Annotated in this window: 52 protein-coding genes, 4 tRNA genes and 1 other RNA gene; 32 read left to right on the top strand and 25 right to left on the bottom strand. The window is 64.0% G+C overall.

Going from position 1 to position 57,214, the window contains the following annotated elements; all coding sequences use genetic code 11:
- Positions 1-55: 55 nt before the first annotated feature.
- Both GTW58_RS06875 and GTW58_RS06870 read right to left on the bottom strand, forming a co-directional pair.
- Positions 56-892: a glycosyltransferase family 2 protein gene (locus GTW58_RS06875; protein WP_119932751.1), complete on the bottom strand. Its 837-nt coding sequence runs from the start codon at positions 890-892 to the stop codon at positions 56-58.
- 37 nt (positions 893-929) lie between these two features.
- Entirely contained in the window at positions 930-1,772 is an 843-nt protein-coding gene (locus tag GTW58_RS06870) for an HAD family hydrolase (protein WP_119932750.1), read from the bottom strand.
- Positions 1,773-1,919: 147 nt separating this feature from the next.
- On the opposite strand from GTW58_RS06870, the gene GTW58_RS06865 reads away from it, so the two are divergent.
- The gene (locus GTW58_RS06865; protein WP_231559411.1) at positions 1,920-2,720 is read left to right on the top strand and encodes a thioesterase family protein; all 801 of its coding nucleotides are present in this window, start codon (positions 1,920-1,922) and stop codon (positions 2,718-2,720) included.
- 18 nt (positions 2,721-2,738) lie between these two features.
- Here the strand turns inward: GTW58_RS06865 and GTW58_RS06860 are convergent, their stop codons facing one another.
- Complete coding sequence (locus GTW58_RS06860; protein ID WP_119932749.1) at positions 2,739-3,476, bottom strand: helix-turn-helix transcriptional regulator; 738 nt, start codon at positions 3,474-3,476, stop codon at positions 2,739-2,741.
- Between the two features lie 51 nt (positions 3,477-3,527).
- On the opposite strand from GTW58_RS06860, the gene GTW58_RS06855 reads away from it, so the two are divergent.
- The 3 genes from GTW58_RS06855 to gndA all read left to right on the top strand — a co-directional run bounded on the left by GTW58_RS06855 (position 3,528) and on the right by gndA (position 9,000).
- The gene (locus GTW58_RS06855) at positions 3,528-4,685 is read left to right on the top strand and encodes a hypothetical protein (RefSeq protein WP_189587261.1); all 1,158 of its coding nucleotides are present in this window, start codon (positions 3,528-3,530) and stop codon (positions 4,683-4,685) included.
- Entirely contained in the window at positions 4,682-7,441 is a 2,760-nt protein-coding gene (locus GTW58_RS06850; RefSeq protein WP_119932748.1) for a multicopper oxidase domain-containing protein, read from the top strand. Before GTW58_RS06855 ends, GTW58_RS06850 begins: the two co-directional genes overlap by 4 nt.
- A gap of 110 nt (positions 7,442-7,551) precedes the next feature.
- A complete protein-coding gene (gene gndA / locus GTW58_RS06845) occupies positions 7,552-9,000 on the top strand; it encodes an NADP-dependent phosphogluconate dehydrogenase (protein WP_047690818.1) in 1,449 nt (482 codons plus the stop codon).
- A 97-nt stretch (positions 9,001-9,097) separates the two neighbouring features.
- Here gndA and epsC read toward each other — a convergent pair whose 3' ends face one another.
- The 3 genes from epsC to msrA form a co-directional block, all read right to left on the bottom strand.
- Entirely contained in the window at positions 9,098-9,682 is a 585-nt protein-coding gene (gene epsC / locus GTW58_RS06840; RefSeq protein ID WP_047690816.1) for a serine O-acetyltransferase EpsC, read from the bottom strand.
- 72 nt (positions 9,683-9,754) lie between these two features.
- A complete protein-coding gene (gene cysK / locus GTW58_RS06835; protein ID WP_047690813.1) occupies positions 9,755-10,690 on the bottom strand; it encodes a cysteine synthase A in 936 nt (311 codons plus the stop codon).
- A gap of 85 nt (positions 10,691-10,775) precedes the next feature.
- Positions 10,776-11,309 carry a peptide-methionine (S)-S-oxide reductase MsrA gene (msrA, locus tag GTW58_RS06830; RefSeq protein ID WP_119932766.1) on the bottom strand — a complete coding sequence of 178 codons (534 nt, stop codon included), beginning with the start codon at positions 11,307-11,309 and terminating at the stop codon, positions 10,776-10,778.
- Positions 11,310-11,375: 66 nt separating this feature from the next.
- Between msrA and GTW58_RS06825 the strand changes: the two genes are divergently transcribed.
- Both GTW58_RS06825 and GTW58_RS06820 read left to right on the top strand, forming a co-directional pair.
- The gene (locus tag GTW58_RS06825; RefSeq protein ID WP_119932747.1) at positions 11,376-12,275 is read left to right on the top strand and encodes a Nif3-like dinuclear metal center hexameric protein; all 900 of its coding nucleotides are present in this window, start codon (positions 11,376-11,378) and stop codon (positions 12,273-12,275) included.
- A 54-nt stretch (positions 12,276-12,329) separates the two neighbouring features.
- Positions 12,330-13,058 (top strand): zinc ribbon domain-containing protein, encoded by a 729-nt coding sequence (locus GTW58_RS06820; protein ID WP_047691462.1) that lies wholly within the window; start codon positions 12,330-12,332, stop codon positions 13,056-13,058.
- A gap of 16 nt (positions 13,059-13,074) precedes the next feature.
- Here GTW58_RS06820 and rnpB read toward each other — a convergent pair.
- Positions 13,075-13,457, bottom strand: an RNA gene (rnpB, locus tag GTW58_RS06815) — RNase P RNA component class A.
- A 140-nt stretch (positions 13,458-13,597) separates the two neighbouring features.
- Between rnpB and GTW58_RS06810 the strand changes: the two genes are divergently transcribed.
- Positions 13,598-14,389 carry a YaaA family protein gene (locus tag GTW58_RS06810; protein WP_119932746.1) on the top strand — a complete coding sequence of 264 codons (792 nt, stop codon included), beginning with the start codon at positions 13,598-13,600 and terminating at the stop codon, positions 14,387-14,389.
- A 42-nt stretch (positions 14,390-14,431) separates the two neighbouring features.
- Here GTW58_RS06810 and def read toward each other — a convergent pair whose 3' ends face one another.
- Positions 14,432-15,013 (bottom strand): peptide deformylase, encoded by a 582-nt coding sequence (gene def / locus GTW58_RS06805; RefSeq protein ID WP_119932745.1) that lies wholly within the window; start codon positions 15,011-15,013, stop codon positions 14,432-14,434.
- Positions 15,014-15,162: 149 nt separating this feature from the next.
- Between def and sbnA the strand changes: the two genes are divergently transcribed.
- From sbnA to GTW58_RS06780, 5 genes are all read left to right on the top strand, one after another.
- Complete coding sequence (sbnA, locus tag GTW58_RS06800; protein ID WP_231559464.1) at positions 15,163-16,179, top strand: 2,3-diaminopropionate biosynthesis protein SbnA; 1,017 nt, start codon at positions 15,163-15,165, stop codon at positions 16,177-16,179.
- Positions 16,176-17,858, top strand: a complete 1,683-nt coding sequence (locus GTW58_RS06795; RefSeq protein ID WP_119932744.1) for an FAD/NAD(P)-binding protein — start codon at positions 16,176-16,178, stop codon at positions 17,856-17,858. Before sbnA ends, GTW58_RS06795 begins: the two co-directional genes overlap by 4 nt.
- Positions 17,855-19,345 carry a type III PLP-dependent enzyme domain-containing protein gene (locus GTW58_RS06790; RefSeq protein WP_232818012.1) on the top strand — a complete coding sequence of 497 codons (1,491 nt, stop codon included), beginning with the start codon at positions 17,855-17,857 and terminating at the stop codon, positions 19,343-19,345. Before GTW58_RS06795 ends, GTW58_RS06790 begins: the two co-directional genes overlap by 4 nt.
- 162 nt (positions 19,346-19,507) lie before the next feature.
- Entirely contained in the window at positions 19,508-19,801 is a 294-nt protein-coding gene (locus tag GTW58_RS06785) for a cupin domain-containing protein (RefSeq protein WP_232818011.1), read from the top strand.
- Positions 19,802-19,860: 59 nt separating this feature from the next.
- Positions 19,861-20,673 (top strand): shikimate 5-dehydrogenase, encoded by an 813-nt coding sequence (locus GTW58_RS06780; protein ID WP_047691453.1) that lies wholly within the window; start codon positions 19,861-19,863, stop codon positions 20,671-20,673.
- A 42-nt stretch (positions 20,674-20,715) separates the two neighbouring features.
- On the opposite strand, the gene GTW58_RS06775 is transcribed toward GTW58_RS06780, so the two are convergent.
- Entirely contained in the window at positions 20,716-21,942 is a 1,227-nt protein-coding gene (locus GTW58_RS06775; protein ID WP_119932742.1) for a PQQ-dependent sugar dehydrogenase, read from the bottom strand.
- A gap of 61 nt (positions 21,943-22,003) precedes the next feature.
- Here GTW58_RS06775 and GTW58_RS06770 point away from each other — a divergent pair, with 61 nt between their 5' ends.
- Both GTW58_RS06770 and GTW58_RS06765 read left to right on the top strand, forming a co-directional pair.
- A complete protein-coding gene (locus GTW58_RS06770) occupies positions 22,004-22,633 on the top strand; it encodes a hypothetical protein (RefSeq protein ID WP_047692339.1) in 630 nt (209 codons plus the stop codon).
- Between the two features lie 107 nt (positions 22,634-22,740).
- A complete protein-coding gene (locus tag GTW58_RS06765; RefSeq protein ID WP_157980472.1) occupies positions 22,741-23,523 on the top strand; it encodes a hypothetical protein in 783 nt (260 codons plus the stop codon).
- Positions 23,524-23,563: 40 nt separating this feature from the next.
- Here GTW58_RS06765 and GTW58_RS06760 read toward each other — a convergent pair whose 3' ends face one another.
- The 5 genes from GTW58_RS06760 to orn form a co-directional block, all read right to left on the bottom strand.
- Complete coding sequence (locus tag GTW58_RS06760) at positions 23,564-24,256, bottom strand: TVP38/TMEM64 family protein (protein WP_232818010.1); 693 nt, start codon at positions 24,254-24,256, stop codon at positions 23,564-23,566.
- Between the two features lie 25 nt (positions 24,257-24,281).
- Positions 24,282-24,578 (bottom strand): carboxymuconolactone decarboxylase family protein, encoded by a 297-nt coding sequence (locus tag GTW58_RS14585; protein ID WP_255409140.1) that lies wholly within the window; start codon positions 24,576-24,578, stop codon positions 24,282-24,284.
- Positions 24,579-24,581: 3 nt separating this feature from the next.
- On the bottom strand, positions 24,582-24,719 hold the full coding sequence (locus GTW58_RS14580) for a hypothetical protein (RefSeq protein ID WP_232818008.1): 138 nt from the start codon (positions 24,717-24,719) through the stop codon (positions 24,582-24,584).
- A gap of 455 nt (positions 24,720-25,174) precedes the next feature.
- A tRNA-His gene (locus GTW58_RS06750) sits at positions 25,175-25,250 on the bottom strand.
- A 101-nt stretch (positions 25,251-25,351) separates the two neighbouring features.
- Positions 25,352-26,002 (bottom strand): oligoribonuclease, encoded by a 651-nt coding sequence (gene orn, locus GTW58_RS06745; RefSeq protein ID WP_119932740.1) that lies wholly within the window; start codon positions 26,000-26,002, stop codon positions 25,352-25,354.
- Between the two features lie 194 nt (positions 26,003-26,196).
- Between orn and mptB the strand changes: the two genes are divergently transcribed.
- Positions 26,197-27,768: a polyprenol phosphomannose-dependent alpha 1,6 mannosyltransferase MptB gene (gene mptB, locus GTW58_RS06740; RefSeq protein WP_232818007.1), complete on the top strand. Its 1,572-nt coding sequence runs from the start codon at positions 26,197-26,199 to the stop codon at positions 27,766-27,768.
- A 4-nt stretch (positions 27,769-27,772) separates the two neighbouring features.
- On the opposite strand, the gene GTW58_RS06735 is transcribed toward mptB, so the two are convergent.
- The 5 genes from GTW58_RS06735 to GTW58_RS06715 all read right to left on the bottom strand — a co-directional run bounded on the left by GTW58_RS06735 (position 27,773) and on the right by GTW58_RS06715 (position 33,303).
- The gene (locus GTW58_RS06735; protein ID WP_119932739.1) at positions 27,773-31,153 is read right to left on the bottom strand and encodes a DNA polymerase III subunit alpha; all 3,381 of its coding nucleotides are present in this window, start codon (positions 31,151-31,153) and stop codon (positions 27,773-27,775) included.
- A gap of 59 nt (positions 31,154-31,212) precedes the next feature.
- Complete coding sequence (locus GTW58_RS06730; protein ID WP_156125559.1) at positions 31,213-31,485, bottom strand: DUF6504 family protein; 273 nt, start codon at positions 31,483-31,485, stop codon at positions 31,213-31,215.
- Between the two features lie 274 nt (positions 31,486-31,759).
- Complete coding sequence (locus GTW58_RS06725) at positions 31,760-32,308, bottom strand: pyridoxine/pyridoxamine 5'-phosphate oxidase (RefSeq protein WP_119932762.1); 549 nt, start codon at positions 32,306-32,308, stop codon at positions 31,760-31,762.
- 132 nt (positions 32,309-32,440) lie between these two features.
- Positions 32,441-32,974, bottom strand: coding sequence for a hypothetical protein (locus tag GTW58_RS06720; protein ID WP_119932738.1), 534 nt, complete (start codon positions 32,972-32,974; stop codon positions 32,441-32,443).
- Positions 32,975-33,230: 256 nt separating this feature from the next.
- Positions 33,231-33,303, bottom strand: a tRNA-Arg gene (locus GTW58_RS06715).
- Between the two features lie 216 nt (positions 33,304-33,519).
- Between GTW58_RS06715 and ssb the strand changes: the two genes are divergently transcribed.
- Positions 33,520-34,263, top strand: coding sequence for a single-stranded DNA-binding protein (ssb, locus tag GTW58_RS06710; protein WP_119932737.1), 744 nt, complete (start codon positions 33,520-33,522; stop codon positions 34,261-34,263).
- 68 nt (positions 34,264-34,331) lie between these two features.
- Complete coding sequence (gene ettA, locus GTW58_RS06705) at positions 34,332-36,014, top strand: energy-dependent translational throttle protein EttA (protein ID WP_047689538.1); 1,683 nt, start codon at positions 34,332-34,334, stop codon at positions 36,012-36,014.
- Positions 36,015-36,115: 101 nt separating this feature from the next.
- On the opposite strand, the gene mmuM is transcribed toward ettA, so the two are convergent.
- A complete protein-coding gene (gene mmuM, locus GTW58_RS06700) occupies positions 36,116-37,045 on the bottom strand; it encodes a homocysteine S-methyltransferase (RefSeq protein ID WP_119932736.1) in 930 nt (309 codons plus the stop codon).
- A gap of 51 nt (positions 37,046-37,096) precedes the next feature.
- On the opposite strand from mmuM, the gene GTW58_RS06695 reads away from it, so the two are divergent.
- Positions 37,097-38,518: an amino acid permease gene (locus GTW58_RS06695; protein ID WP_198673422.1), complete on the top strand. Its 1,422-nt coding sequence runs from the start codon at positions 37,097-37,099 to the stop codon at positions 38,516-38,518.
- Positions 38,519-38,636: 118 nt separating this feature from the next.
- Here the strand turns inward: GTW58_RS06695 and GTW58_RS06690 are convergent, their stop codons facing one another.
- Entirely contained in the window at positions 38,637-39,542 is a 906-nt protein-coding gene (locus tag GTW58_RS06690; RefSeq protein ID WP_189587262.1) for an acyl-CoA thioesterase, read from the bottom strand.
- A gap of 53 nt (positions 39,543-39,595) precedes the next feature.
- Here GTW58_RS06690 and GTW58_RS06685 point away from each other — a divergent pair, with 53 nt between their 5' ends.
- Positions 39,596-40,078: an acyl-CoA thioesterase gene (locus tag GTW58_RS06685; RefSeq protein ID WP_047692477.1), complete on the top strand. Its 483-nt coding sequence runs from the start codon at positions 39,596-39,598 to the stop codon at positions 40,076-40,078.
- A gap of 1 nt (position 40,079) precedes the next feature.
- Positions 40,080-40,760 carry a DUF8185 domain-containing protein gene (locus tag GTW58_RS06680; protein ID WP_047692472.1) on the top strand — a complete coding sequence of 227 codons (681 nt, stop codon included), beginning with the start codon at positions 40,080-40,082 and terminating at the stop codon, positions 40,758-40,760.
- Positions 40,761-40,881: 121 nt separating this feature from the next.
- Here GTW58_RS06680 and GTW58_RS06675 read toward each other — a convergent pair whose 3' ends face one another.
- Together GTW58_RS06675 and pepN are read right to left on the bottom strand one after the other, a co-directional pair.
- Positions 40,882-41,307: a globin gene (locus tag GTW58_RS06675; RefSeq protein WP_168023480.1), complete on the bottom strand. Its 426-nt coding sequence runs from the start codon at positions 41,305-41,307 to the stop codon at positions 40,882-40,884.
- A gap of 212 nt (positions 41,308-41,519) precedes the next feature.
- Positions 41,520-44,078, bottom strand: a complete 2,559-nt coding sequence (gene pepN / locus GTW58_RS06670; protein WP_119932734.1) for an aminopeptidase N — start codon at positions 44,076-44,078, stop codon at positions 41,520-41,522.
- A gap of 175 nt (positions 44,079-44,253) precedes the next feature.
- On the opposite strand from pepN, the gene GTW58_RS06665 reads away from it, so the two are divergent.
- Both GTW58_RS06665 and GTW58_RS06660 read left to right on the top strand, forming a co-directional pair.
- Entirely contained in the window at positions 44,254-44,778 is a 525-nt protein-coding gene (locus GTW58_RS06665; protein WP_119932733.1) for a ribose-5-phosphate isomerase, read from the top strand.
- Positions 44,771-45,700 carry an Fpg/Nei family DNA glycosylase gene (locus GTW58_RS06660; protein ID WP_047692475.1) on the top strand — a complete coding sequence of 310 codons (930 nt, stop codon included), beginning with the start codon at positions 44,771-44,773 and terminating at the stop codon, positions 45,698-45,700. The genes GTW58_RS06665 and GTW58_RS06660 overlap by 8 nt, the downstream gene beginning before the upstream one ends.
- Before the next feature lie 158 nt (positions 45,701-45,858).
- Here GTW58_RS06660 and GTW58_RS06655 read toward each other — a convergent pair.
- Positions 45,859-45,929: transfer RNA gene (locus GTW58_RS06655), tRNA-Gly, on the bottom strand.
- 269 nt (positions 45,930-46,198) lie between these two features.
- On the opposite strand from GTW58_RS06655, the gene GTW58_RS06650 reads away from it, so the two are divergent.
- From GTW58_RS06650 to GTW58_RS06605, 10 genes are all read left to right on the top strand, one after another.
- A tRNA-Pro gene (locus GTW58_RS06650) sits at positions 46,199-46,271 on the top strand.
- A gap of 157 nt (positions 46,272-46,428) precedes the next feature.
- A complete protein-coding gene (tig, locus tag GTW58_RS06645; protein WP_119932732.1) occupies positions 46,429-47,769 on the top strand; it encodes a trigger factor in 1,341 nt (446 codons plus the stop codon).
- A 276-nt stretch (positions 47,770-48,045) separates the two neighbouring features.
- Entirely contained in the window at positions 48,046-48,696 is a 651-nt protein-coding gene (locus tag GTW58_RS06640) for an ATP-dependent Clp protease proteolytic subunit (protein ID WP_119932731.1), read from the top strand.
- Positions 48,697-48,766: 70 nt separating this feature from the next.
- Positions 48,767-49,447, top strand: coding sequence for an ATP-dependent Clp protease proteolytic subunit (locus GTW58_RS06635; protein WP_119932758.1), 681 nt, complete (start codon positions 48,767-48,769; stop codon positions 49,445-49,447).
- A gap of 118 nt (positions 49,448-49,565) precedes the next feature.
- Positions 49,566-51,206: a BCCT family transporter gene (locus GTW58_RS06630; protein WP_119932730.1), complete on the top strand. Its 1,641-nt coding sequence runs from the start codon at positions 49,566-49,568 to the stop codon at positions 51,204-51,206.
- A gap of 143 nt (positions 51,207-51,349) precedes the next feature.
- Positions 51,350-52,639, top strand: coding sequence for an ATP-dependent Clp protease ATP-binding subunit ClpX (gene clpX, locus GTW58_RS06625; RefSeq protein WP_119932729.1), 1,290 nt, complete (start codon positions 51,350-51,352; stop codon positions 52,637-52,639).
- Positions 52,640-52,665: 26 nt separating this feature from the next.
- The gene (locus tag GTW58_RS06620) at positions 52,666-53,211 is read left to right on the top strand and encodes a DUF1697 domain-containing protein (RefSeq protein ID WP_157980471.1); all 546 of its coding nucleotides are present in this window, start codon (positions 52,666-52,668) and stop codon (positions 53,209-53,211) included.
- Positions 53,212-53,315: 104 nt separating this feature from the next.
- A complete protein-coding gene (locus tag GTW58_RS06615; protein WP_047687868.1) occupies positions 53,316-53,921 on the top strand; it encodes a mycothiol-dependent nitroreductase Rv2466c family protein in 606 nt (201 codons plus the stop codon).
- Between the two features lie 79 nt (positions 53,922-54,000).
- Positions 54,001-54,579, top strand: a complete 579-nt coding sequence (locus GTW58_RS06610; RefSeq protein ID WP_119932727.1) for a rhodanese-like domain-containing protein — start codon at positions 54,001-54,003, stop codon at positions 54,577-54,579.
- Positions 54,580-54,617: 38 nt separating this feature from the next.
- Positions 54,618-55,481, top strand: a complete 864-nt coding sequence (locus GTW58_RS06605; RefSeq protein ID WP_119932757.1) for a sulfite exporter TauE/SafE family protein — start codon at positions 54,618-54,620, stop codon at positions 55,479-55,481.
- 118 nt (positions 55,482-55,599) lie between these two features.
- Here the strand turns inward: GTW58_RS06605 and GTW58_RS06600 are convergent, their stop codons facing one another.
- The gene (locus tag GTW58_RS06600) at positions 55,600-57,000 is read right to left on the bottom strand and encodes an MBL fold metallo-hydrolase (protein ID WP_119932726.1); all 1,401 of its coding nucleotides are present in this window, start codon (positions 56,998-57,000) and stop codon (positions 55,600-55,602) included.
- Positions 57,001-57,214: the final 214 nt, after the last annotated feature.

Below are 57,214 nucleotides of genomic sequence, written 5' to 3'. Positions count from 1 at the left end.
CCATGGCCATGGACAGGGAGATCAGCTGTCCATCAGCAGGGAGGTACGTGTCCGCCTACAGGGAGATTGGCATGTCCGCTAGCAGCGCCTTTGGCTGCATCAGTTGTCGGCAGTGTGCGGCCACCGATTTCAGTAGGTCTGTGGGCCAGTGGCGGAAGTGCGACCGCGGCCAGAGCCCGTACCGTTGAGCCAACTGCGCGTGAGCCCGGGCCGCGCTGACCGCATTGTGATGAACTGCTGCCGGTGTGGGCCGATTCCTGTAACCAATCCTGGTGGCTTTGCACGTCACCGCTGGATAGCCCACTGCTTGGGCACGGATTCCCAAGTCGTTGTCCTCGCCCCCGGTGGGGGCGGCGGCGTCGAACCCGCCCAGAGCCACCATCACGGTGCGGCGCGCCCCGAAGTTGCCACCCATGAGCACGGGGAAGGCTGTAGCTCCTTGCTCCTCAACCGGTTGCTGCCAGGTTGAAGAATCGCCAAAAGACCTGCGGATGGTCTCCAAGGGTTGGCTGAACACCGGATCCGGTAGCGGAATGCACGAGCCGCACCAGAGATCGGCCACTTCAAAGGTCCGCAGCGCATGGGCCAGCCACCACCGCGACACCACGTCGTCGGCATCGCAGAACATGAGGAGATCGGCTGCGGCCTCCCGGATTCCAACATTGCGGGCGTAACCCGCCCCTTGGTGATCCGGTGCGGACAGGAGCCGCACTGTCATGCCTGCGGGTACTTGGAATGCGCGGACCACGGATTCCACGTTGTCCGTGGAACCGTTGTCCACCACCAAGACTTCGAACTCCGGGGCATCAACTTGCTCGGCCAGAGCCTTCAGTTGAAGCGGCAAGGTAGGCGCGGCGTTGAAGCACGGGATGATCACACTGACCGATGTCATGACATGAATCTACCGCCCGGTGATCGGTGAACAGAGTTCAGTCGATCAGGCCCAGGTGGCGGAAAGCGTTGGCCAGGCCGTCCTCCTCGACGTCGTCCGTGATGTGGTCGGCCACTGCCTTGATGTCATCGCTGCCGTTGCCCATGGCCACACCCACACCGCAGATCTGTAGCATGGGGATGTCCACCGCGGCATCACCCACACCGATGCTTTCGGCCGGATCCGCACCCACATGCTCCAGGAGCCGCTCAATGGCGAACGCTTTGGAGATGTTGGCCACCCCCAGGTCTCCGAATAGTGCTGAACTGCCGCGGCCACCCCAGGTCCCGGTCTTCAGATCGGGAAATGCCTGAGTGGCATCCGTGTGGTCCTGGAAGGTGTTGAGGACAAAGCTGATCTTGTTCACATCAGAGCGCACCAGGTCGGCGCCAAGAATCATGTCTGGGAAGACGTCGCGCACCGTGAGGTCATCCGCATGGGTGTTGCCCTTGGTGCGGGCGTACTGGCGGACCGTGGGCTGGGCCACCTCCTGGAAGCCAGGGCTTCCGAACAATCCCGCATTGCATTCCAGGAAAAACTCCAAGTCGCGGTTCCGCAGCCAAGACACCACAGCACGGCATTGCTGCTCTGTCATGGTCTGCTCCAGAACCACTGTGTCCTGAAATTCGACGTAACTGCCGTTGCCGCCGATCAGCCCGTCCAGGCCGATCTCCCACAGCTCGGGGTACACCTCTGCCTTGCTGCGTCCTGTGCTCATCAGGAACAGGTGGCCGTTGCGGCGGGCCGCCCGGATGGCGTCCCGAGCGGAATCCGGGATGTTGTTGCGGTAGTCCACGAGTGTGCCATCCACGTCCAGGAAGACGACCTTGCGCTTGTCCATGGGGTTCCTCTCACGGTGATTCTGGGCACCGAGATGGCTCTTTGATCGCCCCTGAGGCATCCATGGGCGATCAAACGGCCCACTCGGCGGATGGGGGCGGGCAGGTGTGGTGGTTGGGGAACGGCTGGGTGGGTGAAGATGTCTCACATGATGCAGAACACAGCCCACGGGCCAACCAACTCCTATTTTGAGCGTATCGGCCCTGCCTCTTTCGCCGCCACCAAACATGTGGGTGGGGGATGGGATCCGGAGGAGCAGCACATCGCTCCCGCACTCGGTCTGCTGGCGCACTGCATGGAGGTTGATCGCCGGGCGCGCGGGGTCAATGGCCTGCAGCTCACGCGGGTTTCCTACGACATCCTGGGCACCTTTGCCATTGGCCAGGTGGGCGTGGTCGTCACCGTGCTGCGTCCCGGGAGAACCATTGAACTGGTGGAGGCGCGGTTGTCACATGACGGGCGCGACGTCGTGATTGCACGCGGATGGTTCATGCAGACCTACAACACCACCGCCATCCAAGGGGTGGGATTGAATCCAGTGGGCGGACCTGGCGACCACCAGCCGTGGAATGGTTCCCAGGTGTGGCCCGGTGGGTTCATTGCCTCTCTGACGGCACGTCGTACGGAGGTGGAACGCGGGCGCGCCATGGCGTGGCTGCGCACGGACACACCCCTGGTTCGGGATGAGCCGGTCTCACCCACCGCGACTTTCCTGGGCCTGGTGGACGTGATGAACGGTGTGGCGGCCAGGGCGGAGAACACCACCGTGGCCTTCCCCAACCTGGATCTGACGGCCCACTTCTTCCGCGAGCCGCGGTTGCCCTGGGTGGGTCTGCACACCTCGGTCTCCTTTGGCCCAACCGGGGTCGGGCTCACCACTGCCACCATTCACGACGACGACGGCCCCGTGGGTGTGGTGGCACAAACCCTGACCGTTCGACCCATGTGACGTCCTGGAAACCAGAGCTCAGAGCTGGCGCTGCGGCGTGATGTGCACCTGACAAGCTGTCTGGGTGGCAAACGGGTGCAGGTGAACCTGGGCGGGTGTGCCCTCACGTTCCATGACGCCTGCGATCAGTCCCTCGTGGATCCGGCAGATGAATTCGGGGTTCTGTTGGGCCAGTTCCAGCATGGGGCAAGCCTTGAGAGTCACGGTGTGCCCGGATTCCACCGCTTGAAGATCGGGTTCGAAACCCAGGGAATCCATCACGTCCACCACGCGCGTCACCGCCTGGGTGGGGGCATCCGCTGCCGGTGTGCTGCGCGAGATGGGGGTGGCGTCGCCGTCGTTGGTCGGTGAGTGGGGTGAATCCTCCAGTGCGTCCCCCCAAATCCGGCCCACGCGATGTGCATCCTCGGGACCGTGGCCGGAGGTGAGCATGAAGGCCGTGAGGGCCCCCACCAGGGCGCCGTTGCCTGCTGCTGTGTGCTGGCTGAGGGCGGCGTGGCCCTTGCTGGTCACGTGATAGATCCGCGGTGGGCGGCCGCGATGACCGTCGCGGATTTCTCCGGCAGACAGCAGCTGCGCACTGACCAGGGCCTCCAGATGGGGGCGAACGGCGTTGGGGTGCCCGCCCAGGGTCTTGGCGATGTCGGCATGGCGGATGTCCCGGCCACCCAGTGCCGCGACCGTTCGTAGAACCTTGTATTGGGCAGGGGTGGTGTTGGCTGGGTGGGGAGTGGGGCGCGGGCCGAAATCCTGCATGGAAGTACCGTACCTGAATTAATACATCTCTACGTGTATTAATGTGGTGGGGTGCCGCCAGTACGCCCTTTCACCGACTCTCCACCAGGCCCCACCGCACTGCGACGAATCCGCGTGGCGCTGTTGATCCTGGGTGGGATTTCTCTGACGACTGGGCTCAACGGTGCCGTGCTCCGGCTGGGGCTGTGGGCCCCGGTGGCCTCAGACCGGTTGGCAGATCTGCACGGTCCGTTGATGGTTCTGGGATTCTTGGGAACGGTCATCTCGCTCGAGCGTGCCCAGGCCATCCGCCGTCCTCTGGCGCTGCTGGCGCCGGGGTTGCTGGGAACAGGGTCATTGATGCTGGTCCTGGGGGCACCCAGCGCACTGGGGAAATTGCTGGTGATTGAGGGTGCCGCCGCCTTTGTCCTGGTGATGCTGGGGCTGTGGCGGCGCACCCGAGCTGATCTGGTGGCGGCCCAGACGTTGGGAGCCTTCCTGCTGCTGATCGGATCCGTTCTGTGGTGGTTGCTGAACGTGCCCGATCTCATCCCGGTTCTGGTGGTTTTCCTGGTGGTCACCATTGCCTCCGAACGCGCCGAACTGGCGCAAATCTCCATGGGTGGCCGTGCCGTACCCACCCTGGTGACCTTGACCTTCGCCCTGTGCGTGAGCGCTGTGGCCGCCGTGCTGTGGCCGGAGCCGGGTCTGCGGGTGCTCGGTGCGCTGTGTGTGCTGACCGCGGCGTGGCTGTTCCGCGACGACGTCGGGCGGCGCATGATCCGTACGGAGGGCTTCCGCCGGTTCAACGCCGTGGCGCTGCTGGCCAGCAATGTCTGGTTGGCTGCCGCAGGGTTGACTTGGGTGATCGCGGGAGCGCCCCAGAGCACCTACTCCTATGACCTGGTGGTCCACGGGGTGTTCTTGGGGTTTGGGTTTTCCATGATCATGGCCCACGCACCCACCATCTTCCCCGCCGTTCTGGGCCGCGCGCTGCCCTACCGTCCCGTCATGTGGGTCCCTTTGGCGTTGCTGCACCTGGGAATGACCTACCGGGCCATGGGGGACGTCCTGGGAAGCCAGCACTTGTGGCAAGCCGGCGGGGTGGTGACCGTGGTGGCCGTGATGACGTTCCTGATCACGGCCGGGCTCAGCGTGGTCACGGCCAACCGTGGCGCAGACTCCACAGCGCATCCCGCGCAATCTTCATCGGAAAGGACTGAATCATGAGGCGGCGGCGCGGATGGCGCGATTTCGCGGTGGTGGTCTGGGCGGCCATGGCCGTCACGGTCTCCCTGGCCCATGTGTGGATCCCCTCTGCCGCGTGGTTGCTGATCCACCTGGTGGGTCTGGGCATCATCACGCACTCGATCATGGTGTGGAGCGCCTACTTCACCACCTCCTTGCTCAAGACCCGGGCCGACGAACGCGCCGTGACCCGGCAGAATCGTCGACTCGGGCTGTTGGCGCTGGGTTCCCTGGCCGTGTTCGTGGGGGTGCCCACGGTGCAGTGGTGGCTGGTGGCGGTGGGTGTTGCGGTGGTGTCCACGATGGTGGTGTGGCACGCCGGTGAACTCGTCCGCGATCTGCGCCGCGCCCTGCCCATGCGGTTCCGGATCGTGGTGCGCTACTACATCGCCTCGGCCGCGTGCATGCCGATCGGGGCGGGGCTCGGTGCCGCCCTGGCGTGGGGCCTGGGGGACACCTGGCACACCCGCCTGCTGATCGCCCACACCATGACCATGCTGTTGGGCTGGGTGGGGCTGACCGTGGTGGGCACCCTGGTCACCTTCTGGCCCACCGTCCTGAGGACGCGCATGGACCAGCGCTCCGAACGCCTGGCCACCCAGGCCCTGCCCGTCCTGCTGGTGGCCCTGACGGTCACCGTGGCCGGGGCGCTGCTGGGGTGGCGGCCGGTGTCCGTGGCCGGTCTGGTGATCTACGCGTTGGGGCTTGTGTGGTGGGGCCGCAGCCTGGTGGGACCCGCCCGGCAGCGTCCGCCCCGGGAGTTCGCCTCGGCCTCCATTGCCGCCGCCATGGTGTGGTTCACCGTGGCCGGTCTGGCCACGGGCTGGGCGGTGCTGCGCCTTGACGACGTCAGCCTGGCGGAGGCCTATCCTCGGCTCGGGGCGATCTGGGCGGTGGGTTTCCTGCTGCAACTGGTCACCGGGGCCATGACCTACTTGCTGCCCTCCGTCCTGGGCGGTGGGCCGCGGGTGCTCAAAGCCGGCTCCGCGTGGCTGGAACGGTGGGCGGCGGCCCGTCTGACGGTGATCAACCTGGGGTTGGCCGTGTGGCTGCTGCCGGTGCCGTCCTGGGTCAAGGTGGCCACCTCCGTCGTCGTCCTGGCGGGTCTGGCCGCCTTCCTGCCCCTGATGGTGCTGGGGGTCAAGGCCGCTGTCACGGAGCGCAAGGCCATGGCCAAGGAAGCCGCCGACGGCAAGCGCCCCCACGTGATGGCCGAGCGTCCCGGTGGCCGTGAGGCCGCCCAGGCCAGAGCCGGTGTGGCTGCCCGTCCCAAGACCCTGACGGGATCCGGTGTGATGGCGGGGGCCGCAGCCATTCTGCTGGCGGTGACCGTGGGGATCGGTGTGGACCCCGGAGCGGCCGGGCTGCAGGCCACCGGAGCCGGCGGTTCCCAACAGACGGAGGTGGAGCCCACCGGTGAAACCGTCCGGCTGGAGATCGACGCCGTGGACATGAGCTACACGCCCAACCAGGCCACGGTCAACGCCGGAGATCACGTGATCATCGAACTGACCAACACGGATCCCACCAACGTCCACGATCTCCAGATCGGTGGCGAACGCACTGAACGCCTGCGGGAGGGGCAGACCGGGGAGATCGACCTGGGCGTGGTCTCCGAGTCCATGGAGGGTTGGTGCACCGTGGCCGGTCACCGCCAGATGGGCATGACCTTCACCCTCACCGTGGAAGGGGGCGGGGACTCCGATTCGCTGAGTGCCCAGAACACCGACGACGCCGCCTCCCAGGACAATGCATCCGGAGGGGCCATGGACGGCATGGACCACGGCGCTTCCGGTAGCGGATCCCATGCCGTGGCCGTGGACCCGGAAGCCACGTTGGAAAACGTCGTGGATCCCGTGCTGAGCCCGGTGGACAGCACCGGTGGCAGCGACGACGGCGAACCAGCTGACCACCGGCTGACTCTGGAGGTCACGGAGGAGCCCATGGAAGTGGCCCCAGGCGTGTGGCAGCAGCGGTGGACCTTCAACGGCTCCACCGTGGGTCCCACCCTGCACGGGAAGATCGGCGACACCTTTGAGATCACCCTGGTCAACAACGGCACCATGGGACACTCCGTGGACTTCCACGCCGGTGAGGTGGCACCGGATGAGACCATGCGGACCATTGCTCCCGGGGAGGAACTGACCTACCGGTTCACCGCCAACAGGGCTGGGATCTGGATGTATCACTGCTCCACGGCACCCATGAGCGCCCACATCGCCGGGGGCATGCACGGTGCGGTGATCATTGAGCCAGAAGACCTGGCACCGGTGGATCGTGAGTACGTGCTGGTCCAGTCGGAGGTCTACATGGACGGGAACGGTTCTTCCAGGGATGAGGCCAGGCCCGTCAACGCGGAAGCCGTCGGCAGCGGGGCTGAGCCAACGTTCGTGGTGTTCAACGGGGCCGCGAACCAATACGACCAACAGCCGCTGGAGGCCCGGGTGGGGGAGCGGGTTCGGGTCTGGGTGTTGGATGCCGGGCCCAACCGTCCATTGAGCTTCCACATCGTGGGAGACCAGTTCGACACCGTCTTCAAGGAAGGCGCCTACAGCTTGCGCAACGGGGTGGACCCTTTTGGGACGACCGGTGGTGGGTCCCAGGCCCTGGGGCTGGAAGCGGCACAAGGTGGCTTTGTGGAACTCGAGTTCGATGAACCGGGGCACTTCCCGCTGGTCAATCACGTGATGGCGGATGCCGAGCGGGGCGCGCACGGGATCTTCCATGTCACGCAGTGAGCAGGCCGGTGCACGTCCCGCTCCGCTGGGCCGGGTCACGTGACGTAGCCCGCGTGACCACCGGCAGACACAACAACGTTCCGGTGTTGATCCGGGGATAGGCTGGCCGCATGGCTGAAGAGAAGAAAGCACAAATCGGTGTCACCGGCCTTGCGGTGATGGGGGCCAACTTGGCCCGCAACCTTGCCCGTCACGGCCACACCGTGGCCCTGCACAACCGCTCGGTGGAGAAGACCGATGCTCTGCTGGCCGAGCACGGGGATGACGGCGAGTTCATCCGCACTGAAACCATGCAGGAACTGGTGGACTCATTGGAGAAGCCCCGCCGCATCCTGGTCATGGTCAAGGCGGGGGCTCCTGTGGATGCCGTGATCGATCAGCTGGTTCCGCTGCTGGATGAGGACGACATCATCATTGACGGCGGCAACTCCCATTACCCGGACACCATCCGGCGTGAGGCCGCTCTGGCCGAGAAGAACATCCACTTTGTGGGCGTTGGCGTTTCCGGCGGCGAGGAAGGTGCGCTGAACGGCCCGTCCATCATGCCCGGTGGTTCCGCCAAGTCCTACGAGTCCTTGGGCCCGCTGCTGGAGGACATCTCCGCCAAGGCTGATGACGGCACCCCGTGCTGCGCCTGGATCGGAACCGATGGCGCCGGGCACTTTGTGAAGATGGTGCACAACGGCATTGAATACGCGGACATGCAGGTGATCGGCGAGGCCTACGAGCTGCTGCGTGACGTGGCAGGGCAAGAGCCCGGCGATCAGGCCAACACATTCGCCGAATGGAACCGGACCGAGCTGTCCTCCTACCTGATCGAGATCACCGCTGAGGTGCTCAAGCAGGTGGACGCCAGGACCGGCAAGCCCTTGGTGGACGTGATCGTTGACGCCGCCGGCATGAAGGGCACCGGCACCTGGACGGTCATGGCCGCCCTGGACCTGGGATCCCCCGTGACGGCCATTGCCGAATCGGTGTTCGCCCGCGCCCTGTCCTCCACCGAGCGTGAGACCCGCCTGGAAGCTCAGAAGACCCTGGCTGCTGGCGTCCGTGAGTCCGACACCGTGGGGGATGCCGCCTTTGTGGAGGATGTTCGCCGCGCCCTCTACTGCTCCAAGCTGGTGGCCTACGCCCAGGGCATGGAGATGCTGGCCACGGCCTCCGGTGAGCACAACTGGGACTTGAAGCTGGACACCATCGCCTCCCTGTGGCGAGCCGGGTGCATCATCCGGGCCGAGCTGCTGCAGGACATCATGGCCGCATACAAGGACGGTGCTGAGCCGCGAAACCTGTTGTTCGCCCCGGTGTTCCGAGACGTCATCGAGGAGTACCTGCCGTCCTGGCGCCGTGTGGTGGTGGAAGCCACCGAGCGTGGCATTCCCGCACCGGTGTTCTCATCCTCCTTGGCCTACTACGATGGACTGCGCCGTCCGCGCCTGAACGCTGCCCTGACACAGGGCCTGCGCGACTACTTCGGCGCTCACACCTACGGTCGGATCGACACCGACGGCGCCTTCCACACCTTGTGGAGCGGTGACCGTTCGGAGATCGACTCCTGACCTGACGGCAAGCACCCCCGCCGAAAAGTGTTTTGTCCCGCCCATCAGATGCGATGGGCGGGACAAAACACTTCTCAGCGGGTCAGCCGAGCACTACTCAGATCCACATGGCGGGATCGATGTAGGTGGCCGGATCCACCAGAGGCTCCTGCTTGTCCGGGGTCCGGGGTCGAGCCTTGCCCGGAATGCCGGTGACCACGGAGTCATCGGGAACGTCCTTGACCACCACGGCATTGGCTCCAACAGCGGATCCTGCACCGATCTGGATGTCACCCAAGACCTTGGCACCTGCGCCCACAGTGACACCATCACCAATGGTGGGGTGGCGCTTGACGGCTGCCAGTGACGTCCCGCCCAGGGTCACCCCCTGATACAGCATGACGTCGTCGCCGATCTCAGCGGTTTCTCCGATCACCACACCCATGCCGTGATCGATGAAGAAGCGACGGCCGATCTGTGCACCGGGGTGGATCTCCACGCCGGTGAGGAACCGGCCGAGCTGCGAGACCGTACGGGCAGCACCACGAGTGCGGTCGGTCTGCCACAAGCGATGGCTGACACGGTGCAACCAGATGGCATGCATACCTGAATAGTTCAGGGCCACCTCCAGATCCGTGCGAGCAGCAGGATCGTGGGTGCGTGCAGTGTCCAGGTCCTCGCGCAGTCGGCTCAGAAAACTCACGTGACTCCTTGTGGTGGGGCAAAATGCCCCTGGCGCGTGGTCACACACGCCAGGGGCAGGACATACGGGTGATCAGCCGCGGATGTCGTCGTACAGGATGGTGGAGATGTAACGCTCACCGAAGTCGCAGACCACGGCCACGATCAGCTTGTCCCGGTTCTCTTCCTTCTTGGCCTCTTCCAGGGCAGCCCACACGATGGCGCCGGAGGAGATGCCGCCCAGGATGCCTTCTTTGGTGCCAAGCTCTCTTGCGACACGGATGGAGTCATCGGTGGTGACGTCGTAGACGTCGTCGTAGATCTCCTTGTCCAGGATGTCCGGCACGAAGTTGGCGCCCAGGCCCTGAATCTTGTGCGGGCCGGCCTTGCCCTCGGTCAGCAGCGGGGAGTCGGCGGGCTCCACGGCAACCAGGCGCACCCCGGAGTTCTGCTCCTTGAGGTAACGGCCGGCACCCGTGATGGTGCCGCCGGTGCCGATGCCTGCCACAAAGATGTCCACGCCGCCGTCGGTGTCTTCCCAGATCTCCGGGCCGGTGGTGTTGTAGTGGACGGTGGGGTTGGCCTGGTTCTCGAACTGGCGGGCCAGAACGGCGTTCTCCGTGTTCTCCACGATCTCGCGGGCACGATCCACGGCACCGCGCATGCCCTCAGCACCCGGGGTCAACACGATCTCTGCGCCAAAGGCACGCAGCATGGCGCGACGCTCGGTGGACATGGTCTCCGGCATGGTCAGGATGACCTTGTAACCGCGGGCTGCACCCACCATGGCCAGGGCGATGCCGGTGTTGCCGGAGGTGCCTTCCACGATGGTGCCGCCGGCCTTGAGTTCACCGGATGCCTCGGCGGCGTCCACAATGGCCTTGCCGATACGGTCCTTCACGGAGTTTGCCGGGTTGTAGAACTCCAACTTGACGGCCACGTTGCCGGGGAGGTCCTTGTCCAGCTCGTTGAGGCGGACCAGGGGGGTTCCGCCGACCAGGTCAGTGACGTTGTTGTAAATCTTGGCCATGGGTCTTCATCCTTCCAATCGGGATTTCATGCGCGTGGATCAGTGCGCTGGCGCAATGTCTGCCAGGCTATCGAGAATCGAGCAGTTACTTCAGAGTAAGAAACTCTGCGTAACGTTGGCGGACCTTGGACAACTTGGGGTTGATGACCACCTGGCAGTATCCGTTGAACGGCTGCCTGGCGTAGAAGTCCTGATGGTAGGACTCCGCCGGATACAGCGTGCCCAGAGGCTCCACCGTTGTGACCACTGGATCATCGAAGAGCTGTTGGGCGCGGTCGATAGCAGCGCGGAACAGATCTTCCTGCCCCTGGTCCGCGGGGAACATGGCGGAACGGTACTGCGTGCCGACGTCGTGCCCCTGTTGGTTCAAGGTGGTGGGATCATGCCCCGTGAAGAAGATGTCCAAGATGGTGTTTTCAGAGACCACCTCCGCATCAAAGGTGACCACCACGGCCTCTGCATGCCCCGTGGTTCCGGTGCACACGCTGTGGTAATCGGGATCGGAAGTGTGCCCGCCGGTGTAGACGGACTCAACCGCCTGCACACCCCGTGTGATGCGATACACGGCGTCCAGGCACCAGAAGCACCCGCCTGCCAGTACAAAAGTCGTTGGTCTCACGTGGGTGTCCAACACGGTCACGCTGCTGCCTATTCCGGCGGCTCTGCACCCTCCTAGACTGAAGACATGGCATCTGCAGACACGGACACCCAGTCAGCGCCCACAGTCGCCCAAGTGGTGAAGATGGCCGACACCCTGTGGCCATTTTCCACTCAGGAGTCCTGGGACGCTTCCGAGCTGGTCATCGGCAGACCCCAGGCCCCGGTTGCCCGGATCATGGTGGCCGTGGATCCGGTGACCTCCGTGGTGCAGGAGGCCGTGGAAGCGGAAGTGGACCTTCTCCTGGTTCACCACCCCCTCCTACTGGGCGGGCAGAGCTCCATTGCCGCCGATGGCTACAAAGGGCGAATTGTCCACGACCTAATCGAGAACCACATTGCGTTGTTGGCCTGCCACACCAACGCAGACAGCGCCCCGTCCGGTGTTTCGGAAACATTGATTCAGGCATGTGGTGTCGCACAGTACTCGCCTCTGAAACCGTTGGACTCGGATCCGGCAACGGGACTGGGGCGGATCGGTCAACTGGAGACCCCCGTGACGTTGGAGGAGCTGGCCAGGCGACTGGCCGGCGTCGTTGCCCCCACCGCCCAAGGTGTACGGGTGGCAGGGCCTGCCGGGCGAGAGATCAAGACGGTGGCAGTGTGCGGAGGTGCGGGAGGCTCGCTTCTGGAGGACGTGGCGCAGACTGAGGCGGACGTCTACGTCACCGCTGACCTGCGGCACCACCCGGTTTCTGAAGCCCGGGAGGCGGCCATGCACGCACACGACGACGGCGGGTTGTGTCTGATTGATCTCTCCCATTCCGCCAGCGAATGGCTGTGGGCGCCAGTGGCCGCGCGCTCGCTGAAGGCTGCGTTGGGGGAGCGGGGGTACGACGTCGACGTCGTGGTTGCCACCGCACGAACCGATCCCTGGGATTTCCAGGTTCCCAGCCCCCATCCGCAACCCCAGGACCGGTGGGCCTGAGCTCTTTCCCAACTGTCGGATGGCACGCAGCAGGTACGGACCCAAGGAGATGTGATGACTAAGGCAACACCAGAGAACTTCATCGCCCTGCTGGAACTTCAGCGCCGTGATGCGCGGATGACGCACCTGGAGGAATCGTTGAAGACCCTCCAGTCAGAACCTGAGTTGGTCACTGCCCTCAAACGGAGGCAGGCCGCTGTGGCCAAGGCCAAGGAACTGAACACGCAGCGGGCGCATGTTGAACAGGCCGCAGCACTGGCCGAGCAAAAGGTGACTGACTTGCTGGATCGCCTGGAGAAAGACCGGGCGCGCCGGGACGCAGGAGGATCCGCCAAGGAAGTCTCTGCCCTGCAGCGCCAGATCGATTCCCTGACCACGCAGGTGGAGAAAGCTCGGGCCGCCAAAGCCGTTTCCGGAGAAAAACTGGATGCGTTCATGACCGAGCGATCCGCCATTTTGCCCAAGTTGCAGGCAGCAGATGCCGCTGCCAAACGACTGGTTGCAGCCACCCAGGAGAAGGGTGCGGCCATGCAGGCCGAACACGGACAACTGGCGGGTGAGCGGGATCAGTACGTGACTGCTGTTGACAACGCGGCTCTGGTTTCCCGGTACCAGAAGATCCGAACCGGTGGACACGCGGTGCGCGTGGCAGCCACCACCCGCACCGGTGCCACGTGTGGCTCCTGCGGATCCACCATGAGCCCGGTGGAACTCTCCGAGGTGGAGGCGGATCCCACGGAGGTGTCCACCTGCCCGTCCTGCGGGGCGATTTTCGCGAGCTGACGGGACGGGTGTTCGGGGGACAGGACGGCCTATGAGCCGGGTTCTGTGCACACGCCCGGTTACCCGTGACGTGGCGGTGACCATCCATCTAGGCCCACCGTTGCCGATGGGCTCAAGCGGCCTACCCGGATGCTCGGGCGAGCAGCCCTCCAACGCATCCTGTCTGACCTTGCTCCGGACGGGGTTTACCGAGCCGCACCGGTCACCCGGTGCGCTGGTGGGCTCTTACCCCACCTTTTCACCCTGACCCACGACGACGAATCGCTGCGGGCGGTCTGTTCTCTGTGGCACTGTCCTGCGGGTTGCCCCGAGTGGGCGTTACCCACCGTCCTGCTCTGCGGAGCCCGGACTTTCCTCGAGATGCACATTCGTGCACCGCGCGGTCACCCGGCCGTCCTATCCGGCAGGTGAGTCTACCGCTCAGCTGATACCCGCGCCGCCCCTCCCCGCCGAGTAGGCCGTTTGATCGCTGCTGAGTGACCCAGGGGCGATCAAACGGCCTACTCGGCGGGGGAGGGGTGAGTCGATAGGATCGAGCGGTGCTGATTCTGCTGCCCCCGTCAGAGACCAAGTCCGCCCCGAGTTCCGGAAACCCTGTGGACATGACCACGTTGTCCTGGCCGCAGCTGCAGCCTCAGCGGGAACGAGCGCTCAAAGCCTTGATGAAGGTCAGTGTCCAGAAGAACGCACTGGAGGTCCTGGGCGTTGGTGCGTCCTTGGCTTCTGAGGTGCAACGCAACACCACCTTGTTGGAAGCACCCGCCGCACCGGCATTGGAGGTCTACACCGGGGTCTTGTTCGACGCCCTCGATCCCGGATCTTTCACGGTGGCGCAGCGAACGGTGGCTGATGAGGTCCTGGTGGTGATCTCCGCCTTGTGGGGTGCTGTGAAGGCCGCGGACCAGATTCCGGCTTACAGGCTGTCCGGGGCCACGGCCCTGCGCGGGCTGGGCCGGTCCGGTGGCCTGAAGATGTCCACCTACTGGAAGCCCCATCTCAACCGTCATCTGTGCCCGGAGGCGCAAGGTCAGGTGGTGGTGGATTGCCGCTCAGCCACCTACGCCGCAGCTTTTCAACCGGCACCTGAAAACACGGTGACCATCAAGGTGGTCCAAATGGTCAAGGGGCAACGGAAAGTGGTGTCCCACAATGCCAAACACACCCGCGGACTGGTGGCCCGGTTCCTGGTGGACCAGCTCGCAAACGGCGCGGTACTGAATACGGTCCAAGCTGTGGCGGATGCGGTGCGTCAACAGTGGGTCGTGGAGCTGACAGCGCCCACATCCAAAAAACCAGGAGAGTTGACCCTGATTCTGCCCGAGCAGGAGTGAGCGGACGCGCCAGAGGCTTACCGGCCCCACTTGACGCGGGGTTCAGCCCTCGCCGTGACCGAAAGGGTCCTCGTCCACGCCTGGCTCCCAGGTGTTGCCCGGAGTGCCCCAGCCTTCAGAACGGATCGCCTTCTTGGCCTTCCTGCCCCACTTGGTGTTGAGCCGGTCCACGTACAGCTTGCCGTCCAGGTGGTCGTACTCGTGCTGCATGACTCGGGCAAACCATCCGTTGGCTTCCCACCCGATCGGGTTGCCGTCGACGTCGAATCCAGCGATCTTGACCCATTCCGCCCTTTTCAGCGGGAAACTCAACCCGGGCACGGAAAGGCAGCCCTCGGATTCTTCGTCCGGATCAGGGTTCTGCTCGGAGACCTTGCCCACCGTCAGCACAGGATTGATGATCTCGCCGCGATCCGGTGCGTCGTCGTCGTTGGCGAAGACAAAGGTGAAGATGCGCAGGCCCACGCCGATCTGCGGGGCGGCCAGGCCCACGCCGTGCGCGGCGTCCATGGTCACGTGCATGTCCGCCACCAGATTCTTCAGTTCTTGGTTGAACTCGGTGACCTTGGCGGCGGGCCGGTGCAGGACGGGGTCACCGGTGATGACCACGGGACGGATCGGCATGTGGGCAGCTCCTTGGCTGGGTGAGGTGTGGGCGTCAACGGCGGGGCCGGGGGTGCCGACGACGACGCGGCGAACGGCCAGGCTGAACGGCACCTCATCTTACGGGAGGACTAAGGGTTCTCTGCCGTAAACAGCAGTATGCTTATGGAGTGACTAGACCTGATGGACGCATCGTGGATGACATCTCAGCCGCGGTGGGAAACACCCCGTTGGTACGCCTTTCCCGACTCTTTCCTCATACCCAGGTCCTGGCCAAGGTGGAATCCGTCAATCCGGGCGGTAGCGCCAAGGATCGTCCGGCAGCAGCCATGTTGGATGCAGCACTTGCCACTGGCGAGCTGGCCCCGGGTGGCACGGTGGTTGAGTCCAGCTCCGGCAATCTGGGGCTTGCTCTTGCCCGCAGCTGCACCGTCCGTGGCATCACGTTCGTGTGTGTGGTGGATTCACGGGCCAACACCACCACCGTTGCTGCCATCAAGGCCCTGGGCGGGAAGATCGAGCTGGTCATGGAGCCGGACCCGGAGACCGGGGATCTTCTGACGGCCCGGATCAAGCGGGTCCAACAGCTCCTGCAGGAGATCCCGGGCGCTGTGAACCTCTACCAGTACGGCAATCCGGCCAACCCGGGTTCCCACCGTGACGGCACCATGCGTGAAATCGCGGAAGCCACCGATCACCAGCTGGATGCGGTGGTGGCGGCGTGCAGCACCACGGGAACCATCAGCGGGTGTGCTGCCTACATCAGGGAACACGGCATGAAAACCAAGGTCATCGCGGTGGATGCCGTGGGCAGTGTGTTGTTCGGGGGCACGGCAGGACCACGCAATCTTCCCGGTATGGGGGCTGGGTTTGTCACGGACCTCTCCCGGACTGTGACGCCGGACCAGGTGCTCCGGGTGGGGGAGCGGGACTGCGTGGCGGGAGCCCGGGCCCTGGCACGGACTGAGGGGATTCTGGCCGGTGCCTCCACCGGGGCGGTGGTCCACGCGGTGGCCAGGCTGCTCACAGAACACCCTGGACTGCAGCGCGTGGCCATGCTGGTACATGATGGTGGGCTGCCGTACATGAACACCGTGTACGACGACGACTGGGTGGCCCAGCATCTGGGCGTGTCACCTGAATCGATGGAACGCAGTGTGCAGGAACTGACGGAGGCCAACGCATGAACGGTTCGGCTGAGGCGGCGTTGGACGGCGTCTACAGGATCGGTGTGGTCGGGGCCGGGCCCAAGGCACTGTTCGCCCTGGAATCCCTGGTGCGCAGGCTATTGGCTGCAGGCGGTGAGGTTCCCCGCGTTGCGGTGGACGTGATCGACACCAACCCCTATGCGGGCAGCGCCTACGCGCCGGATCAACCTGAATATCTGCGTCTGAACGTGTCCGCAGGCATCGTGGATGCTCACGAACCCGGTGCCGCCGAACGCTTTGTGCCGAGCTTCCACCAGTGGGCAGTCGAACATGCTCCGCAGCGCGATCAGGAGAGCTTTCCACCGCGCTCCACCGTGGGTGAATATCTTCACTGCGCCTGGAACCGCGTGCAGGAGGTGTGCTCGGATCTCCAGTGGAACACCGTGACTGCCCGGGCCGTGGATCTGACGGCTGTGGGTGGGGACAGCGCGGAGCCGAGGTGGGTGGTGCACACCGCAGACGGTGAACAGCACGGACCGTACCGGCAGGTTCTGTTGGCCACCGGGCACGCCCCGGATCACGACGGCGCCCTGAAACACACCTGGTCGGCTGAGATCCCACTGGTCCCACAGGTCTATCCGGTCCAGCAATGGCTGTCCCAGTCAAAGATCCCGGCAGGTGCAACGGTGGCTGTGCGGGGTGGTGCTCTCACGTTCATCGATGTCTGCTTGGCGCTCACCCAAGGGCGCGGAGGCGTGTTCACCACAGGGGAGGACGGCCACCTGCGCTACATCCCCAGCGGGCAGGAACCCTCCAGGATTCTGCCCGTCACACGGTCCGGGCTGTTCCTGGATGCCAAGAGCGGCCCGTGCGTGACTGTGGAGGATCTGGACACGGTCCTGGACCACGCACGGGTCCGCCTGGCTGCGCAGTGCACCATCACAGAGGTGATCAACACCGTCCAGCACGCAGCCGCGGAGATCCTGGACAGGTGCACCCGCAGCACCGCCAGTGATGCCGCCTGGGAGGTCTCCTACACGGCCCGCAACGGCGCTGAACCTGGTTCCGAGAGACTCAACCGCGCAGTGCGTGTTTTCACCCGCAGCATTGAGGTGGCAGAAGGACGAGCTGATCCCGGAGCAGCCTGGGCCTTGGGTGCTGCGTGGGCCAAGCTCTATCCGGCGCTGGTCCAGGTCGTGAGCTTTCGTGACCTGGATGCTGGGGACTGGGCGCAATTCCGACAGATGGCCGTGACCATGGAACGCCTGGCCTTTGGCCCACCACTGCTCAACGCCCGCAAGATTGCCGCACTCATTCAGGCCGGTGTGGTCGATGCCTTGTGGATGCGTCAAGGCGTGGGAATCGCTGCCACAGGGATCACGGGCCTGGATGAATCAGAACCCCGTCCCGACGTCGTGATTGATGCCGTGCTGCCCCCGCCTGGTGTGGTGGGGACGGACCAACCGATGTACCTGAGCTTGTTGGAACGCGGGACACTGACGGTGCCGCCTGGCAGGCGAGGAGTCATGGTCACGCCCAGTGGGCAGGCCCTGAACAGTTCAGGGCAGGCCGTGGCGGGACTTTCGGTGATCGGGCGCCCCACGGAGGACCACGTGCTGGGTCATGACACCCTGAACCGCGCCCTCCACACCATGCCGCAAGGATGGGCGCAGGCAGTGGTGGAGCACATCACGCAAAGACCAGGAGGCACGCCGTGACCCAGAGTGATCTCAGGCAGGCTGTCCACGGTGAACCCGCCTTGCCGGCGCGTCTGGAACCGTGGATGTCTGACCTGCTGACCGACCGGGAAACGTGCGCTTCCCTAGTGACGGAGTTCGGCAGCCCGGTCAACGTGCACAACTTCTCCAGCCTGCAACGCAACGCCCGGGACATGGTGGATGCGGCAGCCCGGCACAGTGTTGATCTACGCGTGTTCGTGGCGCGCAAGGCCAACAAGACCGTTGGGCTGGTGGATGCCGTGCGGGACCTGGGTCATGGCATCGACGTGGGCAGTCACCGGGAACTCACGCAGGTGCTGGAGCGGGGCATGCCGGCTGAACGCATCATCCTGACCGCTGCTGTCAAGACCCGTGAGTTGCTCCACCATGCCCTGACGCACCGTGTGCCTGTGGCCCTGGACAATCTGGATGAAACCACATTGGCGCTCCAGGTCAGCGGTGATGCCGGCGTCAGTTCCCCCGCAGTGCTTCGGCTGGCCCCGGAAGTCCTGGACGGACTCACCCCCACACGGTTCGGCGAGCGCAGCAGCATCTGGCTGCGTTTCCTGGACAGCCAGCAGGCCACTGACATCGAACAGCGCCTGCCGGTGGTGGGAGTGCATTTCCACCTCCACGGCTACGCACCACAGCACCGCACTACAGCGTTGGGGCAGGCCATCGATCTTGTGGATCAGCTGCGCGCTCGCGGTCATCAGGTGGAGTTCATTGACATGGGTGGGGGAGTGCCCATGTCCTACATTGACGACGCCGCCGCCTGGTCACGTTTTGGCCAAGCCCTCCACCAGGCAGTCCTGCGCAGCGACGACGCGCTGACCTGGCGGGGTGACGGGCTCGGCCTGTACTGCGAGGACCACGACGACGGGCCCCGGGTCACGGGACAACGCGACACCTACCCGTATCACCAGGAGCTGGTACGGGGTGAATGGCTGGAGTCCGTTCTGACAGGGGAGATCGCACCGGGTGTGACTGCGGCACAGGCATTGCGCCAGCGTGGCCTGGCCCTGCACTGCGAGCCAGGCCGCTCCATGTTGGATGGTTGCGGGCTGACTCTGGCCCGCGTGGCGTTCCGCAAACACACCAGTGACGACGTTGCCGTGGTGGGCCTTGAAATGAACCGTACCCAGTGCCGCTCCACCTCGGCGGACTTTCTGGTGGACCCGATTCTGGTCCGTACCGGTGAAACCGGAGGGGCTGAATCAGTCGATGGGTCCCACGGGTCCACCGATTCCTGGAGTGCACCCGATGGTGCTTTTCTGGTGGGGGCCTACTGCATTGAGGCGGAGCTGATCCTGAAACGGCGTCTGCATTTTCCCCGGGGAGTCAACGTGGGGGATGTGATTGCGCTGCCCAACACGGCTGGTTATCTCATGCACATCCTGGAAAGTGCCTCCCACCAGATTCCGCTGGCCACCAACGTGGTGGCATCCGGGGCTGGGTTCATTCAAGACGCCATCGACACCTGGTGAGTGGCTGAGGGGCGCGACGGCGTCGTCGTCGTGCTTGGCCCAGGTCAAGGCGAGGGGTCGGTTGTCGGACCTACGGTGGGACCACGACCCGTGCCACCCACCGTTGAAAGGCCTGCGATGTCCGAGCCAACTCCCGTCACCCAATCCCTTGCACACACTGGATTGGCCCCATCACACCCCGTGGTGGACGGTGACAAACAGTCCCGCATGTTGGTCAACAATCCGGCCATGCGGGTGGTTCAGTTCACCTTTGATGCCGGTGCGGGCCTGTCCGAACACGACGCACCGGGGGCTGTGGCCGTGGTGCTCAATTCGGGCGAACTGGACTTCACGGTGGATGGCACGGTGCATCGAATGACCGGGGGAGACGTTCTTTACCTTGCACCCGGTGTGCCGCATGCGGTCACGGCCGTGGAGGCGTCCCGTATGACCTTGGTGATCACAGACGTCGGCTGAGCCGTGCCATGTGTGGACACAATTCATGGCTGAGTGCTTCCAAGTGGGAATCTTGCCCCATGCGTGAGATCACCAAGGACACCCAGCTGTGCATTTCGTTGTCGGCCCGGCCCACCAACATTGGGACCAGATTCCACAATCACCTCTATGAGGTCCTGGACCTGGACTTCATCTACAAGGCGTTCACCACGGACGACATCACTCAGGCCATTGCGGGTGTCCGGGGACTGGGGATCCGAGGTTGCGCCGTTTCCATGCCGTGGAAAGAGGACGTCATAGCCATGGTGGATGAGATGGCGGACTCTGCTGTGGCGATTCAGTCGGTCAACACCATCGTGAACAACGCGGGGCATCTGACGGCGTACAACACGGACTACCAGGCCATCTACGACCTTCTGGATTCGCACAACGTGAGACCTGGATCCTTTGCGGTGCTGGGCTCCGGTGGCATGGCCAAAGCAGCGGTGGCAGCCTTGACCAACGCCGGTTTCGGACCGGGCACGGTGGTGGCCCGCAACGAAACTTCCGGACGGGCCCTGGCTGAGCAGTACGGACACACCTGGAGGCCTACAGCCGACGGGTTGGAGACCTCTCTGGTTTTGAATGCCACTCCTGTGGGCATGGCTGGCGGGCCTGCACAGGATGAGCTCGCAGTGCACGAATCGGTGATCGCACAGGCCAACGTGATCTTTGACGTGGTGGCTTTCCCCTCGGAAACACCGTTGGTCCTGGCAGCACGTGCACTGGGCAAGCCGGTGATCACAGGTGCTGAGGTCATCGCCCTGCAGGCAGCAGAACAGTTTGTGCTCTACACCGGCGTGCGCCCCACCCACGATCAAGTGGCAGAGGCCTCGCGGATTTCCAGGGCTTGATGCCCTGGCGGTGACTCTGAGGCAGGGACCTGGCAGCTCCGATCAGTTCTCCGGCGGTGTCAATCGCAGCAGCTTGGCGTCGTCGCCGTCTTCAACCACCCAGATACTGCCATCCGGGGCCTGGGCCACGTCCCTGATGCGGGAACCCATGTCCCAGATCTCCCCTGCAACGGCGGGGTCGTCGTCGATCTGGACGTGGACCAGGGCCTGACCGGAGAGAGCGCCCATGAAGGCGTCTCCCTGGAACTGGGGGAAGGTATCGCCGTCGTAGATCATCAGACCTGCGGGGGAGACGCTGGGAGTCCACCAGGCAACGGGTCCGGTGAATTCGTCATCTGAGCTGTGATCCGGGATCTCATCCCCTCCGTAATGGGAGCCGTTGGAGGCCTCAGGCCAGCCGTAGTTCTCACCGGCGCGAATCACGTTCAGCTCATCGCCACCTTGCGGGCCCATCTCTGAGGACCACAGCGTTCCATCCGGGGCGAAGGCCAGACCCAGGGGGTTTCGGTGCCCGTAGCTGTAGATCTCCTGGCTCACCCCACCGCGATCCGCAAACGGATTGCCGGGAGCCGGGTCCCCGTCCGGGGTGAGCCGCAGGATTTTGCCCAGACCGCTGTCCACGTCCTGTGCGGGTTCCATTTTCTGCCGGTCGCCCGAGGACACGTAGAGGTGTTCGCCATCCGGGCTGAATGCCATGCGGTGAGAGAAATGCCCGTTACCGGAGGTCTTGGGCTGCTGCTCCCAGATCACCTCCAGGTTGCCTAGGGAGGCCGAGTTCTCCGTCTGCTCCAAGGTGGCACGCCCGATCACAGCACCCGTGCCGCCGTCGCCGTCCTCAACCCAGCTCAAGTAGACGGTGCGGTCCTGCTCAAAATTCGGGCCCAGCACAATGTCCCCCAGGCCGCCTTGTCCCTGCACCACGGGTTCTGGCACGCCGTCCACCGTGATCTGCCGGTCACCGTTGGTCTCCCGCAGGATCAGGTCACCGGTGATGGTGGTGATCAGCAGCTGCTCGGTGTTCGGCAGGAACTCCAGAGCCCACGGGGAGTCGTAGTTTCCCATCTCCTCCACGGCAAACGGCAGTTCGCCTGCATCCGCTTCTGCGAACGACGGCGACTCCTGGCTCGGATCTTCAGAGGTGGGGGAGGCCACCGAGGTGGTGGGTTGGTCTTGAGCCCCGTCACCGCCGTCACCGCAGGCCACCAACCCCAGTCCGGCCACGGTCAGGCACGCCAAGGACGTGTGGAAGGTTCGCCAACGCTGAGTCATCCCTCCATCGTACGGGAAGCATGCTGTCAGATGGCAGGGGAAACGTGCTTACCATCGGTCCATGACTGGAACACGCCGACTGCGCTTCAACGGACACATTGCAGGGGTCGGGACGCAGGAAGGGACACGTCTGGTGCTGGGTTGCTGGAACCGGACCCCGCACGGCCCGTTCGCGGACGTCATGGTGGAGCGCGCTGACGGCCACCGACTCCTACTGGCCCCTGATGCCTGGGTGGCCGATTTTGTCACCAACACCTACACCTTTGACGACGTCGCCGTGGTTGACGTTCACGTTCACCGATCCGGCACTGCGCGTGGGTCACGCTGGTTTGTGACGGCTGGTCCCTTGCAGTGGGAGTTCACGGTGGGCACTCGCCATCCACTGGGACACCTGTTGCGCGCGGTGCCGAGATGGGTGGGGACCACCTTGAACTTTGCCCGGATCACCGATGTGGTGGCATCACGCGTGATGCCAGGTGTGCGGACCGTGGGTTCGGCCGGGAAGGGCCGAACAGAGTGGTATACCGCCCATGACCTCCACCGACTCACCGATTCCGTGGCCACCTGGGACGGCCAGTCCCTGGGTGCTATGACCGATGTGAGACCGTCACCGCGGTTCGGTTTCAGCTCCACGCCACAGTTTCCGGCGGTGACAAACGTGACCACCACTGTTGCCGTTCCTGTGCCCTAGCTGAACAAAAGATTAAAACGCTCTTAATTTTCTCCGGTACAATCGATGGACTGTTGGGGAAACACAAGCGGCATGGGGATGCCGCACCAACATTGGGGGAGAGAACCATGAGCATGCGTACGCGCAGCGACCGTGATGAGCGAGCAGTGGCAGCCGAATGGGAAACGGGTGCCGATGAGCCCACTGGTCCAGGGGTACCCTGTCCCCCGGCCCCCAAAACAGTGGTGTGGGCCAGCCTGGTGATCCTGTTGGCCGTCAATGCACTGTTCCTGCTGGCCAATGTTGCTCACGCTATGGGCGACGGCAGAGAAGATGGTCTGCTGGGCATCTTTGCGCCCGTGGCATGGGAAGGCGACTACGACGGTTCCCACATTGAGGTCTGGGGGCACATCCAATTGTTTGCCGCCGCAGCCATCCTGGCAGTCCTTGCCCGCAGCTACCGCAGTTTCCTTCTGGGCGCTTGGGGATTCGCGCTGTTCGTGGTGGTGGTGGACGATCTCTTCCAGATCCACGAGGACGTGGGCGAGGTCTTTGCCGAAATGTTCGGCTTCAACGCCGCCTTCGGTCTACGGCCTGAAGACTTCGGCGAATTGCTCACCTGGGCCGTCCTGGGTGTTCTGGTCCTGGTGCCACTGGTGATTGGTTACGTGAAGGCGGGCGCTTGGGAGCGCAGGCAGTCGTGGATCTTTGTGGCCATCCTGATCCTGCTGGCCGTTTTTGCCATCGGCCTGGACATGTTGGCCATCATGCTCCAAGGCCACGTGCCCGGTCCTGTTTTGAGGGCGGTGGCTTTGGCCGAAACAGCTGGGGAGATCATCCCCATGTCCCTGTTCCTTGCCTTCACCATCAAGTTGGCTCTGGCCCCGGGGCGGCTGCATACGGCCAGGTGACGGGCGGCGCCGTCGTCGTATCTTGAAAGCCGCGCCGACCTCACTCAGCGGCGGGGCTCTCCCGGTTCTCCCGACTGGCGCGCTTCCAGCGGCGCGAGGCCACCACGGTCATGGTGATCACCGCAGCCCACCCCAGTATCACAATCACCCCGTTGTACCAGGTGGGATTGGCGACGACGGCGCCCAAGGCCACCAAGGAAATCTGCCCCGGCACCACTGAGATCACGCTGGCGCTCAAGAACGTCTTCTGGTCAATGCCAAAGGCCCCGCTGCCGTAGTTGACCGGCCAGTACGGCACACCGGGCATCAGGCGCAACGTGGCCACCGCCTCGAATCCGGCGCCGTCCAAGTAACTCTCCACGCGGGGACCGTGGGAACCCAGGATGCGTCGAATCAAATCGGTGCCCACGGCGCGCGCGATCCAGTACCCACCCCAGGATCCCAGCAGCACACCCACCACGGAGACCGCGCTGCCGATCACCGGACCGAACAACAGACCTCCGGTCACGGCCATCACAGTCACGGGAATCGGGGTCAACGCAACCACCGCATAGACGCCGATGAACACCAGCCAGGCCAGCCAGCCGAAATCTCCTATCCGGTCCTCGAGTTCCTGGGCGGATGGCAGATCCACGTTGAACACCAACCAGACCATGACCAGCAGGACCACCACCAAGGCCCCGTTGCGGATCAGTGAGTCCCAGGAGGTCCCGGAAACCTTGTCGCCCTTCACCTAATCCTCCTGCGGTGTTGAGGAGTCACGGGGTCACCGGGTAGTGACTGCGTATGGCGATCCTGTTCCAGGCGTTCATCACAATGACCAACCAGGTGATGGCAGAGACCTGTTCATCGGTGAGGGCATCGTCATCCCACGTCCGGGTGGGTGGGCCGGAGATGTTGGTGACCTCTTCGGCCAGTGCCAGGGCAGCCTGTTCCTGGGCGGAGAAGTACTGGGACTCCCACCAGGCAGCAACCACGGCCAATCGGTCCGTGGTCTCACCCAAGGTGATGGCGTCCCGAGTGTGCATGCGCAGGCAGAACGCGCAGCCATTGATCTGCTAAACCCGGATCTTCACCAGTTCGGCGAGCTTGGGGTCAAGGCCTGCGGCCTTGACGGCCTCACTGAGCTGGGAATCGAGGTCGACCACCTGCTGGTAGGCAGCTGGGTGGTTCTTGGTCAGATTGACATGCGGCATGATGCCGTCCCTTCCTCAGGGTGGTACCGATCGTGAGGTGCAGCGCAGCGGAGCACGTGATCCCCGTGGGTGGCGGCTGGTTCCGGGGGAGTGCTCTAAGATGTCAAGACTAGGGGCTGATACTGACGGCACAGGGCAGAACGTCTTGTCACAGCCTTGAACGTGACGACCGTGACAATCGTGGCTGCAACTGGCACTGGCACTGTGGATGTCGCCGCCGCCAGGGCTGAAGCCGTGAAGGTGTGGGGGCCTGTGCCGCTGGGCACGGTTGGGCCACCGCGATGTTCAGTTCCGACCGCGCAAGACCCGTGTCAGTGGCGCAACTGCACATACCGGTGGCGCAAGCGCACATCCCTGCGGCTAACCTCCACATCGCATTCGGGCAGGCCAGTGGGCAGGCAATGAAACAAGGTCGGATCCTCCCGATGTCCCGGGAAGATCCGACCTTGTGTGCATGGGGTGAGCGACGGGGGTTGAACCCGCGACCTCCTGGACCACAACCAGGCGCTCTGCCGACTGAGCTACGCCCACCAAGATGCGTTTGACGGTGACGGTGTGAACCGCCCGCCGTGAAAGCAACGCGGACCACTATAACCCATGAACGCAGGGTGTGTGTGCCGCGTGTGAGATGGCTAGCTTTCGGGGTTGGCGGCCGGGGCGTCGTCGTCGGCTCCGGTGCGGGAGGCGACGATCTTGGCGGCCACCTCCTTGGCTGCATCCGAGGTCGGCCCGGGATCGGGGACAAAAACCGCACCGCGGTAGTACCGCAGTTCGTCAATGGAGTCCTGGATGTCACCGAGGGCACGGTGGTTGCCGGTCTTGGGCGGAGACTGGAAGTAGGCCCGCGGGTACCAGCGGCGGGAGAGCTCCTTGATGGTGGAGACATCAATGACCCGGTAGTGCAGATGCTCCACCAGCGCAGGCATGTCCCGGACCAGGAAGGTGCGGTCCGTTCCCACTGAGTTGCCGGCCAAGGGCGCCTTGCCGGGCTCCGGGACCCACTCACGGATGTAGTCCAGAACCTGCTGCTGGGCCTCCTCCATGGTGGTGCCGTGGGGGAGTTCCTCCAGCAGACCGGAGGTGGTGTGCATGTTGCGCACAAAGTCGTTCATCTGTGCCAGGGCTGCGTCCGTGGGTTTGATGACCACGTCCACCCCGTCACCCAGGACGTTGAGCTGGTCATCGGTCACCAGAACGGCAACCTCGACCAGGGCGTCATCCTCCAGGGAGAGCCCGGTCATCTCGCAGTCGATCCACACGATTCGTTCATTCGAAATAGCCACCCACGCAACTGTAATGCCAGTCTCTTTCGCATGGCTCCCCGGTAACTTCGGTGTGCCCCCGGTAGGATGGCCCACGATCGACCGCAGATTCACGGCCTTGGACCGCGGGCATCCTCCCCTCACTGTGTTGCAATCACGCGGTTCACGGAGTGGCTGCCACGCACCCGCCCCCGGGCCCACATCAGAGGGGACCTGTGTCAGCAGCCAACGCCGACTCCAGCGCCGCGGCCACTGAGCCCGGTACGACGACGGATGCCGTAGTCATCTCTCAGCAACGACTCCGGCGGTCCCCGTTGCGCACCGTGATTGCAGGAACCGTGGGTTCGATTCTGCTGTTCGTGGGTTCTCTGGGTGTTGGGTGGTTGGCAGCGGTCTCCGAGCTGCGGCAGAACCCGATGGTGATCGCACTGCGGTTCACCACCCCCGGCGCCATCATCTCCATCATCTTGGTGGCCCTGGGTGGGATGCTTCTGGTGCGTGAATGGTTGCGGCTGGGCCAGAAGCTCAACCACTGGGGGCCGGACACCCGCAAGTGGATCAATGCCGCCATGATTGCGTGGTCGCTGCCCATGATGGTGGCCATTCCCATGTTCAGCCGGGACATCTACTCCTACATCGGTCAAGGCCGTGTGATGCAGTCCGGGTTGAATCCCTACGAATACGGCGTCTCCTACATTGAGAACTTCTTCCAACTGGGCGCTGACCAGCTGTGGAGTGAGTCCCCGCCGCCGTACGGGCCGCTGTTCCTGTGGATGGAACAAGGGGTTGTGGCCATCACGGATGCCCAACCGGATCAATCGGTGCTGTTGTTCCGTGCGTTGTGCATCATCTCCGTGATCGCCATGGCCTGGATGATCCCCAAGTTGGCTCGGATGCACGGAATCAACCCCACCCGCGCCCTGTGGTTGTCCGTGGCCAACCCTCTGTTCCTGGTCAACTTCATCCTGGCCGCCCACAACGACGCCATCATGATCGCCCTGGCTCTGGGTGGCGTGCTGGCTGCGGCCACGTGGCGCAACTGGAAGGGTGGTTTGCTGGGGGCATTCCTGGTGACCATGTCTGTGGCCATCAAACCCATCACCTTGGTGTTCTTGCCGTTCATCGGTCTGCTGTGGGCCGGTAAGGGCGCCTCCTGGCCACGGAAGTTCCTGATCTGGTTCCTGACCCTTGCCTGGTCCGTGGTGATCATGGCGGTCATGGGACTGGTCTCCGACTTCGGCTTCGGCTGGGTTTCGGCCATGTCCACACCCGGTTCCGTGTTCATCTGGTACGCCCCCGTGGGCATGTTGGGCCTGTTGGCCAGTGCCGTGGTGGGCCTGCTGGGCGGCAACGGCGGGGAAGCCATGGACCTGGTCCACAGGATCGGCCAGCTCATGGCGGTGCCGGTGATTCTCTACATGATGTTTGTTGGCAAGGATCAGAGGATCATCTGGCGTTTGACCTGGTCGTTTGCGGCAATCGTGATCTTTGCACCCATGATTCAAGCGTGGTACGTGGTGTGGCTGATTCCGTTGTTCGCGGTCACCGGGATCCGCTCCGACTGGCAGGTGGACGTGCTGTTCTTCCTGACCGCGTTCTTCATGATCTACGCGGTTTCCGATCAGATTGACGTCTTCCCGTACCTGGACATCGACCTCAGCTCCGGACGGACCATTGCCGCGGTGATCGCCATTGCCTACGGCGCCTACCTGTGGTTCCTGGACCCCGCCACCAGACGGTTGTTCCGCGGCAAGTACCGCCACACGTTGCAGTCCACGGTCATCTGAGGGCTCACACTGCAAGGCGGATCACCTCCGCACCGGTGCGGGCGTCGTCGTTGTGGTGGGTAGCCGGCCCCACGACGACGGCGGGGCTGGGCACCTGCTGGCCCATGGCATCCGGCAACGCCAAAAGATCCCACGCCATGGAACCCACCACGCTGATCCCACGGGCACCCTCCCGTTTGGTCACGCCGCGGACCAGCATGTAGTTGGTGCGGAACACCTTGTTCTTGATCCGTTCCTGGGCATCCGGGAAGAACACCGTGTTGGAAACCCCGGTGCCATCGTCCAGGCTCACGAACACCACCCGTTGACCACTGCGCATGGGTGGGGTGTTGGTGGCCCGGCGCACCCCAGCGATCAAGACCTCCGATCCGTTGGGCAGATCCACCAGATTCTTGGCGGGCACCACCCCCAACCTGCGGAACAACGGGTGGAAACGCTGCATCTGGTGTTCGCTGACACCCAGACCCAACTGCTGCAACTCCAGATCCACCTGACGCTGACCGTGCAGATCCAAGGCGGTGACACCGTCCAGGACAGGTACCGGCACCGCAAAGTCCAGGGACAACTGGTGGCGCGGGACGTGCTCAGCAGGGGCACTCATGGAACGCACATAGGTCAGAAGGTCATGACGACGGCTGCGGTCATAACCGATGAAGGCATCCAAGGCGCCCACCCGGGCCAAGTTCTGGAACGTGGTGCGGCGGGGACGGACCTGATCACGGAAGTCGTGAAGGGTTCTGAAGGGCTGGAACTCGGCAATCCGTTCCCGTTCGGCCTCCGTGCTGCCCATCAGTTCCCCCAACGCCATACGGATCCCGGTACGCCCATCCGGCAAAGGGTGTGTGGCGTACTCCAAGCCGGAGTGCTGGACGTCCATGGGCAACAGCGGAATGCCCAGGCGGCGGGCCTCCGCCACCAAAAGGTCCTTGGGCCACATCCCTGGATCATGGGTCAGCAGACCCGCCAGGAACTCAGCCGGGTGATGGGTCTTCAACCAGGCACTCTGATATGTGGGCAGGGCAAACGCTGCACCGTGGGCCTTGGCGAACCCGAAGGACCCGAACCCCTCAAGAATCATCCAGACCTTGTGCAACGCGGCGGGATCGAATCCTCGCTCCGGGCCCTTGGAATACACCAGGTCCTGGATGAACGGCATTTTTTCCGGTTTGCCCAACCAACGCCGGTAGACATCAGCTTTGCCCAGACCACAACCGGTGACCTGGTCAAGGATCTGCATGACCTGTTCGTGGAAAACCACCACCCCCTTGGTCTCCCACAGGAAAGGCTTGAGCCGCGGGTGGATGTAGTCCGGACGGGCATAACCGTGACGGGCCGCCAGATAGTGCTGCGGCATGTTGTTCTTCATGGGGCCTGGACGGAACAGGCTGATGTCCACGGTCAGGTCATTGAACTTCTCCGGTTGCAGTTTGCCCACCAGCTCCATCTGACCGGGGGACTCCACCTGGAAGATCCCCAACGTGTGGGTGGTGCGGATGGTCTGGAACGTGGGCTCGTCATCCAGGGGAATCCGGTCCAGATCAATCCGCTCACCGGTGTTGCGCCTGATCTCCTCCACGGCGAAAGCCATGGAGGACTGCATCCGAACCCCCAGGATGTCCAGTTTGATCAACCCCATGGGGTCCATGTCGTGTTTGTCGAACTGGGACATGGGCAGCCCCAACCCGGAGTGCTGGACCGGGGTGCGCTCCAGCAGGGAGGTGTTCGAGAGGATCACCCCGCACGGGTGCATGGAGATGTGCCGGGGCAGGGAGTCCAACCGTTGTGTCAGTTCCACCAGCAGGTCCAGTTGTTGGGACCCGCGGACTTCTTGGGCAATCTCCTCCAACTCGGGTTTCTCCTCAAGTGCCTGGCGGAACTGTTTGGCATCAAAGCGCCACAGTTCCTTGGCAATGCGGTCGATCTGCTCCTCCGGCAACCCCAGGGCCAACCCGGCATCCCGGACCGCACCCCGGGACCGGTAGGTGTTGGTCATGGACATCAGGCAGACCCGTTGGTCCCCGAACTCCTGGAACAACCGGTGGTAGATCTCATGGCGTCTGGCTGATTCCACGTCAAGGTCGATGTCCGGCAAGCTCAGGCGTTCCGGGGAGAGGAAACGCTCCCACAACAGCCCGTTGGACAACGGCTCAACGCCGGAAGTGCCCAACAGGTAGTTCAACACCGACCCCACACCCGAACCGCGGGCCTGGATCCGGATGCCCATGGACCGGATGATGTCCGCCACACGTGCCACGGTCAGGAAGTAGGAGGGAAACCCCAGATGCTCCACGGTGGCCATCTCATGGGCCAGGCGTTCTTCCACTTTCCGGCGCATGGAGGGCGAGGCCCGCGGGTAATGGTGGTCGATTCCGGACCGGGCGCGCTCCCACAGGGCAGTCATGGGATCCCCGGTGATACCGATCACGGAGGCCTCCGGCATCTTGGGCTGCCCCCACCCCAGGTCACTGACGGGATCCAGCGCGCAGCATTCGGCCAGACGTTCCGTGGCGCCCAGAAGGTCCCCGGCGTTGCGCTGGTGATCACCCACTGTGACCACCATCCGGGCAACCTTGAGCATCTCCGTGTCCGGTTTCAGCCACGCCTGCCCGGTGGGGTCAAGTTCCACCACCTCATCCAGTGGCAGCAGGGCGCGGGTGGAATCAGCAACATCTGCCGTGACCGCTTCCTGCGGTTGCCCGTAACGCACCGCGTTGGTCAGCACCGCAGGCAGGGACACGGCCTCTGCCAGCCCCAACATCCTGGTGGCCGGGGTGACGCTGCCTGGTTGTCCAGGCTCAGCCAGATGGCAGACCACCTCAAGGTTCAAGGACCCCGCTGGCATGGTGCGAACCCATCCACTCAGGGCGTTCTTGGCTGCAGCCAGCTGGCGTCTCTCCACCAGCTTTCCCACGTCTGAGGCGGGGCCCAACAGGACGCTGAGCACAGGGGAGTGCGCTGCATCTGATGAACTGGCCGTTGGCGAACTAGCGCCGGGAGGATCATCTGCTCCCCAGCCGGCTGCATGCCGGGCCAGCTCGGTCCGACTGATGGACGGGTGTTTGCTTCCCGCAGCATGAGCAGCTGAAACCACCCGGCACAATGCTGCGTATCCGGCACCGCCCAGATGGCCATGAGCCAGGACGACCACCCGCCCCAGAGGAGCGCCGTCGTCGTGATGAACAGCCAGGTCCACACCCAGGACGGGGGCCAGGCCGGCCTGAATGCAGGCACCAATGTGTTTGACGGCACCGTACAGCCCGTCCCGATCGGTCAGGGCAAGCGCGGGTGCGCTGTGGGAGTGGGCCAACTGCACCAGACGCTCCGGGGAAGTTGTGCCGTAATGGGCGGAGAATCCGGAATGGACGTGCAAGTGCGTGAAGGACATGTGCGACTCGGTTGCTACTGGGTGTTATCGGTGAAAGTTCCTCCTGATCTGGGCGGTCACTATTCCCACTGGACGTACAACGCCCATCCACCGTCCGGGCGGCGAAGGAGATCGTAAAGGCGGAACTCAGCGCTGTCGCAGGAGGCCTCAACCCGCCACAACTCCTGATCTATCCGGGCAAGATCCCCGGCCTCCCGCCACCACTTGCGGCGTCGGAAGAAGGCTTGAGGTACGCCCACCACCTCGTACTCGTACGGGCCCCACATGAAAGATCGCGGCTCACCGTCAGGGGCGACGGCCACCGAAATCGGCTGGTCGATCATTGTTGGCATGATCACAACCTCCCCATCCATCCGAACATGTGTTCGAGTGTATGGATGGGTTCGGACAGCACAAGAGGTGGGGCAAAGGCGCTGATGAAAGCGGAATTGTTGCCTGTGGGCAGTCACCCAGGCACCCCTCCGCGTTCAGCAACCACCTACCCACCCACCTTCCCCCGCCGAGTTGGCCGTTTGATCGCCCCTGAGCTCTGAGGGGCGATCAAACGGCCTACTCGGCGGAAGGGGTGAGGTGAATGGTCACTAGACGGGGCGGGGTGGGCGGTCGTCAGGTCACGGACCAGCCGTCCTGAGTGCGTCGATAGACAATGCGCGTGTGGCGCCGGTCGGCAGCACCCTGCCAGAACTCCATGCGACTCGGGTCGATCCGCCACAGTCGCCAATCGTCGGGGTTCACGTCATCTCGTGCGGCGGGGCTGCGCGCCTCCAGATCGGCTCGCGTCTGCGCCTCATCAGCCTCGACGACGACGCCCCTGACCCGGACTGCTCTTGCCATCGGCTGCCACCAGAGATTCAAGGCAGCTGAGGGGTTGTGCGCCAGCTGACGTCCCTTCCTGCTGGAGGCCAGCCCGGCAAATGCCCACCCGTGTTCATCCACGTCTTTCAGAAGGAGAGTGCGGGAGTCGGGAACACCGTCGTCGTCAACCGTGGCAACGGTGGCGGCCAGCGGTTCGGCGACGCCTGCTGCCAGTGCGGCATCCAGCCAGGAGTAGAACATGGTCACGGGCTCTGACGGGAGATGTTCCAGATCTGGTGGGGCAGCAGAGCCAGTCAGTGAAGGAATGGTACGTAGCCGTGCAGCTGAGTTCTTGCCCATGAGCGCAGTGTTGCAGGTGACCACCAAATGGCCACTGCCCTCGCACATTCCGTTGACTGGTCAGTTTCCTAGCTCGTCAGCGCTGATGGGCTAGGAAATTGGCAACTCGGCGGACGCAGGTGAAGGGGGCAATCAACGAACCTTATCCAAGAGTTCGGCCATGGGGCGGGGGATCCAATAGTGCTGCCCATCCCAGTTCCAGATGTAGGACCAGTCCCCATTGCCCTTCTTGTTTGTGTATCGAGGAAGTCGGGCGGCCTTCGTGGCACGACCGGCTGCGCCGAACACTCCCGCCAGCCCGCTGGCTGCCTTGCTGTTACGTGTGACAGCTATCAGTTCTTCGGGTGACATGTGATTCAACTTGTCGCCGTCCAGTGCACGGTCGATGAGTGCGCCCAGTGTGTCTTTACCGTTGTCTGACAGATGGTTCCAGAAGGTAGCGGCCAGCACCTGGGCGTTGCTGTCTTGTATCCACCTCGCGACTTCATCGCCGTCCACTTCTAGAGGGGGCTGGGTGCGGGGGGCTGACTCAACATGGGCTCCCGGTGTGCTGTCTGCCATGAACTCTCCAAATTTCTGGTAAAACTCCGCGATCCTGCTCTCAGGGATGGGCACTGTTACTTCTTTCATGAGATACCTCTGGCTCGTGGTTTCGATGTCTGACATGGAGGGTAGACGTGAATACGAAGTAAGTCAATGCGCTCCCCAGATAAGTCATGCGGCGTCATTCCGTTGGCTGGTCAGTGTCCTCGCCCTTCCCCGCCGAGTAGGCCGTTTGATCGCCCCTGAGCGCCCAGGGGCGATCAAACGGCCTACTCGGCGGAAGGGCGGAAGGGTGGAAGGGCGGGGGAGCGCAGGGGGAGATGCAGGCAGCAAAAAGCCCGCCTGCCGCATGAGGGTCATGCGGCAGGCGGGCTGTGGGCGCCCCGGGAGGGAGTCGAACCCCCGACCAAGAGATTAGAAGGCTCCTGCTCTATCCACTGAGCTACCGAGGCCGGCCGAGACAGTCTAACCAACCTCCGGCCAGGCCTTGTTCCTCCACAGCGCACACGGTCCGCACAAGCCCCCAGAGGTTCTCCCCAGTTCGGCAGATGGCCTCAGTACGACCGCCCATGAACCGGTCACAGTGGGGTGAACCCTCCGGGGATCCGCCCCGGGTCAGGGACCACCTGGTCGGCCATCATGGCCCGGCCCTCTGATCAGGAGCACTCATGACTGACACGATCACGGTGCGCGGTTTTGTGGCCACCAGGCCCTCACTGCGCCAGACCTTCAACAACACTCACGTCTCCGACTTTCGGTTGGCCTCGACCTCCCGCCGTTACGACGCCGACAAAGGCGAGTGGGTGGATGCCGGCGCCACCAACTGGTACACAGTCACCAGCTACCGCTACTTGGCGGACAATGTGGCCGTGTCCTTGACGGTGGGGGACGCCGTTCTGGTGCATGGGCGTCTGAAGATCCGCGAGTGGACGGACAACTCCGGGCGCAAACGGCACACCGTGGAGATCGAGGCCACCTCCGTTGGACCGGACCTGGCCTTGGGCTCGGCCAAGTACAGCCGGGCAGGTGGAGGGCGCAACAACGGCGCAACCCAGGAGAACACCGCCTCAGGTGACCAGGGCGTGACCTCCACAAGCAACGACGACGCCCGGCTCCAGGAATCAGGCAACTCCCTCACCGGTGGAGGACCCGACCCTGAGTCGGCACAGACCTATGACTCTGAACCGAACTGTGACCCCGACACCGGTGAGGTGTTCGAAGAGGGGGAGGGCGGCGTCGTCGATCGGATGACCGCGTGGTCTCCGGAGGATGACCCCATGACCGGTGGTGTGGGTCTGCAGCCAGGGGAGGTTGCTGATCTGAACCAGGAATCCCGGGTGGAGTTCCATCTGAACGAGTCCGAGGCGGATGCCGAGCAGGGGGCGGATGTGATGAGCGGCTCTACGCGATGAGGAAAACCGCCGGTGCCCGGGCGGTGCGGATTCCCCGGGCACCGGCGGCCACGGGTAGCCTGGTGGTCATGGCGGAATTCATTTACACCATGAACAAGGCCCGCAAAAAAGTGGGCGACAAAGTCATTCTGGACGACGTCACGATGTCGTTCTACCCAGGCGCCAAGATCGGCGTGGTGGGGCCCAACGGTGCCGGTAAGTCGACCATCCTGAAAATCATGGCCGGCCTGGACGAGCCCTCCAACGGTGAGGCACGTCTATCCCCGGGGTACACGGTGGGCATCCTGCTGCAGGAACCGCCGCTGAATGAGGAAAAGACCGTGCTCGGCAACGTTGAAGAAGGCGTTGGTGAGATCAAGACCAAGCTGGACCGTTTCAACCAGATCTCGGAAGAGATGGCGCAGCCGGATGCGGACTTTGATGCCCTGATGGAGGAGATGGGCTCCCTGCAGACGGACATTGACGCCGCCAACGCCTGGGACCTGGACTCCCAGCTGGAGCAGGCCATGGACGCACTGCGTTGCCCGCCCGGTGACACCCCGGTGACCAACCTCTCCGGTGGTGAGCGCCGCCGCGTGGCACTGTGCAAGCTGCTGCTGGAGAAGCCCGATCTGCTGCTGCTGGACGAGCCCACCAACCACCTGGACGCCGAGTCCGTGCTGTGGCTCGAGCAGCACCTGGCCTCCTACCCGGGTGCCGTTCTGGCCGTGACCCACGACCGTTACTTCCTGGACCACGTGGCCGAATGGATCTGTGAGGTGGACCGCGGCCGCCTCTACCCGTACGAGGGCAACTACTCCACCTACCTGGACACCAAGGCCAAGCGCATGGAGGTCCAGGGCAAGAAGGACGCCAAGCAGGCCAAGCGCCTCAAGGATGAACTCGACTGGGTGCGCTCCAACGCTAAGGGGCGTCAGGCCAAGTCCAAGGCACGTCTGGCTCGTTACGAGGAAATGGCGGCTGAGGCGGAGAAGACCCGGAAGTTGGACTTCGAAGAGATTCAGATTCCCCCGGGACCGCGCCTGGGCAGCCAGGTGATCGAGGCCAAGAACCTCAAGAAGGGCTTTGGCGACCGCGTTCTGATCGACGATCTCTCCTTCACGCTGCCTCGTAACGGCATTGTGGGCGTGATCGGCCCCAACGGCGTGGGCAAGTCCACCCTGTTCAAGACCATTGTTGGTCTGGAGCAGAAGGACGACGGCGAACTCAAGGTCGGCGATTCCGTCAAGATCTCCTACGTTGACCAGAACCGCGAAAACATTGACGCAGAGAAGTCCCTGTGGGAAGTTGTCTCCGACGGTCTGGACTTCATCAACGTGGGCCAGGTGGAGATGCCTTCACGTGCCTACGTTTCCGCGTTCGGTTTCAAGGGCCCGGACCAGCAGAAGAAGGCCGGTGTGCTCTCCGGTGGTGAGCGCAACCGCTTGAACCTGGCCCTGACCCTCAAGCAGGGCGGCAACTTGCTGCTGCTGGATGAGCCCACCAACGACCTCGACGTCGAAACCCTGGGTTCCCTGGAGAACGCTCTGCTGGACTTCCCGGGTTGTGCCGTGGTGATCTCCCACGACCGCTGGTTCCTGGACAGAGTGGCCACTCACATCCTGGCCTGGGAGGGCACGGAAGAGGACCCGGACAACTGGTACTGGTTCGAGGGCAACTTCGAGTCCTACGAGGAGAACAAGGTGGAGCGCCTTGGCCCGGAGGCTGCACGTCCCAAGCGTGTGACCCACCGCCGCCTGACCCGCGACTGAGGCGTGCCCCGCGACTGAGGCGTGCCCCTCGGTTGAGGTTTCCACCGGGCATCTGCCCGCGAACCCTCATGTGACTCGCTCATCAGCAGTTGATGGGCGAGTCACATGAGGCTTCGTCGTATCTGGGCCGTGTCTGCAGGCGCGGTCCGGCAGCATCCGCCCATCAGGCGCACTCCCAGTTCCAGCCAATCCTCCACAAACGCGGTGAACCGCGCCGACGACGACGCCGCAGTCCACGTCTTGGTCTGCGCATGATAGGTGTCCCCGGAGTTCGGGTAGCAGGCCAACGGCAGGTTGGTGCGGGAACCCATGAGCGTGAGCGCCGGGGTGAGAACTTCCGGGGCCACGCAGTTGACGCCCACAGCCACCAGAACGGAATGCTCGGCGGCCCACTCATCCACCCAGTCCACGGCATCAGCCAGTGGCGTCCCATCCGCCAAGGTGGAGGTGTCCCTGAGCTGGAAAGACACCCACGCCTGCGCCTGAGGAGCCAACTCCTCCAGCAAGGCCAACACTGCCTGGACCTCGTCCAAACGGGGCTGGGTTTCCACCGCGAACAGCGTGAGGCCTGCTGCCAACAGAGCCTGAACTCGCGGGCGGTGGAACTCCTGAAACTCCTCCGTGCTGAGTTGATAGGCGCCTGTGTACTCCGAGCCGTCGGCCAGATAGGCCCCGTACGGGCCAAGGCTTCCCGCCACCAACGTGGATCCGGTTTCTGAACCATTCGGCTCTGCCAGAACCGCGTCCTGCGCCAGAGTGGCACCGCGGGAGATGAGGGCGCGGGCGTCGTCGGCGGAGAATCCGGCTGCCATGAATCCAGGCACGGTGGCTTGGTAGGTGTTGGTGGTCAGCACCTGGGCGCCGGCTTGCCGGTAGGCGCGGTGCACGGCACGGACCGCGTCCTGGGCGCAATCCAGGGCCAGCGCGCCCCACAACTGGTTGGAGGTCTCCACGCCGTGTTTTTCAAGTTCTGTTGATATTGCTCCGTCCAGAACAACCACTTGGTGTTGGAGCAGGTCACGCAGGGTCATGTAGGCAACGCTACCGCCGTGGGTTGCCCGGCCCGCACTTAAGGTCTGACCATGACGACGCCCCAGAGCACCACGGAGACCACCTCGGAACCGGTCTCCAGCGAACCTTCCCTGCGCCGCAAAATGGGAACCCGTCACCTGATGATGATCAGCTTTGGCGGGGTGATCGGCACCGGGCTGTTCCTGAGTTCCGGTTACACCATCAGCCAGGCCGGCCCGTTCGGTACCGTCCTGGCCTACGCGGTGGGTGCGGTGTTGGTGTACCTGGTGATGATGTGCCTGGGCGAGTTGTCCGTGGCGATGCCGCAGACCGGCGCCTTCCACGTGTACGCCACCCGGTTCATCGGACCGGGCACCGGCTTCACCGTGGCCGTCCTGTATTGGCTGACCTGGACCATTGCGCTGGGGTCTGAGTTCACCGGTGCTGGGTTGATCATGCAGCAGTGGTTCCCGGACACGGAGGTGTGGGTCTGGAGTGCCGTGTTCATTGTGCTGATCGTGACCTTGAATGCCATCTCCGTGCGTGCCTTTGCTGAATCGGAAACTCTGCTCTCCGGGATCAAAGTGGCCGCCATCATCCTGTTCATCGTGTTGGGTGTCCTGGCGATCGTGGGGATCATCAACGTCCGTGGGTACGACGGCGCCCCCGGCTTGAGCAATCTGACCGATGGCGGGTTGTTCCCCAACGGCATCGGTGCCGTGTTCGCCACCATGCTCACCGTGACTTTCGCGTTCTCCGGAACGGAACTGATCGGCATCACCGCTGGCGAGACCAAGGACCCCACCCGCACGGTGCCCAAGGCCATTCACGCAACCCTGTGGCGTCTGACCGTGTTTTTCATCGGCTCGATCATTGTGATGGCCGCATTGATTCCGTGGAAGGAAGCCGGGGTGGATGAGAGCCCCTTTGTGACTGTCTTCCGGTCCATGGGCATTCCGTTTGCCGCGGACATCATGAACTTTGTGATCCTGGCCGCCATTCTCTCGGCCGCCAACTCCGGGCTCTACGCCTCCACCCGCATGCTGTGGTCCCTGTCCAACGAGGGCACCATTCCGGCGGTGTTCCGGCGCACCAACCGATTCGGCGTGCCGTCCGTTGCGCTGGCCGCTTCCATGGTGGGTGGCCTGCTGGCGCTGCTCAGCTCGGTGTACGCCGCAGAGACCCTGTACCTGGTGCTGGTCTCCATCTCTGGTTTGGCCGTGATGCTGGTGTGGGTGGCCATCGCGTGGTCCCAGCTGAACTTCCGGCGTCGGTGGATTGCCGAGGGCCACAGCGTGACCGAGCTGGCCTACCGGGTTCCCGGCTACCCCGTGGTGCCGATTCTGGCGCTGGTCATGAGCCTGGCCTCGTGCGTGCTGATCGTCTTTGACCCCAACCAGCGTGCCGCCCTGTACTGGACCGTGCCTTTCGTGGCCCTGTGCTACCTGACCTACGCGGTGCTGAAACGACGACGTCGAGCGGCCACCGCCTGACCCGCGACTGAAATTTCACGCAGCACTTGTTCACGAACCCTCATGTGACTCGCCCATCAGCAGCTGATGGGCGAGTCACGTGAGGGTTCGTCGTGTCTCAGGCGAGGTTCAGGCGACCTCAGTCGCGGAACTCCGGGAAGCGGAGCATGCCCTCCTGCATGGTGGTGGCCACCAGATGACCGTCACGGTCGAACATCCGGCCTTCTCCCAGGGCCCTGGCACCAGAAGCAGACGGTGATGCCTGGACGTAGAGCAACCATTCATCCGCGCGGGCCGGCCGGTGCCACCACATGGCGTGATCCAGGGAGGCAATGGCCATGCCGGGTTCGATCCAGGACTTCCCGTGGCGCCGAAGGGCCGGTTCCAGCATCACGTAGTCGGACACGTAGGCCAGGGCGGCTTGGTGAAGCCGCGGATCATCCGGCAGACGCTTGTGGGTGCGTACCCACACCGCGTTGAACGGTTCCTGGTGCTCAGCCGGGCTCAGATAAATGGCGGGCGTGATGTAGCGGATGTCGAACGGGCGCTCCTTGGCAATAGCCCTTGCCTGCGGCAGATCCAGATGCCCCAACAGGTCATCGGCCGTGGGCAGGTCCTCCGGATCCGGCATGTTCTTGGGGCACTCGTCCTGGTGGTCCAAGCCGCAGGATTCCGTCTGGAAGGAGAAGATCCCGGACAGAATGGGAGCGCCGAACTGATAGGCGTGCACCCGTCGAGTGGAGAATGACCTGCCGTCGCGCATGCGTTCCACGCCAAAGGTGATGGGTTCGTGGATGTTGCCTGCCCGCAGGAAGTAGCAGTGCATGGAGTGGATGGTGCGCTCCTCATCCACGGTGGCCATGGCCGCGCGAACGGACTGTGCCATGACCTGCCCGCCGTACACGGATCCGCGTGGGGAGGAGATGGTTTGCCCCACAAAAATGTCTTCCAACGTCCGAATCCCGCCTCGTTCGCTCACATTGAGCATGTGGATCAAGGCTTGTGTGGGGTCATGCTCCGTGCCCGGATTCTGCTGAGAGGTCATGGCCGTTACTTTACGGGGCTCAAGGGTGGGCCCCGTGTGTTTCCATGGTTCCCATGACTTCCCTCAGCGTCCCCATTCACATGCGCTTCAGTGACATCGACTCCTACGGCCACGCCAACAACGTGGTTCAACTTCAGTACCTGGAGGATGCCCGTGTTCGTCTGAGCGAAATGCCCATCCACGGCCTGGAGGGCATCCCGGAAGGTACCTCGTTCCGCAAGCTCACGGGCCAGCGCCTGACCGTGGTGGGACGCCAGGAGGTGGAGTACACCGCGCAGTTGCACTACCGCTTAGAGCCGATTGAGGTGAAGATCTGGGTGTCCAACATCGGTGGATCCTCCTACGTGCTCAACTACCATCTCCAGGATCACGACGGCGGAACCATCTTTGCCATGGCCCAGTCCACCACCGTCCAGATCGGCCGTGAGTCAGGACGTCCGGAGGCCCTGAGCCAGGAACAGATCACCTTCCTGAAGGCGTATTCGGCGCAGCCGGTGCACTTCCGTCGTCGTCCCGAGCACCCGCAGGCCCACTGACATGGGGCGTTCGTTCCAACTTGTGGACCCCACGTCCGTGGAGGACGTCCGTACGTACCTGACCCGGGCTCGCACCATCAACGACGACGCCGCCGTCCGCTTCCAAGGCGTGGGCGGTGCGGTGGGGATCTGGACCTGTGTGCTGACCCGTGCCGGTTTGTTGGACTCCACCCCCACGGTCCTGGGCCTGCGCACGGCTGGACTGGGGGAGCCGTCCACTTTGGATGCCGTGGTGAACGTGGGGTCCGTTCTGGACCGCATGCCGCGGTTCCAAGGGGCCGACGACGCCGTGCTTCGCCTGCCTCCTTATGACGATCAAGCATCCTGGGCCGGGATCTCCCCGTCGTTGTCAGGCTGGGAGCCTGCAGGCATGATTCACGCCCAAGACCTGGTGCTCACGGCCAAGGCCGGCACGGAAGAAGTGGCCCAGACCGTTCCCACCGATTCGGGCAAGGAGATGGTGCAGCGCGTGCGCTCAGCCGTGTGGAGTCGGGTCTCCGAGTGGGGGCAGCTGAGTGAGAACAACGGCAACAGCCTGTGCACGGTCCCGGACGGTGCAGCGTTTGCGGCCTGGGCGTTGGGATTCCTGCGCTCGGATGACGACTCCCAGGTGGCCGTTGCCGTCAACGGATCCTGGAGCAGGCTCTCCTGCCCCGGGGGATTCGTCCTGACCCGCAGCTGAGAGCCACCTGCAACGGTTGGGTCCCCAACGGTTCGGTCCCCAACGTAGGGGCCGCGAAGCGACGTGTGACGCCCATCAGCTTTGATGGGCGGCACACGTCGCTGCTGGGCGGATGTGAGGGTCAGCCCGGAGCGTTGACCAACGAGTGGGCTGCGCGTTCCAGGTAGTCCCAGAGAGTGCCTTCATGAAGCGGAGACAGCTCCAAGGTGTCCACCGCCGCGCGCATGTGCTTGAGCCACGTGTCCCGGGCGTGGGAGTCGATCCGGAACGGCACATGGCGCATCCTCAAGCGTGGGTGCCCCCGCTCCTCCGAATACGTGGTGGGTCCACCCCAGTACTGTTCCAGGAACATCCGCAGGCGCCGTTCCGCCGGTTCCAGGTCCTGCTCCGGGTACATGGCACGGAACTCGGGGTCTGCGGCCACACCCTTGTAGAACTCGTGCACCAGCTTGGAAAAGGTCTGGTGCCCGCCGATCTGGTCATAGAACGAGACAGAGGCCCCACCGGATGACTCAGCCGAATCCCGGTTGTCGCCCACTTGCTTCATGGGCCGACGCATGGCGGATAGCGGGCGCCCCACAGGAATCAACGGCGTGCTGGGAGCTGCGGCCGCCTCCGGGCTGGTTGCCGCTGTGGCGTCAGGCGCTGCCTGGACCGCGTGGTTTTCAGCCGGATCGCCACCCTGAACCGGATCGCCACCCTGAACCGGATCGCCACCCTGAACCGGATCGCCACCCTGAACCGGAGCAGAATCCTGGCTCATGCCTGCGCCTTCGCATCCACGGCCTGTGCCGCCACAGCGCGGGCCACACGGTCCCGACCCTCCAACACCAAGCGCCGTAGACCGTTGAGATCGCCCGGCAGCTGAGCCAAGAACTCATCGGCGGCATCCACAGTGGCCTGCACCGGATGGCGGGGGAACATGCCCACGGCAATCTGTTCGGCGATCTCATGAGAGCGCTCGCGGTAGATGCCCGTGACGGCCTGGAAGTACCGCTCGGCGTACGGGGCCAGCAGGTCATCATCCGGTGCCTGCTGGAAACCGGCAATGGCGGCTTCCTGCAAGGAGTTGGGCATGGAGCCTTCCTCCATCACGGCGTGCCACACAGCGGCCTTGGCCTCTGCGGTGGGAATGGCAGCACGCGCCTGGGAGGCCGCAATGGCACCGTGCTCCGTGTTGTCCCGCTCCAAGGCGGCTTCCACTCCAGCAGAGTCAACCCGCCCGCCGGCGGCCAGCGAGATCAACAGGGCCCACCGGAGGTCAGTGTCAATCTCCAGACCGTCCAGTAGCAGCTCGCCGGAGTCCAACCCGTCCACACGTTCCAATTGTTCCGCTGTACGGGCCCGGCGGGCATAGGCGCGGACGAACTGCAGTTGGTTGTCCGATCCTGGTTCAGCAGCCTGGGCCAGGTGCCACAGTCGCTCAGCGGCGTCGACGTCGATCGCCTCCCGGTCTTCCGCTGCGATGTAAGAGTCCAGAACGGTGTCCAACTGGCGCAGCTGGACCAGCACGGTGGTGGAGTCAGTCTCGGCACCGACGTTGTTCAACACCGTCTGGACGTATCCGCGAGCCGGGGCGGCGGCGTCGTGAACACCGTCCCAAGCGGCCTGCCACACCAGTGCGCGGGGGAGGGATTCTGCAAAGTCCTTGAGGTGCTCCGTGGCGGTGTCCTGCGAATACTCGTCCAGGCGGATCTTGGTGTAGGCGAGGTCGTCGTCGTTGACCAGCACCAGATCCGGAGCTTCAAGGCCAATGAGTTCTGGGACCTCGGTGCGGGGGCCGTCCACGTCGATCTCCACCCGGTGGTTGCGGATCAGTTGGCCCGTGGCGTCGTCGACGTCGTAGAACCCGATGGCCAGCCGGTGCGGGCGCAGCGTGGGGTAGTCCTCCGTTGCGGTCTGTTCGATGGCAAAGGAGGTGATGATGTTGTCGTCATTGCGCACGCAGTCCGGGCTGAGGGTGTTGACCCCGGCGGTCTCCAGCCAGCGCGCGGTCCAGTCCTTGAGGTCGCGTCCGGAGGCCGCTTCCAGCTCGGCCATCAGATCAGAGAGCTCCGCGTTGGCCCATCCGTACTGGGTGAAGTACGTGCGCAAACCGGCCATGAACTGTTCCTGGCCCACCCACGCCACCAGTTGCTTGAGCACAGAGGCGCCCTTGGCGTAGGTGATGCCGTCAAAGTTGACCAGGACGTCTTCGAGATCGTTGATCTCGGCCTTGACCGGGTGGGTGGTGGGCAGTTGATCCTGCTCAAAGGCCCAGGACTTCTCCATGGCGGCAAAGGTGGTCCAGGCATTCGTGTACCGGGTGGCTTGCGCCTGGGCCAGGGTGGAGGCGTACTCGGCAAAGGACTCGTTGAGCCAGAGATCGTTCCACCAACGCATGGTCACCAGATTGCCGAACCACATGTGCGCCAGCTCGTGAAGGATGGTGGTGGCTCGGCGTTCCACCCGCGCCTGCGTGGGCCGGGACCGGAACACATAGGCCTCCACGAACGTCACACACCCGGCGTTCTCCATGGCCCCGGCATTGAACTGGGGCACAAAAAGTTGGTCGTACTTCTCAAACGGATAAGGCGAGTCGAACTGGGATTCGTAGAATTCAAAACCCCGTTTGGTGATCTCAAAGATCTCCTCCGAGTCCACGTGCTCCATCAGGGACTGCCGCGCGAACACACCCAGGGCAATGGTGCGCCCATCCGTTGAGGTCAGCTGGTCCCGGACCGCTGCATACGGCCCGGCCACCAGGGCAGTGATGTAGGGCGGTAGCAGGGGCGTGGCACCAAAAGCCCAGGTGGCGCTACCCTCACCGGCGGCGGTGGGTTCAGGAGTGGGCTGGTTGGACACCACCTGCCAGTGCTCCGGAGCCGTCACGGTGAACGTGAAGCGCGACTTCAGATCCGGCTGCTCGAACACCGGGAACATGCGTCGGGTGTCAGCCACCTCGAACTGTGAGTACAGGTAGACCTCACCGTCCACGGGATCCACAAAGCGGTGCAGACCTTCACCCGTGTTGGTGTAGAACATCTGCGCATCCACCGTCAGCTCATTGTGGGCCGCCAGCTCAGGCAGCTGAATGCGTACGCCGTCCGCCACTTCGGCCGGGTCCAGGTCACGCCCGTTGAGTTGGATCGAGTTGACCGAGGCCGTGAAGGCATCAATGAACGTGGAGGCACCAGGTTTGGCCTTGAACTTCACCGTCGTCGTCGTGTGAAACGTGCTGTCCCCGGTGGTGAGGTCCAGAACGACGTCATAAGAGTCGACTTCCAGGAGCTGCGCGCGTTCGGCGGCCTCCTGACGGGTGAGGTTCTTTCCGGGCACTGTGGTGCAGTCCTTTCAACGGAAACGCAGGTGTTGCGCTTCCTGACGAGGGGAAGACGTGCAGGGGTTTCGCCCCATGATGCCATGCGTCACGTTCTGGTCGAGCCCGCTGGTTTAGGCTGGCAGGTGCCCAGGTTTCAGCCGGGTGCCGCCCGACCGTGAAGGAGTTGCGCGAATGCGCGTCCACATCGCCACCGATCACGCAGGAATGGAACTCTCCCAGTACTTGGTGGAGCATCTGGCCGCCGACGGTTACCAGATGATCGATCACGGTCCCCAGGTCTACGAGGCCGTTGATGACTACCCGGCTTTCTGCATCCACGCAGCTCAGGCGGTCATGGAGGATCGCGCCAACGGCTTGGACTCCCTGGGCATCGTGCTGGGTGGCTCCGGCAACGGTGAGCAGATGGCGGCCAACAAGGTCCGCGGCGTCCGTGCTGCTCTGGCCTGGAACATCTCCACGGCGCAGTTGGCGCGGGAGCACAACAACGCACAGGTGGTGGCCTTGGGCGGTCGGCAGCATTCGCCGGAGGAGGGCCTGGAAATTGTCCGCGCTTTTCTGTCCACGGAGTTTCCCGGCGATGACCGCCACGTGCGCCGCATCAACCAGATCGAAGAATTCGAATCCACCGGGGACGTCTCCGGTCACCTTTCACATGTGACGGCCCGCCCGTACGGGGACGCGGAAGCCGGTGCCTGAAGGACACACCATTCACCGCCTGGCCGCGCGCATGAACTCGGTCTTTGGCGGTCAGCTCTTGGAGGTCAGCAGCCCGCAGGGGCGGTTCTCCCGGGGTGCACTGTTGCTCAACGGGCGGCGCCTGGTGTTCGCCCAAGCCTTTGGTAAGCAGCTGCACATGCACTTTGCCGCCCCGGAGAACCACGACGACGTCCTGGTCATGCGTTCACACCTGGGTCTCTACGGGAAATGGACTTTTGCCGGGGACGAGCAGTTCGAATCCTTGGCCACGGCCGACAACCCGCGGCGTCGTGCTGACCGGGTTGCTGCAGATGACGGCCACGGGCGTGCGCGTGATGAGCACGGTTGGGTGGTGCCCGAGGCCGCGCGCGGTGCCATCCGCGTGCGTCTGCGTGGGAAGCACGGATGGGCGGATCTGCGGGGTCCCACGGAATGCCGTGTGGAAACCGTGTCCGAGGCTGCCGCTGCGTTGAAGCGGCTGGGGCCGGACCCGTTGGACCCCGATGAAACCGGTGGGTTGTTCGTGGCCCGAGCCGGTCGATCCGCACGGCCGATTGCGGCGTTGCTGATGGAACAACAGGTGATTGCGGGAGTCGGCAACATCTACCGGGCCGAATCCCTCTTCCGACAAAAGGTTGATCCCTTCCTTCCTGGAAACCAGGCGGGGGAGGAGGTTCTGCGTGGGCTGTGGACGGAGAACCGGGAGCTGTTGAAGATCGGCGTCAGGCTGGGACGCATTGTCACCACGGACCAGGCGGATCGCCCACGCATTCCGGACGAGCGAGCGTGGCCGGAGCACGCCAATTACGTCTACAAACGGGCCGGCAAACCGTGCCGTCATTGCCAGACTCCCGTGGAGGTCACGGAAATGGTGGGCCGCACCCTGTACTGGTGTCCCACCTGCCAGGCACCTGGCACCTGACCACCCGGATGGGTGCCCACGGCTGGCGTGAGATCACCGGCTGTTGATGAGATGACACCCCGGTGCCGGTGATCTCATCATTTGGTGGTGATCTCACGGGTTGGTCCGCGCAAAGCACTGAGGCCCGGTCATGATGACCGGGCCTCAGGCGTCTTCGGAGGGGATGACGGGAATCGAACCCGCGTAGCCAGTTTGGAAGACTGGGGCTCTACCATTGAGCTACATCCCCGCGCACTGCAATCCATTCCGGCCGCCGGGTTGTCCCGGCCACCAGGCGAGTGCCAGTGAGCGATGCAACGGTACCCGAGGTCCGGCGTCGTAGACAAACTCGAGTGCGGGTGGGAGGGCGGGCACGCGCAATCGAGTGGGGGAGGGACACCACCGAATCGCCGGGAGTTCGCGTACGGTCCCGGGCGCGCTAGACTCGTGCGATGTCTGTGCCCGGACCTGGTGTCCGGTTGACCGTCCGGCCCGCCGGACGGGAGCACAGATCACCCACGGGGTGTAGCGCAGTGGCTAGCGCGCCTGCTTTGGGAGCAGGAGATCGCAGGTTCGAGTCCTGTCACCCCGACGTTCGACCGTGCAGGTCAGGCACCGAATGGACGTGTCAGACCGTGGCGGTCGCGTACCGCGCCCGTGACCTCGAGCAGATCAGCTGAGTGGCTGCGCCTGTGTGAGGGCCGCGGGCTGAGACCTGTCATCACCCACTTATCAGGAGCGCAGCGCCAGTGCAGAGCACCGTCGAAAACGTCAGCCCCACCCAGGCAAAGATCGATCTGGAGATCCCGTTCGCGGACCTCAAGCCGTTTATCGACCGGACCTACAAGTCCCTGGCCAACCAGATCCAGGTCCCCGGCTTCCGTGTAGGCAAGGTCCCGGCCAAGCTGATCGAGCAGCGTGTTGGCTACGAGTTCGTGGTGGAGAACGCCCTGAACGAGGCCATGGACACCTTCTTCCAGCAGGCCCTGGCCGAGCACCAGCTCACCCCGATCGCCCAGCCGCAGCTGGAAGTGTCCCAGCAGCCCACCGCTGAGGACCGCGAGGCCGACACCAAGGCCGTCATCGAGGTCACCGTGCGCCCCGAGATCGAGCTTCCCGACTACAAGGGCCTCAAGGTTGAGGTGGAAGCCCGCACCGCAGGTGATGAGGACGAGCAGAAGGCTCTGGACGAGCTGCGTAGCCGCTTTGGCACCCTCAAGACCATCGATCGCCCGGCTGCCGAAGGTGACTTCGTCGCCCTGGACCTGCAGGCCCTGATCGACGACGAAGAGGTCGACGCCGCCAACGATCTCTCCTACGAGGTCGGCTCCGGCACCATGCTGGAAGGCATGGACGAGGCCGTGACCGGGCTCTCCGCTGACGAGGACGCCACCTTCGTGACCAAGCTGGCCGGTGGCGAGCACTCCGGTCAGGAGGCGACCGTCAAGGTCAAGGTCACGGCCGTCAAGGAGCGCGAGCTGCCCGAGGCCGACGACGACTTTGCCCAGCTGGCCTCCGAATTCGACACCATCGAGGAACTGCGCGGCGACCTCAAGAAGCAGGCCGCCGACTCCGTGGTGGTGGAGCAGGGTGTTGAGGCCCGCGACAAGGTCCTGGAGCAGCTGGTCGGACTGGTTGAGGTCGAGGTGCCCGAGTCCGTCATCAAGGAACAGATCGATCAGCACTTCAACAACCCCAACGCTGATGCCGATCACGACACCCCCGAGCACCGCTCCGAGGTGGAGGAGAACGCCAAGTCCGCCTTCCGCAACGAGGTCATCCTGGATGCCGTGGCGGACAAGGAAGAACTGGGTGTTGAGCAGTCCGAGCTGATTGACTACATCATCTCCACCTCCCAGCAGTACGGCATGGACCCCAACCAGTTCGCCCAGATGCTGGATGGTTCCGGTCAGGCCGGAATGATGGTTGGCGAGGTGCGACGTCGTAAGGCCCTGGCCAAGGTTCTGGAGCAGGCCGAGGTTGTGGACACCGACGGCAACAAGGTGGACCTGTCCGCTTTCGTGACCCCGGCCGGTGCTGAGGATGCAGCCGAGGACTCCGCTGAGGCCGAGGCATCCGAGGAGAAGTGAGCCGTGCGGTGAGCCGCCACGGTTGACCGACACCGTATTGACGACGCCCGCCGGGTAGGTGACCAACCTGCCCGGCGGGCGTCGTCGTCTGTCCAGGCCGAGGTGAGGCACGCCGCCAGCGAACAATGCGCGGGCAACGGATCCCCGTGCGTGCCGGTCAACTAGGCTCGAACGCGACCGACCAGACCTGAGCGCAGGTACCCCTTGGGGTGGCAGGCGGCAGGTAGGCCCGGTGAGAACCGGGACCGTGAACTCATGCGAAAGAGGGATGCACTGATGACCTCTCCGTTGACCCCGGAGCACTCCTCCGTACAGCCGCGGATGGACAGCCAGCCCATTGCCGGCCAGGACGACTATGTCTACAACCGTCTGCTCAAGGAGCGGATCATCTGGCTGGGCTCCCAGGTGGAGGACCGCAACGCCAACCTGATCTGCTCGCAGATGCTGCTGCTCTCCGCCGAGGACCCGGAAGCGGACATCTACCTCTACATCAACTCTCCGGGTGGTTCCGTGACCGCCGGGATGGCGATCTACGACACCATGCAGTTGATCCCCAACGACGTGGTGACCGTGGCCACCGGTCTGGCAGCCTCCATGGGGCAGTTTCTGCTGTCCTCCGGCACCCCGGGCAAGCGTTACGCCACGCCCAACACCCGCATCCTGATGCACCAGCCCTCCGGTGGCATGGGTGGTACGGCCTCTGACGTTCGTGTCCAGGCCGAGTTGATCATGGACATGAAGCGGCGCCTGGCAGAGCTGACGGCTGAGCAGACCGGTCAGAGCATTGAAAGGATCTTGGAAGACAACGACCGCGACAACTGGTTCACAGCCGAGCGCGGCCTGGAGTACGGCTTCTTTGACCACATTGCCCAGAACGCATCCGGTGTCTCCGGTGGCGGCGGAACCATGAAGGACCAGGAGTCCTGACCGGGCCCCTGACCACCACGCCTCTGCCAGATCACGGCTCAATTTTCTAAGGATGACTTCCATGAACTCCATGTTTGGACAGGCCGGCGCGCCGTACCTTCCGGGTTCGACCGCTGGTAACGTGCCCACCAGCCGTTACGTGCTGCCCGATTTTGAGGAGCGCACGCCCTACGGTTACCGCCGCCAGAACCCGTACACCAAGTTGTTCGAGGACCGCATTGTGTTCTTGGGCGTCCAGGTGGATGACGCTTCCGCCGACGACGTCATGGCGCAGCTGCTGGTGCTCGAGGCTCAGGACTCGGACCGGGACATCACCATGTACATCAACTCTCCCGGTGGATCGTTCACGGCCATGACGGCCATTTACGACACCATGCAGTTCATCCGCCCGGAGATCCAGACCGTGTGCCTGGGTCAGGCGGCCTCGGCTGCTTCCGTGTTGTTGGCAGCGGGCACCCCGGGCAAGCGCCTGGCGCTGCCGAACGCCCGTGTGTTGATCCACCAGCCGGCCATGCAGGGTCAGGGTGGCGGCCAGGCCTCGGACATCGAGATCCAGGCCAACGAGATCGTGCGCATGCGGACCTGGTTGGAAGACACCATGGCGCTGCACACCGGCAAGAGCTCCGAGCAGATCAACCGGGACATTGAGCGCGACAAGATCCTCACGGCCACCGAGGCCAAGGAGTACGGGATCGTGGATCACGTTCTGGAATCCCGCAAGGCGGTTAAGCCCAAGACGGTGACTGCCTGAGCATCCCGTGATCTCAGACCAGGTGTGACACGACTGAAGGCCACTTCCCGGCAAGGAAGTGGCCTTCAGTCGTGTCACAGTAGGACGACACCCCATCCCGGCAGGAAGCGCAACCCCCATGTCTCAGGACGCATCCGTGTTTGAAAATTCTCCCGACGCCGGCCGCGGACGGGTGGTGTTCTGGGTCTCCGTGGTGTTGATCCTGGTGATCATGGTGGTGGCCGCGGCCGTACCGGAGCAGGTGGGTGAGGCTTCCGACCAGGCTTTGAGCTGGGTGACGGAGAACACCGGCTGGTCCATGCTGGTGATTCCGCTGGCCATCATGGTGTTGCTGGTGGTCCTGGCGGTCACCAAATACGGGCGGATCAAGTTGGGCCCGGATGACTCTGAACCTGAATACCCCACGTACGCGTGGATCGCCATGCTCATGGGGGCGGTCATGGGCATTGGCTTGATCACCTACGGCGTGGCCCAACCGGTGATCCATCTGTGGACACCGCCGCACGGACTGTCTGAACCTGGAAGCCAGGACGCCGTGGTGGATGCCCTGCGGTTCACGTTTCTGGACTGGGGTCTGCACGCCTGGGCCATCTTTGGGATCTTCGGGTTGGCCATTGGGTACTCCACCCACAGGCTGGGCAACAAGGGATTGGTCTCACCCATCCTCAGGCCCCTGATCGCACGCCATGCAGATGGCGTCGTCGGCAAGGCTGTGGATGTCCTGGTGATCCTCTCCACGCTGTTCGGCACCACAACCTCCCTGGGACTAGGGGCAGCCCAGGTCAGCCAGGGTCTGGAGCAGGTCACCGGCGCAGCCCTCACCACCATCCCTGCGCAGTTGGTGATCATTTCAGTGATCACCGTGATCTTCACCGCCTCGGCCATGAGTGGTGTGGGCCGCGGCATCCGGCACCTGAGTCAGATCACCATGGTTCTGGCACTGGCGCTGCTGGTGTTTGTGCTGGTCGCAGGCCCCACCACCTATCTGATCAACATGTATTTCCGCGCGGTGGGCAGCTATGCGGGGGATTTCCTGGAGATCAGCCTGATGCTGCCTGCCACCTCGGATGAGCTGGCATGGATGCAGTGGTGGACCTACTTCATGATGGCGTGGTGGGTCAGCTGGGGTGCCTTTGTGGGAGTTTTCCTGGCCCGCATCTCCAAGGGCCGGACCATCCGCCAGTTCGTGGGTGTGGTCCTGGGGGTTCCCACGGTGGTGTTCTCCGCCTGGTTCACGGTCTTTGGCGGAAGTGCCATGTTCATGGACATGAATCGGGGGACAGCCATCGGCCAGGCAGCGGCGGAGAACGTCAACACCGCGTTCTTCGGCCTGTTGGACCAACTGCCCTGGACCCTGCTCACCTCTGTGGTGGCCATCATCCTGGTGGTCCTCTATTTTGTGACCGGTGCTGATTCCAACACGTACGTACTGGCCGTGATTTCCACGGATGGCAACATGCATCCCAGCCGCCCGGTGTTGCTGGTGTGGGGTGCCTTGACCGGTGCCATGGCGGCCGTGTTGCTCTACGCCGGGGGATTGCAGGCCCTGCAGACCGCGGTCATGCTCTCCGCGGCACCGTTCATCTTTGTGATCCTGGCGTTGGCCGTGTCCGTGGTGGCGTTGTTGCGCAAGGATCCGCTGGTTCTTCCGACGTCGTCGGGCGGGCCGTCCGTGGCCCATCAACTACCGCAGCGGTTCCTGACTAACAACAACAACGACGACGCCGCGGGCGCGGAACCGGCCGAGCCCCGTTCTTGATGGTGCAAGTGGTGTCGCGTTGGTGGCTGTCAGTGGGCTCGCGTATCGTGGGCTTCCTGGTACACGGGGGCAAACGCGTCCTGCCCAGAACCGGTGGGAACGGAAGAGGTTCCTGTGATCACGACCAGCTCTAAGGAGTGCACATGGCCCGCATCGGCGAAAGCGCTGATCTGCTGAAGTGCTCTTTCTGCGGAAAGAGTCAGAAGCAGGTCCGCAAGCTCATCGCTGGGCCAGGCGTCTACATCTGTGACGAGTGCATCGAGCTGTGCAACGAGATCATCGAGGAAGAGCTGACCGAGGTTGAGGCCTCTGAAGAGTCGGCCCTTCCCACCCCTCGTGAGATTTTCGACCACCTCCAGCAGTACGTGGTGGGCCAGGAGACGGCCAAGCGTGCGCTGTCGGTTGCGGTCTACAACCACTACAAGCGTGTGCGCGCCTCCCAGTCCGGCAAGCCGTTACAGTTGGCCACCGCTGCGGGGGACGAGGACGTGGAGATCGCCAAGTCCAACATTCTGTTGGTTGGTCCCACCGGTTCCGGCAAGACCTATCTGGCGCAGTCCCTGGCGCGGCGCTTGAACGTGCCGTTCGCCGTGGCTGATGCCACGTCCCTGACCGAGGCCGGGTATGTGGGCGAGGACGTGGAGAACATCCTGCTCAAGCTCATCCAGGCCGCTGATTTTGACGTCAAGCGTGCAGAATCCGGGATCATCTACATCGATGAGATCGACAAGATCTCCCGCAAATCGGAGAACCCATCCATCACCCGGGACGTCTCCGGTGAGGGTGTCCAGCAGGCTCTGCTGAAGATCCTGGAAGGCACGGTCGCGTCCGTTCCACCGCAGGGTGGGCGCAAGCACCCGCAGCAGGATTTCATCCAGATCGACACCACCAACGTGCTGTTCATCGTGGCCGGCGCCTTTGCGGGGCTGGAGGACATTGTGGAGTCCCGGGCCGGGAAGACCTCCATCGGTTTTGGCGCCCCCGTGGAGCAGATCGCCCACGGACCGGTGTCTGAACTGATGGGCAAGGTCATGCCGGAGGACCTGCTGAAGTTCGGATTGATCCCGGAGTTCATCGGCCGACTGCCCATCATCACCGCGTTGAACGAGCTCACGGATGAGGACCTCAAGCGCATCTTGGTGGAGCCCAAGAACGCGTTGACCAAGCAGTACCAGAAGATGTTCGACCTTGACGGTGTGGCTCTGACTTTCACCCCGGAGGCCTTGCAAGCCATTGCGGAGAAGGCCATTGAACGGGGAACCGGAGCCCGCGGATTGCGCGCCATCATGGAAGAAGTGCTGCTGCCGGTCATGTTCGATCTGCCCACGGTGGAAGATGCCGCTGAGGTGATTGTGGATGCGGACAGCGTGACTGACGGTGTTGCCCCGCAGGTTGTCACGGCCGAACCGGCTGACGAATCCAAGTCCGCCTGATCCACAGCACGGAAGCTGAGCACGCCGTGGCACGGGTAGTCGCACTGTTGCGTGGCATCAACGTGGGCGGGCGCCACAAAGTTCCCATGGCGGATTTGCGGGCCGTGGTGGAATCCATTGGCCTCACTGAGATTCAGACCTACATCCAGTCCGGCAACGTGGTGGCCACTGACCCACAGGAGTGCACCACGGATTCGCTCCGTCAGCTCTTGGAGACCGCGATCCAGGATGAGTTCGGGTTCCCGGTCCCCGTGGTCATGGTCTCAGCCGGTCGGTTCCGGGACATCCTGGCTGACTGCCCGTGGCCTGCCGTAGAAGATCCTCGCTGTGTGCACGCCATCTTCTATCCCGCGGCCATCCCCACTCCCATGCTCCAGCAGGCTCTTGACCTTGTGCGGTCGGATGACACTGACCAGGTGAGCGCGGATCACGATGTTGTCTGGCTGCACACACCCGCAGGACTCTCCACCTCCCGGATGGCTGAGCGGCTCATGCGTCTGACTCTGCCTGACGGCCGGCGCGGCACCGCCCGAAACCTGCGTTCGCTGCGCGAGATCACAGCCCGCCTTTGAGCTCCCGGACACGGCATCCCGGGCGGCGTCGTCGTAAGTTTGAGGCAGTGGCACGGCAAACGTGCCGATGCATCCCTAGAACGCTTGCTGCGTTAGGAGACCTCATGAGTGACACCGTTGACTTCTGGTTCGACCCCCTGTGCCCGTGGGCGTGGATGACCTCCCGGTGGATGGGTGAGGTGGAGCAGATCCGCGACGTCCAGGTGAACTGGCGCGTCATTTCCCTGGGCATCCTCAATGAGGACAACCCGGAGAACCACCACCACGGCCACATTGAATCCATGTGGCCGGTGCGTGTGGTGGAAGCTGCCGCTCAGGCCCACGGTGATCAATACCGCAAGCCGCTGTACGACGCCATCGGGACCCGGATCCACCCGGGACGCCGCGGCAAGGACGATCAGCTGGTGGCGGTGCTGGAGGAGTCCCTTCAGGAGGTGGGCCTGCCGACCGAGCTTGCCGAAGCCCGCAACTCGGAAGACCACGACGACGCCCTGCGGGCCTCCACCGATGCTGCTCGTGCAGTGGCTGGTCAGGACATCGGAACACCGTGCATCGCTGTGAACGGCGTAGGCTTCTTTGGCCCCGTGTTCACCCCGGCACCCAAGGGTGAGGAAGCCGGCAGGATTTGGGACGCTGCGTTGACGCTGTCCAGCTACCCGGGGTTCTACGAGCTCAAGCGTGGCCGCGAGAAGGGCCCGGACTTCAGCTGAGTCACATCGGGCAGGATACCCCTGGGGGTATGTGACATACTGACGGTGCCACATTCCCTAGCTTGAGGAGCCGTGCCCGATGACCACCCATGTCACCGAGATTGCCCCGGCCACGCTGCTGACCTGGATGCAGGACGGCAATGTCACGGTCGTGGACGTCCGTTCATCCGCCGAGTTCGAGTCCCTGCACATCCGCGGCAGTTACAACGTCCCGCTGCACCTGCTCTCCGAGCACGCCGAGGACATTGCTGATCGGCTGGATCAGCGCGTGGTCCTGGTCTGTCACTCCGGTGTCCGTGCTGCGCAAGCAAGGCAGCGGCTGAGTGCTGCGGGGCTGCAGGACGCCCATGTGCTGGACGGTGGTGCCGCAGCCTACGCGGCGGCCGGGGGTGCGGTCGTGGAGGGCAAACAGGCGTGGGCCATGGAGCGCCAGGTGCGCATGGCGGCCGGGTCGCTGGTGCTGGCGGGGGTCCTGGGTGGGCAGCTGCTCTCTCCCAAACTGCGCCTGCTCAGCGGGGGAGTCGGTGCCGGTTTGGCCTACTCCGCCGCCACCAACACGTGCGCCATGGGCAGTGTGCTGGCCAAGATGCCGTGGAACCGCGATACCCGGGAGGTCACGCCTCAGGACGTCTTGGACCAACTGCCGAGCGGCCGGTGATCAGTCGTGGGCACTGAGACAGCGGCGCGGTGGCCGGCATGAGCGGGCTCCTGATCCCGACGTTGGTCCTGGCCTTGGCCATCGGGCTCTCACTGGGCATGTTGGGCGGAGGCGGTTCGATCCTGACCGTGCCCATGCTGACCTACGTGGCCGGACTCGACCCACGGGAGGCCATCGCCACGTCCCTGTTCGTGGTGGGCGTGACCAGCGCCATCAGCGCTCTGACCCATGCTCGCCGCGGGTTCGTGCAATGGCGTACCGGTCTGGTCTTCGGGGCCACCAGCATGGCTGCAGCCTTCCTGGGCGCCATGATCGGTGAACACATCAGCCCCACAGTTCTGATGGTGGCCTTTGCCGTGATGACGGTGGCAACCTCGGTGGTCATGATTCGCGGTCGCCGTCCGTGCGACGGTCCGGACTGCCGGGCCGAATCTTCCCGCCTGACGTTGGTTGCCATCGGTCTGGGGGTCGGTATGGTCACGGGTCTCATCGGTGCCGGGGGCGGTTTCCTCGTGGTCCCGGCCCTGGCGCTGTTGGCCGGATTGAGCATGCCTGTCGCCGTGGGAACGTTCCTGATGGTGATCGCCATGAACTCCTTTGTGGGGCTCGTCGGTCACCTGTCCTCGGTGCATCTTCAGTGGACACTGGTCGCGGCCGTGACGACGACGGCGGTCCTCGGCTCCCTGATCGGTTCCAACGTGGCGGCCAGGGTTCCGGCCCAGGCGTTGCGCAAGGGATTCGGATGGTTCGTCCTGACCGTGGGCATTGTGGTCCTGGTGCAAGAGCTTCCCGATCCGGCGGGCCTGATCCTGGCAGGCGTGGCTGCCGTGACGGGTGTGGCTGTCCTGGTGTGTCGGGTGGTTCCGGCCTGTCCGCTGGGATCTCGACCGGCACCGTCGTGACCATGTGAGACCCGATACCCGGGTGACCTCCGCACGGTTTCCGGAACGATTGGCCATCGCATGGCGGAGGGCCCCTCACAGATTTGGTGAGGGGCCCTCATTGTGTCGTTTCGGTGCGTCAGGCGGTCACGACCTCCCGGCCCTTATTCATCCAGTTGTTGATCGAGCCCCTGAGCTCCGCGACCTGGAAGCCGTTGTTGCGCAGCATGTTCGCGACAATCGAACTGCGCAGACCGCTCTGGCAATAGGTCACGATCGTGCCCTCCTGCGGGAGCTTCTCCAGGTTCCACAACACACGTCCACCGTGGAGCTGCTCGGCGCCGTCGATGTGACCACCTTGGTATTCGCTAACCGCACGGACATCCAGAAGGAAGTCGCGGTCAAAGCCCTCGAGCTCCGCGGGATCGATGACCTCGGGGGTCTCCTGCGGGAGGCCGTCCATGGACGGGATGTATCCCGTGACGTCATCGATGCCCACGCGCACCAGGTGGTCCCAGATCTCGCGTGCCGCATCGCCGTTCGGTGCCAGCAGGACGAGCGGGGCTGGATTGCGGTCCGGGTCCACGGCCCAGGCTCCGAAGCTGGCGATCTTGCCGTCCGACGGAATGTGCAGCGCATGCTTCACGGTGCCCTTGTGGACTTCATCGACGGGACGAGTGTCCACGAACGACAAAGCGCCGGACTCGATCTGCGGTGCAAGCTGGCTCGCGGAATACTCCGGCAACTCGCCTCGCTCACCCATGACGTCCGGACCCTGACGGTTCTGGTTCTTCATGCGGCCGAAGTAGAACGGGGCATCAGGCTGGCCGAACAGGAGTTCGTCCACGAAGCCTGCCTCGTCGTCGTTCTCGACGTACTTGCTCCACCAGGCGTAGTTGCGTTCGTAGCCGACCGTGGTGGAGGGGATCGCGCCGAGGGCCTTGCCGCAAGCGGAGCCCGCGCCGTGGGCCGGATAGACCTGCACGTGGTCGGGCAGGGTCAGGAACTTCTCCTTGAGGCTCCGGAACATGCGCTGGGCGCCTTCGAAACGGGTGTCGATGCCGCCGGCGGCTTCGTCCAGCAGATCCGGGCGACCGAGGTCTCCGATGAACACAAAGTCGCCGGTCATCATGTACCCGGGGGTATCCGCGAAGGCGCCGTCCGTGACCAGGAAGGAGAGGTGCTCGGGGGTGTGGCCGGGGGTGTGCACGGCTTCGATGGTGATGTTGCCGATCTGGAGCCTGGACCCGTCGTGGAGCCGCTCCGCCTCGAAGCGGTACTGCCAGTCCTCGCCGCCTTCGGCAGAGACGTACATGGTCGCGCCGGTGGCGGCCGCCAATTCACGGGTTCCGGAGAGGAAGTCCGCGTGGATGTGGGTTTCGGTCACCGCGACGATCTGCATGCCGTGCTCGTGGGCCAGGCGCTGGAACACCTCGATGTCACGGCGGGGGTCAACCACCACCGCCGTGTTCTCGCGCTGGCAGCCAATGAAGTAGCTGGCCTGTGCTAGGTCCTCGTCGTAGATGCGCTCCAAGAGCATGAGTGCCTCCTCGGGGAGTCGTAGGTACGGCGCAGCTGCGCCTCACACCTTCCAACCTAATACCCTCAGGGGTATATTCACAGGGCTTGGGCGTGGTTGAGGAGGTCGAAACCGGGCATGAAAAACGCCGGGGTGGGGGGGGTGGCCCCGCTCTCCTCCGCCAGGGGGGGGCACCCCCGCCTCCGGCGGCGCGCCGGGGGGGCCGCGCCGCCCG

The organism is Kocuria subflava (assembly GCF_012163155.1).
Lineage (GTDB): Bacteria > Actinomycetota > Actinomycetes > Actinomycetales > Micrococcaceae > Kocuria > Kocuria subflava.
This window is presented reverse-complemented; position numbering and strand designations above follow the sequence as displayed.

What these genes read in the sequence shown, in the direction of transcription:
- GTW58_RS06875 (WP_119932751.1), bottom strand. Translation starts at nt 892, where the DNA reads ATGACATCGGTCAGTGTGATCATCCCGTGCTTCAACGCCGCGCCTACC.
- GTW58_RS06870 (WP_119932750.1), bottom strand. Translation starts at nt 1,772, where the DNA reads ATGGACAAGCGCAAGGTCGTCTTCCTGGACGTGGATGGCACACTCGTG.
- GTW58_RS06865 (WP_231559411.1), top strand. Translation starts at nt 1,920, where the DNA reads ATGATGCAGAACACAGCCCACGGGCCAACCAACTCCTATTTTGAGCGT.
- GTW58_RS06860 (WP_119932749.1), bottom strand. Translation starts at nt 3,476, where the DNA reads ATGCAGGATTTCGGCCCGCGCCCCACTCCCCACCCAGCCAACACCACC.
- GTW58_RS06850 (WP_119932748.1), top strand. Translation starts at nt 4,682, where the DNA reads ATGAGGCGGCGGCGCGGATGGCGCGATTTCGCGGTGGTGGTCTGGGCG.
- gndA (WP_047690818.1), top strand. Translation starts at nt 7,552, where the DNA reads ATGGCTGAAGAGAAGAAAGCACAAATCGGTGTCACCGGCCTTGCGGTG.
- cysK (WP_047690813.1), bottom strand. Translation starts at nt 10,690, where the DNA reads ATGGCCAAGATTTACAACAACGTCACTGACCTGGTCGGCGGAACCCCC.
- GTW58_RS06825 (WP_119932747.1), top strand. Translation starts at nt 11,376, where the DNA reads ATGGCATCTGCAGACACGGACACCCAGTCAGCGCCCACAGTCGCCCAA.
- GTW58_RS06820 (WP_047691462.1), top strand. Translation starts at nt 12,330, where the DNA reads ATGACTAAGGCAACACCAGAGAACTTCATCGCCCTGCTGGAACTTCAG.
- def (WP_119932745.1), bottom strand. Translation starts at nt 15,013, where the DNA reads ATGCCGATCCGTCCCGTGGTCATCACCGGTGACCCCGTCCTGCACCGG.
- GTW58_RS06795 (WP_119932744.1), top strand. Translation starts at nt 16,176, where the DNA reads ATGAACGGTTCGGCTGAGGCGGCGTTGGACGGCGTCTACAGGATCGGT.
- GTW58_RS06780 (WP_047691453.1), top strand. Translation starts at nt 19,861, where the DNA reads ATGCGTGAGATCACCAAGGACACCCAGCTGTGCATTTCGTTGTCGGCC.
- GTW58_RS06775 (WP_119932742.1), bottom strand. Translation starts at nt 21,942, where the DNA reads ATGACTCAGCGTTGGCGAACCTTCCACACGTCCTTGGCGTGCCTGACC.
- GTW58_RS06770 (WP_047692339.1), top strand. Translation starts at nt 22,004, where the DNA reads ATGACTGGAACACGCCGACTGCGCTTCAACGGACACATTGCAGGGGTC.
- GTW58_RS06765 (WP_157980472.1), top strand. Translation starts at nt 22,741, where the DNA reads ATGAGCATGCGTACGCGCAGCGACCGTGATGAGCGAGCAGTGGCAGCC.
- GTW58_RS14580 (WP_232818008.1), bottom strand. Translation starts at nt 24,719, where the DNA reads ATGCCGCATGTCAATCTGACCAAGAACCACCCAGCTGCCTACCAGCAG.
- GTW58_RS06735 (WP_119932739.1), bottom strand. Translation starts at nt 31,153, where the DNA reads ATGTCCTTCACGCACTTGCACGTCCATTCCGGATTCTCCGCCCATTAC.
- GTW58_RS06730 (WP_156125559.1), bottom strand. Translation starts at nt 31,485, where the DNA reads ATGCCAACAATGATCGACCAGCCGATTTCGGTGGCCGTCGCCCCTGAC.
- GTW58_RS06725 (WP_119932762.1), bottom strand. Translation starts at nt 32,308, where the DNA reads ATGGGCAAGAACTCAGCTGCACGGCTACGTACCATTCCTTCACTGACT.
- GTW58_RS06720 (WP_119932738.1), bottom strand. Translation starts at nt 32,974, where the DNA reads ATGTCAGACATCGAAACCACGAGCCAGAGGTATCTCATGAAAGAAGTA.
- ssb (WP_119932737.1), top strand. Translation starts at nt 33,520, where the DNA reads ATGACTGACACGATCACGGTGCGCGGTTTTGTGGCCACCAGGCCCTCA.
- ettA (WP_047689538.1), top strand. Translation starts at nt 34,332, where the DNA reads ATGGCGGAATTCATTTACACCATGAACAAGGCCCGCAAAAAAGTGGGC.
- mmuM (WP_119932736.1), bottom strand. Translation starts at nt 37,045, where the DNA reads ATGACCCTGCGTGACCTGCTCCAACACCAAGTGGTTGTTCTGGACGGA.
- GTW58_RS06695 (WP_198673422.1), top strand. Translation starts at nt 37,097, where the DNA reads ATGACGACGCCCCAGAGCACCACGGAGACCACCTCGGAACCGGTCTCC.
- GTW58_RS06690 (WP_189587262.1), bottom strand. Translation starts at nt 39,542, where the DNA reads ATGACCTCTCAGCAGAATCCGGGCACGGAGCATGACCCCACACAAGCC.
- GTW58_RS06685 (WP_047692477.1), top strand. Translation starts at nt 39,596, where the DNA reads ATGACTTCCCTCAGCGTCCCCATTCACATGCGCTTCAGTGACATCGAC.
- GTW58_RS06680 (WP_047692472.1), top strand. Translation starts at nt 40,080, where the DNA reads ATGGGGCGTTCGTTCCAACTTGTGGACCCCACGTCCGTGGAGGACGTC.
- GTW58_RS06675 (WP_168023480.1), bottom strand. Translation starts at nt 41,307, where the DNA reads ATGAAGCAAGTGGGCGACAACCGGGATTCGGCTGAGTCATCCGGTGGG.
- GTW58_RS06665 (WP_119932733.1), top strand. Translation starts at nt 44,254, where the DNA reads ATGCGCGTCCACATCGCCACCGATCACGCAGGAATGGAACTCTCCCAG.
- GTW58_RS06640 (WP_119932731.1), top strand. Translation starts at nt 48,046, where the DNA reads ATGACCTCTCCGTTGACCCCGGAGCACTCCTCCGTACAGCCGCGGATG.
- GTW58_RS06635 (WP_119932758.1), top strand. Translation starts at nt 48,767, where the DNA reads ATGTTTGGACAGGCCGGCGCGCCGTACCTTCCGGGTTCGACCGCTGGT.
- GTW58_RS06630 (WP_119932730.1), top strand. Translation starts at nt 49,566, where the DNA reads ATGTCTCAGGACGCATCCGTGTTTGAAAATTCTCCCGACGCCGGCCGC.
- clpX (WP_119932729.1), top strand. Translation starts at nt 51,350, where the DNA reads ATGGCCCGCATCGGCGAAAGCGCTGATCTGCTGAAGTGCTCTTTCTGC.
- GTW58_RS06615 (WP_047687868.1), top strand. Translation starts at nt 53,316, where the DNA reads ATGAGTGACACCGTTGACTTCTGGTTCGACCCCCTGTGCCCGTGGGCG.
- GTW58_RS06610 (WP_119932727.1), top strand. Translation starts at nt 54,001, where the DNA reads ATGACCACCCATGTCACCGAGATTGCCCCGGCCACGCTGCTGACCTGG.
- GTW58_RS06605 (WP_119932757.1), top strand. Translation starts at nt 54,618, where the DNA reads ATGAGCGGGCTCCTGATCCCGACGTTGGTCCTGGCCTTGGCCATCGGG.
- GTW58_RS06600 (WP_119932726.1), bottom strand. Translation starts at nt 57,000, where the DNA reads ATGCTCTTGGAGCGCATCTACGACGAGGACCTAGCACAGGCCAGCTAC.